Origin of the sequence: Microvirga flavescens, assembly GCF_003290125.1 — a bacterium.
Lineage (GTDB): Bacteria > Pseudomonadota > Alphaproteobacteria > Rhizobiales > Beijerinckiaceae > Microvirga > Microvirga flavescens.
This window is the reverse complement of record NZ_QMKH01000008.1, coordinates 55306-111674: the sequence shown is the minus strand read 5'-3', so window position 1 is coordinate 111674 and position 56369 is coordinate 55306. Positions and strand designations below refer to the sequence as shown.

The following is a 56369-nucleotide window of genomic DNA, read 5'->3' as shown; positions in this document are numbered from 1 at the left end:
CGCCTGGTTGATCTGGTTCACCGCGATGGTCGCGCCGGCAAGCTGATATCGCCCGATCACCTCCTGCGAGCCGCTGAGAGGTGCGATCAGGCCGAGGCGAATGGGCGCGCTTTGAGCGAAGCTCGGTCGCGTAAAGCTTCCAAAGGCACTGGCGGCGCCGAAAGCAGCCAGGGATTTCGTGATTTGGCGTCGTGAAAAATCGTTGGACATGGTTCCCTCTTTTGTTCTGGTTATCTAACGGAAGTTAGATTTTTAAGCCTGTCAATGGATATGACGGGCGTCGGCAACGCTATTCGGCGTAAACTCCAGCTTTCAGAAGTGATGCGGAAGCAAGGTCGGCGCCCTGCCTATTGGTGTAAAAGCCGGCACAGAGGCCGCCATCGACCGGCAGGATCGCGCCGGTCACGTAGGAGGCGGCATCGGACAGAAGAAAGAGGACGACGGCGGCGATCTCGTTCGGGTGGGCCATACGTCCGAGAGGCGTCCGGTTGTTCAGGACCTCGTCGACGAAGCGGGCCGGAATGCCTTGTCGAACCAATGGCGTGTCGACGCCATTGGGCGCGACCGCATTGACCCGGATGCCCCGGCGTCCCCACTCGATCGCGAGAACGTCGGTGAGGCCGGAGACGCCAAATTTCGCCGAGCAATAGTTAGATCGGCCGGCAAAGCCTCCCAGCGAATTGACCGAAGCGATGTTCACAATCGCGCCGCGTCCATGGTCAAGCATCCGCCGTCCCGCAGCCTGGCAAGAGAGGAACATCCCCTTCAGATTGGTGTCGACGACAAGATCCCAGGTCGCCTCGTCCATGCTCTCCGCAGGAGCGGGGCGAGATAGGCCCGCCGCCGTGACGAGGCCGGAGAGGGGACCGAATTTCGCTTCGAATGTCGCGACGGCCTGCTCGGTCGCCTCGGCATCCCGCACGTCGAAGGGGAGTGCGATGGCATTGCCGCCGGCCTCGCAGAGCGATGACGTAATGGCTTCAGCTGATTCCGCCTGAACGTCCCCAATGCCGACCGCTGCCCCGGCTTTCGCCAAAGCGCGGGCAACCGCTTCGCCGATTCCAGACGCCGCACCTGTGACCAGGACAGCCCTGCCGGTAAAATCGAAGCTCACGTCTCTCGATGGCGGCTGCATGGCAGGTCCTTCTCATCGGCGAACTTTCAGTTATCTAACAGCTGTTAGATATTCGCGTCAACTACGCTACGCTGATCGGGGTCGTCGCAATGCGAGGCAAGCGAGTGGCAGCGAACACCAAGTCCATAGTATGATGAAATGGCTTCCTTAAATCTAACATATGTTTGATATTCTCCCGATCGTGTCATGGCGACTTGTGGGGGAACGGATGGCCGAGTTCGAGAAGCAGACGTGTGTGGTCACGGGCGGAGGGCGAGGAATCGGTCGGGCAATCGTTGAAATGTTTGCTGCCGAAGGTGCCGAGGTGCATTCGCTCGACGCGGTCGCTCAGCAAAACCCCGTCGGGCACGGCAACGCGCATTTTAAACACTGCGATATAACGGACCTCTCCACGGTCGAGGCGTTTTTCGCCTGGCTGCACGCCTGTGGGAAGAGCGTCGACGTGCTCGTGAACAATGCCGCGACTGTCACTCGCGCAGTGCCGATCACAGACCTTTCGCCGCAAGAATGGCAGCGAACGATCGACGTCAATATTACTGGCGCTTTCAATGTCACGCGCAGCGCGCTTGCTCTCATGGGCAAGGGTGGACGGATCATCAACATCGCCTCGACCTTCGCTCATGTCGGCTCGCCGGGGCGCGTTGCTTACTCGACCACGAAGGGAGCGATTCTCGCCTTCACGCGAAGCCTGGCGCTCGACACCGCGGCGCATGGTATTCGCGTCAACTCCATTTCGCCGGGAGGCATAGCCACCGATCGGCTGATCGAATTGTTCGGGTCACAGCAGGCCGCGGAGAGCCATCTCGCGCAACTCCATCCCGTTGGACATACTGGCAAGCCGGCAGATATTGCGAACGCGGTTTGGTATCTCGCGTCCCGGCGCTCGACATTCATGACCGGCGCGGACCTCCTTGTCGATGGCGGTTACACCGCGCAGTAGCCGGCTCCGGGCGGTACTGCAGACCCTATTGCCAATATTTCGAACGTTCGTTAGATTTCCGACAAATGCCGCGCCGGCCCTCTGCCGGCAGTCGAAGGGAGGCTGCCATGCCGAAGTACAATCTGATCGCACTCACGAACCCGCACGATGGTCGAGACGACGAGTTCAACGAGTGGTACACGAACGTTCATCTCGCGGATGTTCTGAAATTGCCGGGTGTAACGGCGGCGCAGCGCTATCGCCTTGCTGACGTGCAGCATCGGCCGGGACCGTTGGAGTGGTCCTACATGGCCGTCTACGAAATCGAGATCGACGATATCTCGAAGACGCTGTCAGCATTGAAGGCTGCAAGCGGGACCGCGCAAATGCCTCTTTCCCCTGCGCTTTCTCCGGAGCGCATGGTCTGGATATACCAGCCGATCACTGAGCGGGTCGAGCGCTCGCGCGCCATTTCGGGCTGATTGTCGCCCATTCACGAGCGCCGATGCGCTCCAAAATTATCGGATAGGTTACAGGCCCATGAAAGTGTTGGTCCCGGTTAAAAGAGTTGTCGACTACAACGTGAAGGTCCGTATCAAATCGGACGGTTCAGGTGTCGAGCTCACGAACGTGAAGATGTCGATGAATCCGTTCGACGAAATTGCCGTTGAAGAAGCCATCCGCCTCAAGGAGGCGGGCAAGGTTGAAGAGATTGTCGTGGTGTCGATCGGCCCTGCGCAGGCTCAGGAAACGCTGCGCACGGCGCTTGCGATGGGCGCGGATCGCGCGATCCTGGTCAAGGTTGAGGATCCGGTCGAGCCTCTCGGTGTCGCCAAGGTATTGAAGGGCATTGTCGAGGAGGAAAAGCCGAACCTTGTGATCCTCGGCAAGCAAGCGATCGACGACGATGCTAACCAGACCGGCCAGATGCTGGCTGCTCTTCTGGGTTGGGCGCAAGGGACCTTCGTTTCCAAGTTGGAGATCGATGGCGACAGGGCGAGGGTAACCCGCGAAGTCGATGGAGGATTGCAGACCATTGAGCTTGGCCTGCCGGCGATCGTCACGACGGACCTACGGCTGAACGAGCCGCGCTATGCGTCTCTGCCAAACATCATGAAGGCGAAGAAGAAGCCGCTCGATGAGAAAACGGCCGCCGATTTCGGTGCTGACATCACGCCGCGGCTGAAAGTGCTCAGGACCGAGGAACCCGGCGGCCGACAGGCAGGCGTGAAGGTGAAGTCGGTGGCCGAACTCGTCGACAAACTGAAGAACGAAGCCGGCGTCCTCTGATCGGGCGGTAAGAAAAGGAACAGGAAAATGACAATTCTTCTTATCGCAGAACATGACAACGCGACGCTCTCCGACCAGACGTCAAAGACGCTGTCGGCAGCGCTACAGATCGGCCCGGATGTTCATGTCCTCGTCGCCGGCAAGGGCGCAAAAGCGGCAGCCGACGCGGCGGCGCGACTGCATGGGGTGGCCAAGGTTCTGCTGGCGGAGGCCGACGAACTCGAACAACGTTTGGCTGAACCGCTGGCCGCCCTTGTCGTCGCGCTGGCCGCAGATTACGACACTTTCATTGCGCCAGCCACCGCATCGGGCAAGAATGTCATGCCGCGCATCGCGGCGCTGCTCGATTCCGCACAGGTGTCGGAAATTGTAGAGGTGGTGTCGCCGGATACTTTCAAGCGGCCGATCTACGCGGGCAACGCCATCCAGACCGTGCAATCCACCGATTCAAGAAAGGTGATTACCGTCCGCACGGCGTCTTTCCAGCCTGCGGGGGAGGGTGGATCTGCACCCATCGAGACCGTCAACGCCGCCGAGAATCCAGGCGTCTCGATCTTCGTCGAAAACAAGCTCTCGGACAGTGACCGTCCCGAACTCACCTCGGCGAAAATTGTTATTTCTGGTGGTCGGGCGCTCGGATCGTCGGAGAGGTTCACGGAGGTCATTCTTCCCATTGCCGACAAGCTGGGAGCCGCAGTCGGAGCCTCGCGTGCGGCGGTCGATGCGGGCTATGCGCCCAACGATTGGCAGGTGGGGCAGACCGGCAAAATCGTGGCCCCTGACCTTTACATCGCGGTCGGTATCTCGGGCGCCATCCAGCATCTCGCCGGCATGAAGGATTCCAAGGTCATCGTCGCTATCAACAAGGACGAGGAGGCCCCGATCTTCCAGGTGGCCGATTACGGCCTCGTTGGTGATCTGTTCACAATCCTGCCTGAACTACAAAAGGCGTTATGAAAATGACCGAGGTCTCGGGCGCACTGGCCGGCATCAAGGTCATCGATCTGACGCAGATGCTGGCCGGTCCTTATTGCACGATGCTCCTCGCCGATCAGGGAGCGAGCGTCATCAAGATCGAGCCGGTCGAAGGCGATCCGACGCGGCAATTCGGGCCCTTTCCGAAGGACGATACGGCTCACTATTTCGGTGGCTATTTCCAGAGCACCAACCGCAACAAGAAGAGCGTCGCGCTCGATCTGAAATCAGACGAGGGCAAAGCATTGTTTCGCAGACTCGCCAAGGATGCGGATATTGTGGTCGAGAACTTCCGCGCCGGTGTCATGGATAGGCTCGGCATCGGCTACGAGGTGTTGGCGGCCGACAATCCGCGGTTGGTCTACGCGGTGATCCGCGGATTTGGCGATCCGCGGACGGGAAGCAGCCCTTATGTGAACCGTCCGGCCTTCGACGTTGTGGCGCAGGCGATGGGCGGAGCCATGGGCATTACCGGGCCGAATTCCGTGACCCCGATGAAAATCGGCCCGGGCGTCGGCGATATTTTCCCAGCGTCTCTCGCCGCTTTCGGCATCATGGCGGCGCTTCACCATGCAAGCCGCACCGGCCAGGGCCAGTTTGTCGACGTCGCCATGTACGATGGCATTCTCGCCATGTGTGAGCGCATCGTCTATCAATATTCGTATCTTGGAGAATCTCCGGTTCCGGAAGGAAATCAGCATCCGATTCTTTGTCCGTTCGGCACCTTCCCTGCTAAAGACGGACAAGTCACGATCGGGTGCCCGCGCGATTCTTTCTGGCGCGACCTGAGTGCTATCATGGGCCGCCCTGAACTCGCGGACGATCCGAAATTTGCCACCAACAACGCCCGCTTGGCTCACGCGGCTGAAACGGTGGCGATTGTAGAGGCATGGAGTGCCACACGGACCAAGGCCGAGATCGCGGAAGCTCTCGATGGCCGGGTGCCGTTCGGACCCGTCAATACGGCGGCCGACATCTACGGCGATCCACATGTCGCCGCGCGGAACATGCTGGTCGAGGTAGAGCATCCGGGATCGTCCAAGCCGGTCACAATTGCTTCGACGCCGATCCGGATGACAGCCACGCCCGGCGGTGTATTCCACAGGGCGCCACTCGTCGGTGAAGACACAGATGAGGTGCTCGCCGGGCTCGGATTGTCGAATGCGGAAATCGCCGCGCTGAAGGCTCGGAATCTGATAGCTGGCCCGTAACGGTGTCGCCACGGATCAGCGGATCGGTGAAAAGCTCGTCGGTCGCAGGATCACCGTTTCCATGTTCTGAATGAAGGGCGTTGTCTTGGGACCGAACGCGATCCATTCCGGATCCGCATAGAGCTTTGCCCTCAGCTCGTCGCGCTGCTGCATGCTCTCATAGCCCCACATGGTGACGACCTGATTCAACGTCCCGATCTCGGAGACGAAATAGCCGATCATGGGCAGGTATTTGGTGTGCAGCGCCAGCCCTTCAGCCTCGTACAATGCGAGGAATTCCTGAACCTTGCCAGGGTGGAAGGTGTAAGTGCGTTTTTCGATGATCATCGAACAGGCTCCTCATGGCGAGTGTCGAGGCCACACGCTAATCCAGCTTGCAATTAAATTCAAACGAATGTTAGAAAAATGATTGCCGATTTGTACGCACTTGCCCGAACCGTCTCCGAGACGTGTCTCCCACGCCAAGATTTCGCTGGAGGAAAAATGATAGCGCGCACCCTCTTTTCCGAAGAGCATGAAATGTTCCGTGAATCGGTTCGCCGCTTCATGGAGCGCGAGCTGGCACCGCACCATGAGGAATGGGAAGAAAAGGGGGAGGTCCCTCGCTGGGCATGGAAAAAGGCAGGCGAGCAGGGCTTCCTTTGTGTCGCGATTCCCGAGGAATGGGGCGGCGTGGGGGCAGACCGTCGTTATTCGATCATTCTGATGGAGGAGCAGGCTAGGCTCAATCTCACGGGTCTCGGATTTCCGCTTCACTCCGACATCGTCGCGCCATACATCCATCATTACGGAACATCCGATCAGAAGCTGGCATGGCTTCCAAAGATGGCGACGGGCGACTACATCGCGGCCATCGCCATGACGGAGCCCGGCGGCGGTTCCGATCTCCAGGCAATCCGTACGACGGCTGTCCGCGACGGTGATGATTACGTCATTTCAGGTCAGAAAACCTTTATTACCAACGGTCAGACGGCTGACCTCTTCCTTGTTGCCTGCAAGACCGATCGTAGCGAGGGCGCACGTGGCATCAGTCTCGTGATGGTGGAGGCCGATCGTGCTGGTTTCGAGCGCGGGCGTCGACTCAAGAAACTCGGCACCAAGGCGCAGGACACTTCGGAGCTTTTCTTCAATGAAGTGCGCGTGCCGGTAACAAATCTCATCGGTGAGGAGGGCAAGGGCTTCGGCTACATGATGCAGGAGCTTGCCTGGGAGCGCATGCATGTCGGCATCCAGGCGGTCTCGTGCTGCGAGGCAGCGCTCGACTGGACGATCGATTACACGAAGAATCGCCGAGCTTTTGGCAAGGCAGTGATCGAGTTTCAAAACTCACGCTTTACGTTGGCCGAGATGAAAACGGAGGTTCAGGTCGGCCGGATTTTCCTCGATCGCTGCCTGGAACTGGTGCTCGATGGCAAACTCGACACGACCACTGCCGCGATGGTGAAGTTATGGACGAGCGAGATGCAAGGAAAGGTGCTCGACGCCTGCCTTCAGCTGCACGGGGGCTACGGGTTCATGTGGGAATACCCGATCACGCGGGCCTTTGCCGACGCGCGCGTCCAGCGGATCTACGCCGGCACGAATGAAATCATGAAGGAACTAATCGGGCGGACGCTCTGAGGCGAGGACTACAGCCTAGCTCGCGGTGAGTTCGCCTTTTCTTGCTTCGGCAAACGCGCGCCAGCCTAGCGGCATGCGGCCAGTGACACTCTTGACCGTGTCGTAAACGGCGTCGGCAAGTGGCATATTGCCCGCTTCGATTGCCGCGACGCCGCCAGCGAGGCTCGTAGCGTAGACTGGATCCATGCCTTGCTTCAGCAGGATTGGCAGAAGCTCCGTGGGTTCGCGCGGGCGGTATTCGACCGGGCGGTGCGTCACTTCCGAAAGGAGTGTCGCGATCTCTGTCAGGGACAGCGCCTCGACGGCAAGCGGATACGTCTTTCCGCTATGTCTGTCCGGATCGCGCAAAGCCGCTGTGCCCACGGCCGCGATATCTTCTGAGGAAATCCAACTGATTTTTCGGTCGCCCACAAAATGGACGAGACGGTCCGGCCTGTGCTTGAAGCCTGCCCAGACCGTGTCGATGAAGAAGTTGGGTCTCAGATGGGTGAACGAAAACCCCATCGATTCGATCGTGTGCTCGATAAGCTGGTGCCAGGCGAAATGAGGATGCGGCGTGTCGTCTGGCGCAAGCGCGCCGAGATGAACGATGTGACGCACACCCGCAGCCTTGGCGGCGTCGAGCAGGCGTTTGGAATGGATGAGCATGTCGACCGAATATCCTGTGATCAGGAAAACCGAATCGACGCCTTCGAGCGCCGGCCGTAGGGTCTCGGGACGATCATAGTCGAATGTGACGGGAGCAAAGCCTTCGGCGCGTAACCGGTCCGCGCTCCTGGCACTGCGCGCTGCGCCGATCAGTTCGAACTCGCCGGATTTCGCGTCGCCCGCAAGAAGCCGCATTGCAGCACCGCCAACTGTGCCGGTCGCTGCGGTCACCAGAATTCGTCTTGTCATGATTGTTTTCTCTCGCAGGCTTGGCGTGTTGCAAAATCTAACAGATGTTTGTTTTATAGTTGAGCATCTGGGTGAGTGTCCACTATCGACGTGGACGTGCGGGTTTTTCCGGGACGCTCTCCTCCAAGTTCTCGGAGATCGCGCTTGTCGAGGTTCAGCGGGTTTTGTCGCTGCGAAAATGAATGCGGACGAGAAATCGGCACTTGCAGCGGTTTCGAACGAGTGTTAGGTTTTGTTCGAAGCTGCCCGAAGGCGGCGATGAAGCAGCCACTTTGTGCTCGCGAGGGTCTATCGGACGCGTCTGCGTTCGTGCGGCTGAGAAGGAGGAAGGCGATGCGTCGTCTCGAAGGTAGACTGGCCGTAGTCACCGGCGCGGGAAACGGAATCGGTCGCGCAAGTGCACTGCGCTTCGCTGCAGAAGGGGCAAACGTCGCCATCCTCGATATGGAAGAGGAGGGCCTCTCCGCCACAGCGGAGAAAGCCCGTGAAGCAGGCGCGAAGGTGTTGGCGATCACCGCCGACTGCACCGATGAACAGGTTGTCACGGACGCCTTCAAACGCATCTACGCCGAGGCCGGCTTCATTGATATTCTGATGAACAATGTTGGGCAAAGCGCGCGTGAACGGGCGTCCGAATTCTACGCATCGTCTTCGGAAGTCTGGCGCTTCACGCTGAACGTCTCGCTTATGTCGACACTGATCGCATCCCGCCAGGTGGTGCCGTCGATGCGTGAGGCGGGTCGCGGCAAGATCGTGAATGTCGCGTCGAATGCCGGCATGGCGGGCGAGATCGGGCTTTCGGAATACGCTGCCGCCAAAATGGGCGTGATTGGCTTCACGCGCTCGCTCGCGCGGGAACTCGCGCCATTCAAGGTGAACGTCAATGCGGTTTGTCCCGGTGTCACGAAGACCCGGGTTATCGAGCGCATCTCCGATGAAATTCTCGAGCAGATCCGCAAATCGATCCCACTCGGTTTCTTCGCCGAACCCGAGGATATCGCGGCGACCGCGGCTTTCCTCGCCAGCGACGATTCCCGCTACATGACGGGCCAATCCGTCGTGGTCGACGGCGGGCGCTGGATGATCTGACGGACGGCACAGGACGCGAAAGCGAGCGTCGTCTAGGTCCGACGCAAAAAAATCGAACAAAAGTTTGAAATTACAGACACATTAATCGAGAGAGCGCTTAGAATGGAAAAGATGCTGGAAAACAAGGTGGCGCTCGTAACGGGTGCGGGTCGTGGCATCGGTCGCGAGGTTGCTATGCTGATGGCATCCTACGGTGCGAAGGTCGTCGTCAACGATCGCGGCGTCTCGCTCGACGGGAATGACGAGACCGACGCGCCAGCCCGTGAAGTCGTTCGCGAGATCAAGGAAGCCGGTGGCGAGGCGGTTGCCGATTTCGGCTCGGTGTCCGACGCGGACCAGGCGCGCGCCATGGTGAACACCGCAGTCGAGACGTTCGGCAAGATCGACATCGTCGTCAACAATGCTGGCATCTTGCGTGACGCCATCTTCCACAAGATGACCGACGAAGATTGGGATTCTGTCCTCAAAGTCCATCTCTATGGCAGCTACAATGTCAGCCGCGCCGCCGCGGAGCATTTCCGTAAGCAGGAGAGCGGCACCTTCGTGCATATGACATCGACCTCCGGACTCGTCGGCAATCCTGGTCAGGCGAATTACTCCGCGGCCAAGATGGGCATCGTCGGGTTATCGAAATCTCTGGCGCTCGACATGGCGCGCTTCAATGTCCGTTCCAATTGCATTTCGCCTTTTGCGTGGAGCCGAATGGTCGGATCGATCCCGAACACGCCGGACCAGGAGGAGCGCCTGAAAACCTTGAAGATGCTCACCCCGGACAAAACCGCTGCGGTCGCGGTGTTCCTTGCCAGTGACGCCGCGAATGCGGTGAACGGCCAGATTCTGGCGGTGCGCGGCAATGAAGTCTTCCTCATGAGCCAGCCACGCCCGTTGCGTTCGGTCCATCGCTCGGAGGGCTGGACACCCGAGACGTTGCGCGATCATCTTCTCCCGACACTCAAGACATCTTTCATCCCGCTCGACATGTCGCGCGACGTGTTCTCCTGGATGCCGGTCTGACAATGGAACCGTTTCAGCGCTATGACGAAGTCGAGATCGGTGACGTCTATCCGACGGCACCCTTGACTTTCGAGGTCAGCGCCGCGGTCGTAGATGGCTTTCTCGCGGCGACCGGAGACGGCACTGGCCTTTATGCCCGCGAGAGCGACAACCGCCGCGCCCCGTCGATGATGGCCTCGGTCTACCTGATCGATCTCTTGATGGCGCGCCGCTCCCCACCCGGCGGAATCCATGCCAAGCAGGCCATCCGGTTCCATCGGCCCCTCGCAGTCGGCGAAACATTGGGGATCCAAGCGCGGGTCGTGGACAAATACGTCCGCAAGGAGCGACCTTATGTCGTGTCGGATTTCGAGGCGCGGGGCAGCGACGGCGGTTTGGCTGCCAGCGGCCGGATCACCTCGATTTGGGGGAAGGATCGATGAGCCCCGACCTCTCTATTCCTGGAAGACCTAGTTCCATTGTCGCGGGCGACGCATTGCCCGTGCTCAGTCGTCAGATCACTCAGCAGATGATCGACGATTACGCGAACGCCTCGGGCGATTTCAACCCAATCCATGTGGATCCGGAATTCGCTCGAACAGGTCCGTTCGGACGTACCATCGCGCACGGTCTGATGACGCTCGCATTTGCTGCGCAGATGCTGAACGCGTGGAGTGAAGGGACCTTTGACGAGTGCGGCGAGATCGATGTCGCTTTCATCGGTCCCGTCTTCGCTGGTGACGTCCTGACAATTTCGGGCGTGGTCGAGGAAATCCTTTCGCACGAGGGTCGCGCAGCAGCGCGAGTCAGGCTGAAATGCGAAGCTGGCGAGCGGCAGGTTCTCGCCGGAACCGCCATGCAGCCCTTGGAATCGATAGGGAAAGTATAAGTCATGGCGCGAGAAGCAGTGATTGTTGGCGTTGGCGATGTCCCGTTGAAGGATGGGAAAGTCGTCGGTGGCGGTTCCGTTCTGCAGGTTCAGGCGCGCGCCGCGAAAGCGGCGATGGACGATGCAGGTATCGCGATGCGGCATGTCGACGGACTTCTCGTCGCGGGATTGTGGGGCGTTCCAGGGCCGGGGCAGTTGCCGTCGGTGACGCTGGGCGAATATCTGGGTATCTTTCCGCGCTTCGCCGACACGACGAACATCGGCGGCTCTGCCTTCGAAGCTCATGTGGCACATGCGGCCATGGCCATCGAGGCCGGTTATTGCGACGTGGCCTTGATCGTCTACGGGAGCATGCAGAAGAGCGAACGTAGCCGGACGCTCGGCGGACGCCCGTCTATTCTCACCATGCAATTCGAGAATGTCTGGGGCATTCCTCAGCCGGTCGGTGGATACGCGCTCGCAACAATGCGCCATATGCACGAGCACGGGACCACGCCGGAGCAATTAGCCGAGATCGCGGTCGCGACGCGCAAATGGGCAAGCCTCAATCCGGCCGCGACGATGCGTGATCCGATCTCTATCGACGATGTGATGAAATCCACACCCATCTCCGATCCGCTGAAGCTGCTCGATTGCTGCCTGGTCACGGATGGAGCAGGCGCGGTGGTAATGACGACGGCTGAGAATGCGAAGGCGCATGGGTGCCGATCGATCAACATTCGCGGCTATGGCGAGGCACATACCCATTGGAGCATCGGCGCGATGCCGGATCTCGCGCGCCTGACGGCGGCGGAGATGTCGGGCAAGGCCGCCTTTGAAATGGCGGGTATCACTCATGACGCTATCGACGTCGTCGAGTGCTATGACAGCTTCACGACGACCGTCCTTCTCACTCTTGAAGCACTTGGCTTCTGCGAACGGGGCGCCGGCGGTAAGTTCGTTGCCAACCAACGCACCGCTCCAGGCGGCGAGTTCCCGCTAAACACGAATGGCGGCGGTCTGTCCTATTGCCATCCCGGCATGTACGGCATCTTCCTGCTCATCGAAGCGGTGCGCCAGCTGCGTGGAGAATCGGGAGAACGTCAGGTGAAAGGTGCCAAAACGGCACTCGTCCACGGAACCGGCGGAACGCTCTCTTCAGGCAGCACCGTTATTCTCGCGAACCATTGAGGGTTTTGAGATGTCCGAGAACGCAACATATGAAAAGCCCGTTCCCGTCATCGATCCGGGCACGAAGCCGTTCTGGGATGCGACGCGCGAGCACCGCCTGTCGATCCCGCGTTGCCGGTCGTGTGGCAAACATCACTTCTATCCACGCGAACTATGTCCGCATTGCCATTCGGCGGATCTCGAGTGGACGGATGTCAGCGGTAAGGGCGAGATCTATTCCTACACGATTGCCCGCAAGCCCGCCGGTCCGGTCTTTGCCGCCGATGTCCCCTATGTCATCGCCATGATCGCCCTTGATGAAGGCCCGCGCATGCTGACGAATATCGTCACGGCGGATGTCGAGGCCGTCCGAATCGGCGACCGCGTGACTGTGCACTTCGATGACGTGACGCCTGAAATCACCCTGCCAAAATTTACCTTGGACAAGGCCTGAAATGAATTCGACGCATGTCCCCGAAGATATTGTCGCTGTCGGCGAAAGTCTGACCCGCTTCGTCGAGCAGGTTGTCGTTCCGATCGAGAACGCGAACAAGGCGCTCCTGGCGAGCGAACGCACGATCTTTGACGAAAAGGGACGGTTCACGCCCGAGGTCGAGGCCCTGAAGAGGGAAGTGCGTATGCGCTCCGCCGAGCAGGGATTCTACACGATGTTCGGGCCCGAGGAGATCGGGGGTGGCGGATTGGGGCCGCTGGCGGCTGTCTATCTCAATGCACGTCTGTCGAGCCATTGTGGTCCTGGCCGCGTCCTTGTCCATCCCGTGGTCATCCCATCGCCGTTCACCAACGGGCTGTCGCCAGTTCTGAAAAATCTAGATCCCTCTCTTCGGGATCGCTATCTTCCGAGTCTCGCCAGCGGCGACAAGACGCTCTGTTTCGGCTTGAGCGAGCCCGATGCGGGTTCCGACGTTTTCGCGATGAAAACGCGTGCCGTGCGGGATGGCGACGATTGGGTCATCACCGGCACGAAACAATGGATCACCAATGGTCCCTACGCCGACTATGCGATGATCTTCGCCGTCACAGATCCTGAACTCGCAGCGCAACGGAAGGGCGGCATCACCGGCTTTTTCGTCGATACGAAATCGCCGGGCTTTTCCGTCGTTTCGACAATCCCGATCATGGGACAGCTCGGCGCGGAGATCGGCATTCTGGCGTTCGACGGGCTGCGTGTCGCGGACAATCACCGATTGGGCGCAGTCGATCAGGGGTTAAGAGTCGCCTTGCAGGGCGTCAATACTGGCCGGCTCGGCCTTTCCGCAACCTGTATCGGCCTCGCGCGTTGGGCGCTCGACCAGGCGGTGGAGTACGCAAAGGTGCGTAAGACGTTCGACACGCCCATCGGCGAGCATCAGGCGGTACAGATCCTGATCGCGGACAGCGCGGCGGATATCTATGCGGCGGAGACGATGCTGATCGATTGCGCGTTGAAGCTCGAACGTGGCGAGCGCGCTCTGGCCGAGACCTCTATGGTCAAGCTCCATTGCACTGAAGCAGCAAATCGCGTCTTCGACCGGTGCATGCAAGTGCATGGCGGCATGGGCTTGACCAACGAGCTGCGCCTCGAGGCGGGCTATCGCTTCGCCCGCTCGATGCGCATTCCCGACGGCACCAGTGAAATCCAGCGGCGCACCATCGCCCGTGACCTGATCGCGAACGGCGTTAATTTCTGAGGCGGACCGAACCATGAAACATGTAGCGCCCAACAGCCTCGATAGTCTTTTCCGCCCGCAATCGGTGGCGATTCTGGGTGCGTCGGATGACGGCAACCGCATTTCAGGGCGCCCGGTCCGCTATCTCCTCGAAGGTGGCTTCAAGGGCCCGATCTACCCCGTCAATCCGAACCGGGAAACCGTCCAGGGACTGAAGGCCTATCCCTCGCTCGCAGCGGTGCCCGAAGTCCCCGACATCGTGTTGATCGCGGTGCCCGCTGGGTTGACGGAGCTGGCGGTCAGCGAATGCATCGAGAAGGGCGTGCGCGGCGCGGTGATCTTCTCTGCGGGCTACGCCGAGAGCGGCGAGGAGGGCCTCGCCATCCAGGAACGCATCAGCACCATCGCGCGGGCGGGCGGATTGCGTCTCCTCGGGCCAAATTGCCTTGGTATCTTCAACCCGCAGATCGGCTTCTACGGCACCTTCACCCAGTCCCTCGACAAGGAGATGCCGAAACCCGGACCACTCGGCATCATCAGTCAAAGCGGCGCCTACGGATCGCATATCGCCTATCTGGCGCGCCGGCGCGGCATCGGCATCAATTATTGGATTACGACGGGCAACGAAGCGGATGTCGATATCGCCGAATGCCTCGAATGGATGGCGGCGCAGCCGGACATCAAGGTGATCATGGCCTATGTCGAGGGTGTGCGTGACGGCGCGCGTTTCCGTGCGGCGCTCGAACTCGCCCAGAGGAACCGCAAACCCATCATCATGATGAAGGTTGGGCGGTCTGAGGTAGGCGCGAAGGCCGCGAGCTCACATACCGCCTCCCTTGCGGGTTCCGATGCGATCTATGATGCTCTTTTTCGGCAATACGGCGTGCACCGCGCGACGACGACGGAGGAGCAGATCGACGTGGCCTATGCCTGCGCGCGAGGAATTTTTCCGCAGGGCAACAAACTCGGCGTCGTTACCTTGTCAGGCGGAGCGGGTGTGCTGATCTCCGACGCGGCAGAGCGTCACGGCCTCGACGTCGCGCCGATGCCGCTCGCGGCTCAGAAAAAGCTCAAGGAGTTGCTGCCTTTCGCATCGGTTGAGAACCCTGTTGACACGACGGCACAGGCGCTGAACGATATGAACCTCCTGGCTAAAAACCTGGAGGTTATTCTCGATGAAGGCGGTTACGATGCGCTCATCGGCTTCTTTTCCACCGTGCCGAATACCCGCACTCTCTCGGGTCCGCTGAAAAAGGCGATTGCCGATGGTTGCTCGCGGTTCCCGGACCGCTTGATCGCGCTCTCGATGGTGGGCGATGATGATGTCGTGCGCTCCTATGAGGAGAGCGGTTTTCTGGTCTTCGAGGATTCCGACCGGGCGATTCTCGCGCTCTCAGCTTTGACGCGCTTTATCCAGGCATTCGACCGGGCGGCGGTGGCGCCTTTTGTTGCTGTGGCCGAGCCGCTTACGGGCGAGGCTTTGTCCGAGCACGCAGCAAAGGCCTTGCTTGGCAAGGCAGGTATCCCATTCCTCGGCGAACGTCTTGTGACCGATGCCGAAGAAGCGGCTGCTGCGGCCGAAGCGATCGGCTATCCTGTCGTGATGAAGATCGTCTCGCCCGACATCGAACATAAGACCGAAATCGGCGGCGTGCTGATCGGGCTCGCTGATCGAGCCGCGGCTGCGGAAGGCTTCGCGACCCTGATGGAGCGCGCGGCGCGGCGTCGTCCCGACGCGATGATCGAAGGCGTGTTGGTCGCGCCCATGGCGAAAAAGGGCGTGGAGACGATCATCGGCGTCAGCAGCGACCCTGTCTTCGGTCCGGCAGTCATGTTCGGCCTCGGCGGCGTTCATGTGGAAGTGCTGAAGGACGTGACATTCCGCCTGGCGCCTTTCGGACGGGAAGAGGCGCTGCGCATGATCGATGAAATTCGCGGCCGCTCGCTTCTCTCAGGCGTGCGGGGAGCGCTGCCTTCCGATGTCGAGGCGTTGGCTGATGTTCTGGTGCGCATTTCGCACTTTGCCGCCGCCCATTCCGAAGATGTCGAAACGATTGATCTCAATCCCGTTCTCGTCTTGCCGAAAGGCGAGGGCGTCGTTGCTCTCGATGCGCTCGTCGTGCCCCGACGTGGGACTTGAAGCGACACTTTTTTCAAACTACTGTTAGAAAACAATACGGGAGTGAAAAACCTCTCGTTACTTTCCGGGAGGATCAAGATGGTGGACTACTCGGCCTACAAGTACATCAAGTTCGACAAGGCTGGACGCACCATGACGGTGACGTTCAACAAGCCCGAAGTGCTGAACGCCATGACCGCCGCGATGCATGAAGAGGCCTCGCGGGTCTTCTATGATCTCGGCATGGACCACTCCATCGACGTCGTGATCCTGACCGGAGCAGGAAAGGCCTTCAGCGCCGGCGGCGACATCGCGGGCATGCAGGAGATGTACGACAAGCCGGAAATGTTCGAACTCTCGATCATGGAAGCGAAGAAGGTTGTGTTCGGTATCCTCGATTGCGAGAAAGTTCTGATCTGCAAGATGAACGGCGACGCGGTCGGACTCGGCGCGACGATCGGGCTCTTCTGCGATGTGATCTTTGCTGCGGATCATGCGCGCATCGGCGACCCGCATGTGCGTGTAGGCTTGGCCGCCGGCGACGGCGGCGCGGTGATCTGGCCGCAGCTCATCGGCTATGCACGCGCCAAGGAATATCTCCTGACGGGCGACCTCATCAACGCAAAGGACGCCGCCGCCATGGGCCTCATCAACTACGCCGTTCCGGCCGCCGAGCTCGACGAAAAGGTCGACGCCTTCGCGAAGAAGATTGGGTCTGGTGCAATGAAGTCCATCAAGTGGACGAAGACCGCGATCAATATCGGCCTCAAGCAGCTCGCCCATTCCATGATGGACACCTGCATGGCCTACGAGGCTCTCTCCAACCGCACGGGCGACCACCTCGAGGCGATCAAGGCCTTCAGCGAGAAGCGCAAGCCGGTGTTCACAGGCGCCTGATCGGCTGCGCTTTGAACGATAACAAGCGCTGAACGCGCACCGGGAGGATCACCATGGATTTCGGCGAACCCGAACATATCGGCATGCTTCGCGAGAGCATTCGGCGCATGCTCGAGCGGCACGCTCCCCGCGAGCAGATGGCGAAGTGGGACGAGGAAGACCGCGTTCCGCGCGCGCTGATGGACCAGATCCGCGATCTCGGCGTGTGCGGCATGACGGTGCCGGAGGAATATGGCGGCACCGGCCGGGACGTCCTTGCCACCATGGTTACGGTCGAGGAGCTTTCGCGGCGCTCCATGGTCATCGGAACGCTCTTCTTGATGAATGCTTGCTACGGCAGCATGAACATCCTCGCCTCGGGTAGCGAAGAGCAGAAAAAACGTCTCTTGCCGCGCCTCGCTAACGGCGAGCTTCTTTTCGCCTATGGACTATCCGAGCCGGATGTTGGCTCGGATCTCGCCAGTGTCACGACGCGCGCCGAGCGCAGGGGCGACAAGGTCATCATCAACGGGAACAAGCGCTGGTGTTCGGGTGCCGAAATCTCCGACTACATTTACGCTCTGGTGCGCTCCGGTGAACCCGACGCCCGTTACAAGAACCTGTCACTGGTATTGATCCCGCCCACGGCGAAAGGTGTGACATTGCAACATATTCCAGCCCTCGGTGCGCGGGGGCTGAATACAAACGACGTCACCTTCGACAATGTCGAGATTCCGATCGAGGACGTGGTCGGCGGCGAGGAGGGCTGGAACCAGGGTTGGTCGAAACTCGCCGGCCCGGCCCTGGAAGTCGAGAAGCTTGAGGTGGCGGCGATGGCGATGGGCATTGCGGCGCAAGCAGTCGACGATGCCTGGGAATATTCCCAGCAGCGCCGTCAGTTTGGCCAGCGGATTTGCTCCATGCAATCAATCCGTCACATGCTCTCCGACGTGCAGACCAAGCTCGCGGCGGCGCGTTTGATGCTCTATCGGGGCTGCTGGCTCGCCGACAATAATCTGCCTTGCAGCGTCGAAACATCCATGGCCAAAATGTTCGTCTGCGAGACCGGCCTGGACATCGTTCTGACATGCCAGAAGATCATGGGCGCCTATGGCTATGCCCGCGGCTTCGACATGGAACGCCATGTCCGCGACATGCTGCTGATGCCGATCATTGGCGGCTCGACGGCCATTCAAAAGAACAACATCGCCAACCGCATGGGCCTGCCTAGGGCCTGAAGCACCGGCGAAAGGGAGGCGGAAAGATGATCGAAACGCTCGGCGACATTCTCAGGAACAATGCACATAAGTTCCCGGACGAAGTAGCCTATGTGTACGGTGATCGACGCGTCACGTTCCGCGACGTTCACGAACGGGCGAACCTGCTGGCTTCGGCCCTTTACGAGAAGGGTTTGAGACAGCAGGATCGGGTTTCAATCCTGTCGCAGAACACACTGGAGTTCATGGAGGCGTTCGGCGCCTGCGAGCTCGCGGGGTTCATCGCGGCGACCGTCAACTTCCGGCTCGCACCACCCGAACTGATTTACATCCTGACGGATTCCACGCCGCGCGTTCTGATCTTCGAAGCACAATATGCGGAGACGGTAGAAAAGATAAAGGGCAGCCTGCCGCATATCGAGACTTATGTGTGCTTTGGTGGAACGGCTCCGGAATGGGCGCTCGACTACGAGACGTTACTCGCGACGGGCAATGCGGCGGGCGCGCCCATACGGCCGCTGCCGGACGACATTATGCACTTGATCTACACCAGCGGTACAACCGGGCGGCCGAAAGGTGTCATGCGCAGTCATCGGGGTGATATCGCCATCGCCCAGCTCATGGCGACCGAACTCGGGCTGATCGTCTCGGATCGGCTGCAGCTCATGATGCCGGTCTTCCATGTCGGCGCGCGCTTCCTGCAACTGGGCATGCATCTGCGCGGGGGCAGCGTGGTGCTGCATCACGACTTCAAACCGGCTGAGATTCTCGATGCCATCGTCCGGGAAAAGGTGACCATGACGCACATGGCGCCGACCATGGTTCAAGCGGTCCTGAACCTGCCCCAAATCGAGGAGGTCGATCTCTCCGCGCTGCATACGATCTGCTACTCGGCTGCGCCAATGCCTGTTCCGTTGTTGCGACGCGGACTGAAGCTCCTCGGGCCCGTCTTCCTTCAGCTCTATGGCATGACGGAGGGTGGAGGAACGACGCTGCACAAGCGTCAGCACAAGCCCGATGGGTCGCCGGAGGACATCAAGCGACTTGGATCGATCGGTCAGGCCGCTCCCAACGTCGACGTGAAGATTGTTGACGACGAGGGGCGCGAACTTCCCGTCGGCCAGCCCGGTGAGATTCTCACGCGCACCGCGAGCCACATGGTGGGCTATTGGAACAACAGCGCGGCAACGATCGCGGCGCTTCGTGATGGATGGTACCACACCGGCGATCTCGGCTATCTCGACGATCAGGGTTTTCTCTATCTGGTCGACCGGAAGAAGGACATGATCATCTCCGGCGGGGAGAACATCTATTCCCGCGAGGTTGAGGAAGCGCTCGCGACCCATCCCGCCATCCAGGATGTCGCCGTGATCGGCGTCAAGGACGAGTATTGGGGCGAAGCCGTCCGCGCCGTCAGCGTCCTGGGCGACGGGCTCACAGTGAGCGAAAGCGAGTTGATCGAATACTGCAAGACGCAGATCGCCAGTTACAAGAAGCCGAAGTCGATCGTCTTCGTCGATGAATTGCCGCGTCTGCCGAGTGGGAAAATCAATAAGGTCGTTCTTCGCCAACTTTATGGCGCCCCCGGCGTGAAGGGCAATTGACATGGGTCAGACAGGAGCGCCGCCTCCGGTGACGCGCTGGCTCGCAGCGCGCGCTGCGGGTCTGAAATACGACGATCTATCTGAGGCCGCCGTCATCCTCGCGCGGCAGTGCATTCTCGACTGGTTCGCCGTGACGATCCCTGGAGCCGCGGAACCGGCGGTCCGCATTCTGCGTGACGAGATCCTAACCGATGGCGCCGCGCCAGTCGCGTCCCTCGTCGGTTCGCCCGAGCGCAGTTCGGCCATGAATGCGGCGCTCATCAACGGTACGGCGTCGCATTCCCTTGATTTCGACGATGTCAATCTGGCGATCCTCGGGCATCCGACCGTGGCGCTGCTGCCGGGACTTCTTGCTCTCGCGGAAGAAATTGACGCCGAACCGAACGAAGTTCTGACCGCCTTCGTCGCCGGCTATGATGTCGTGTGCCGCACCGGGGCGCTGATGAGCCCGGGACATTACGGGCATGGCTTCCATGCCACCGCCACGATCGGCAGCATCGGTGCTGCGGCGGCCTGTGCGCGGTTGCTCGGTCTCGACGCCGAGACCACGGCGACGGCCTACGGCATCGCGGCGACGACGGCGTCAGGCTTGAAATCGATGTTCGGCACCATGTGCAAACCGCTGCATGCGGGTCGTGCGGCTCAGAATGGCCTGCAGGCGGCGCGGCTCGCGGCCCGGGGGTTCACGAGTCGTCAGGACGTTCTCGAATGCGAGCAGGGGCTCGCGGCGACCCAGAGCGCGAATTTCAATCCGGAAGTCGCGATGCTCGAAGCGCCTTTCGACCATCACATCCGAAACAATCTCTTCAAGTACCATGCTTCCTGCTACCTCACCCACGGGGCGATCGAGGCCGGCCGGACCCTACGCGAGCAGCACGGCGCGTCGTCGAACGCGATTCAGGCCATTGCAATCCGCGTGCCTCCGGTCACAGATCGCGTCTGCAACATAGCGAAGCCGGCAACCGGCCTCGAAGCCAAGTTCTCACTTCGGCTGACTGTCGCCATGGCGCTCGCGGGTCGCGACACGTCTGCGATCTCGACATTCGAGGATGCGGTGACAAGGGAGCCCGAACTCGTTCGTCTACGCGACATGGCCACGATCGTCTTCGACGAAACCTATCCGGAAGCAAAAGCGGAGGTGACGATCGAGACATCCGACGCGAAGCGCTTCACGGCAAACTACGATGCCGGAGTTGCGGGCACTGATCTGCGCCGGCAGGGCAGAAAACTGGAGCGGAAGTTCGACGCTCTGGTCGAGCCCGTGCTTGGCCGGATTTCGGCGGATTTGCGTGGGGCCCTCACGGCATTCGGAGACGGAAGTTCGGTGACGGACGTGATGAAACTCGCGCGGAGTGCGAATTGATGGCCGAAGCTCGGGAAACTGCAGTTGTAACGGGCGCGGCCAGGGGCATCGGCCGTGGCATCGTCGAACGTCTTGCGGAAGACGGATTTCGCGTTGTCGCACTTGATCGTCTTGAAGACGTGCATGGTGTAGCATCATCTCTCCGCGCTGGTGGCGCGGATGTCGAATCCTTTGTTGCCGATATTCGTGATCGGGCGGCGATCGCCGCGATCCTGGAGCGTTTCGCACCGCTCGATGTGATCGTGAATAATGCGGCCGTCACGAGCACGCATCGCTTCGAGGACCTCACTGAGGATGACTTTCGCGAGAACTTCGAAATCAATACGGTCGGTACGTTCATCGTCGCTCAGGAGGGTGCGCGGCGCATGCGGAATGGCGGGCGCATCGTCAACATCGCGTCTCGATCCTTTGCAGGCGCGCCGCAAATGGCGCATTACGTGGCCTCCAAGACGGCGGTCGTCGGGTTGACGCGCGCGATGGCGATCGACCTCTCGCCGCGCGATATCCGGGTCAATGCAGTCGCGCCCGGTGTCGTCGACACCGACATGCTTCACTACATGACGCCCGAGCGCCAACAGGTCATGCTCAGTCTTCAACTGCTCGGCCGCATCGGTCAGCCGGAGGATATCGCGCGGGCGGTGTCCTTCCTCGCCTCACGAGAGAACCGCTACATCACCGGACAGGTCCTGATTGTCGACGGTGGACGCTCGCTCGGTCAGGGCCAACTCCCGCCTGAGGAATCTCCCTATGCCTGAACTTTCCGAAGAACGCCGCATGATTCAGGAATCGGCTCGGGAGTTCACACGCTCACGCGTGCGCCCTCTTGCCGATAAGCTCGACCCCGTGAAGGGCGAAATGCCGCGCGAGCTGATCGATGAAATGGCCGAGCTCGGCTATTTCGGTATCCTGATCCCTGAGGAGTATGGCGGTCTGGGTCTCGGCGCGCTCGAATATTGCCTCGTCGCCGAGGAGCTCGCCCGCGGCTGGATGAGCGTAGCGAGCATGATCGCGCGCGGCAACGCGTTGATCGGATCACTGAAGTCGATGACGCCGGAGCAGAAGAAAGTCTACTTGCCGCGGATGGCGCGGGGAGAGTTTCTCGGAGCTTTCGCGCTCTCGGAGCCGAATGCCGGCTCCGACGTCGCCAACATTTCGTGCCGCGCCAAGCGAGTCGGAGACGAATGGGAGATCACGGGCAACAAATATTGGTGCACTTTCGCGGATGGAGCAGATTTCATCCTCGTTTTTGCCCGCACTGATCCCACGATCGATCCGAAGGCCCGGCATCGCGGAATTTCCGCCTTCATGGTGGAAAAGCCGCGCGGTCAATTGCCCCAAGGCGTCCGGGGTAATCCGATCCCTAAGATCGGCTATTATGGTTGGACGACTTGGGAATTGGCGTTCGATGGCTGTCGGGTCCCTGCCGAGAACATGATAGGCGAGGAGGGCAGGGCCTTCTATCTCGCCACGGCAGGTCTGGAGACGGCGCGTGCTCATACGGCAGCGCGATCGATCGGCTTGGCGCAGGCTGGGTTGGAAGACGCGATTCAGTTCTCCAAGGAGCGTCGGCAGTTCGACAAAGCCATCGCGTCTTTCCAGGCGATCCGATTCAAGATCGCGACGATGGCGACTGAGATCGAAGCCGCGCGCTCGCTGATGTACGTCGTCTGCGAAAAGATCGACCAGGGCGTGCGCTGCGACAAGGAGGCGTCGATGGTGAAGCTCTTCGCATCCGAGATGTCGGAGCGCGTTACCAGCGAGGCGTTACAGATCCATGGCGGCGGTGGTTACACGACGCTCAACGCCGTCGAGCGGCATTGGCGAGATGCGCGCCTGACCAAGATCTTCGAAGGGACGTCCGAGATCCAGATGCGCATCATCTCGGATCACATCCTCGGTCGGGATAGCTGACGCGCACGTGTGACCTAAAACGGCTCCGCAGCACTCCTGTCACAGGGCGCGGATGCGCGGAGTGCGGGGGGCTGCTTTCTGCTTGGACGGCGGCTGTGCCTTAGTCGTCGTCATCATTCCTGAATCGGTAACGAGGCCGTCGATCACGACGCCGGAGAATGTGCGGGCCACCTCATCGATGCTGCGGCCACCGGGTTTGAACCACTCGACGGTCCAGTTCAGCGCGCCGAGAATGAACAGACGAGCGAGTGAGAGGTCGGTGTCTGACCGGAATTCTCCGCGCTTCTGAGCGTCCATGAGAATGCCCTGCCACATGGTGGCATACGAGCTTCTGAGCCGCTGGTTCTTTTCCCGGATCGGCTTGGGAACTTGGCCGAACACGCGCCGGGTCGCCAATGTGTAATCGCCATTGTCGATGATGGCCGAAAGGTGGGCGCGAATCGCTGTCTCCACCCGCTGCCGACCTGACGCATCGGAAGGCAGCGCGTCGAGAGCAGCCTTGACCGTTTCAATGACCGCATGGATGCCGAGATCGAGAACCGCGCTGATGAGTTCGTCTTTCGACTCGTAATGATAATAGATGCTGCCGGCTTTGAGGTCGGCCTCGTCGGCGATCATCCGCATCGTCGTGCCGGCATAGCCGTTATCACGAAATATCTTGGCCGCGGCATCGAGAACCCGCTTCTGGGAAATGGCCGACTTGGCCAGCTTTTTTGTCATTCCGCTTCTCTAGTCTCGTGCCTGTAGGTTTGTATCATTATAAGCGGCAATTTGATTCAAGGGAATGGTTTCGAACAGACATCAGAATTTGTTGATTTTCTAACTAGTGTTAGGTTTTTAATTGGTATAGCCTTCTCTGAAGTGCCGATAAGCGCAGGGAGGAGCCGGTGGAGATCGTCGAAATCGAGCGGCACGAACGCGGAATAGCGCGTCTCGTCATGAAACATGAGGTGGCCCGCAACGCGATGGGAGAGGAACTCAGAGGCAAACTTCTACCCGTCCTCACCGAGCTTCTGAGCGATATCAAAACCCGTGTGATCATCATCGCCTCGGCGCTGAAGGATTTTTCGGTCGGCGGTGATCTGTCGAAGATGGACACGCTTGGCGATCCCGAGGCCGGGCGTCAGCGAATGATCTCGGCGCACCGTCTCGCCCGTCTACTCCTTTCTGCCGACAAGCCTCTCATAGCCGAAGTCCGAGGCCACGCGGTCGGAGCCGGCGCCGGCCTCGCACTGGCCTGCGACACGATCGTCATGGGCGAGAATGCCAGCATGGGTTTTCCATTCCCGCGCATCGGCCTCACACCGGATTTCGCCATCGCCTATACCTTGCCGCAGCGCATCGGTTTCGCCAAGGCGAGACAGGCCCTTCTCTACGCTCGCAACTTCAAGGGTGCGGATGCGCTCGCAATCGGATTGGCCGACGATGTCGTCCCCGACGAAGCCGTTGCGGCGAAGGCAATGGAACGGGCACGCGAGATCGCGGCGCTTCCTTCCTTCGCAACTGCGCTGACAAAGCGCATGATGGAGCGCTCGGACGACCCCGCCGCTGTTCTGGATTTCGAAGCGATGGCCCAGCCGCTCTGCTTTGCCAGTGACGATTTTCGAGAGGGTCTTTCGGCCTTCCGTGAAAAGCGTAAGCCGAACTTCGGTCCGACTGTCGAATAAGTAACAAAAGAAGGACAGGGTCGATGAAGGTGCCGCAGACGCTTGCCGACATGCTTGACAACAATGCGTGGAAGCATCCCGACGAGACGGCGTTCGTCTGGAACGACAAGCGTATCACCCATTCTCAGTTTCACGAGCGCGTGAGCCGTCTCGCCAGCGCACTGCACCGGCTCGGCCTGAAACGTCAAGACCGGGTCGGCATCCTCAGCCAGAACTCGCTCGCCTTTCAGGAGGTCTATGGCTCTTGCGAGATCTCCGGTTTCATCTGCGCGACAGTCAATTGGCGTCTCGCGCCGCCGGAGATGGTCCATATCATCAACGACAGTGCGCCGAAGGTCCTGATTTTCGAAGCGGCCTACGCCGCCACTGTCGCTGCTATGAGAGCTCAGCTGACGACGATCGAGAACTATATATGCATCGATGGCAGCATCGACTTCGCATCGGACTACGAGGAGGTGTTGGCCTCGGGCGATGCGTCCGGAGTTCCGTTTCGCCCATCGTCGGACGACGTGGCTTTTCTGATCTACACGAGCGGCACAACCGGCCGGCCGAAGGGGGTGATGCTGTCGCAGGCGGGCCAAGTGGCCGCTGCCGAGATCCTTGGCTCCGACCAGCGCAATTCACCAGCCGACCGCCTGCTCATCATGATGCCGCTTTTCCACATCGGCGCAAAGATCATCCAGCTCGCGCAGCATTGGCGCGCCGGTACCGTCGTCATCCAGAAGGGATTTGACGCGCAGGCGATTCTCAGCGCGATCGAGGAAGAGAAAATCACGGTCACGCACATGGCGCCGACCATGATTCAATCTCTCCTGGACTCCCCGCATATGGGCACGACGGATACATCGAGCCTGCGCATGATCGTCTATGCTGCGGCGCCCATGCCGATTCCCGTCCTGAAGCGGGGCCTGAAGCTTCTCGGGCCAGTGTTTCAGCAGCAATTCGGTCAGACGGAAGGCATAGGCACGACATTGCTCGCCCATCAGCATAGGCCCGACGGCACCGACCGGGATCGCGAGATCTTGACATCGGTCGGCCAGGCTTCACCGCGAGTCAATGTCCGCATCGTCGATGAGAATGGCGAAGACGTGCCGAGGGGAAGCGTCGGCGAGATTCTGCTCACGAGCCCCGGAGTTATGAAAGGATATTGGAACAACACTGTCGCGACGCTGGAAACGCTGCGCGACGGGTGGGTGCATACCGGCGACGTGGGAAAGCTCGATGACGAAGGCTTTCTCTACCTCGTGGACCGCAAGAAGGACATGATCATCTCCGGCGGCGAGAATATCTATTCCCGCGAAGTCGAGGAGGCGATCGTCTCTCACCATGCCGTGTCCGAGGTCGCGGTGATCGGCGTGCCCGACGAGAAGTGGGGCGAGGCGGTGATGGCTGTCGTGGTGGTAAAACCCGGCGCGTCGACAACGTCGGAGGAAATTGTCGATCACTGCCGGACGCAAATCGCGAGTTACAAGAAGCCACGCCATGTGACTTTCGTCGACGAGATCGTGAAGCTCCCGAGTGGCAAGATAGACAAGGTCGGGCTGCGTCGAATCCATGGACCAAGCTGAGCCGCCGCTGCTGCAAATGCCGCCCACATGGCAAGGAGGATTGAGGATGCTTGAACTGTTCTCCCTGAAAGGGAAGGTCGCCGTCATTACGGGAGCGAGTCGCGGGCTCGGCAAGCCGATGGCCAAGGGTCTCGCCGCTGCTGGCGCGCATGTGGTGCTGATGGCGCGCGACGAAGAAAAGCTCAAAGCGGTGCGCGATGAGATAGCCGACGCTGGTGGAAAAGCGGCAGTGCTGGCGGTCGATCTCGCCGACGAGGAGGCCATTCGCGCCGGAATCCGGCGCATCGGCAACGACCTCGGGCGCATCGACATCTGTGTCAATAATGCCGGCATCATCAACTGGCAGCCAATCCTCGACAGCGATGTCGAGGACTTCGAGCGCATCATGGAAACCAATGTGAAGGCGAGCTTCATCCTGTCGCAGGAATGCGCGGCCTTCATGCGCGCTGGAGGTCGTGGCGGCCGCATTGTCAATATCGGCTCCGTTCTCTCGACGATCGGACGGGCGAAGCTGCATGCCTATTGCGCCAGCAAGTCCGCGATCGTTGGGCTCACCCGATCGCTCGCCGCCGAGCTCGGCCGCGAGAACATCACCGCCAACGTGATTGCCCCCGGCTATTTCGTCTCGGATATCAATGCCAGCCTGACGTCGCGACCCGGCTATGTGGACGCCGTCAGCGGCGTCACGCCGATGGAGCGTTGGGGCAAGCCGGAGGAGCTCGTCGGCACACTCATCTACCTCGCATCGGATGCCTCGAGCTTCGTGACCGGCCAGGTGATTCATGTCGATGGCGGGATCGAGGCCACCTTCACCTTCCAGCTTGCAGCCTGAGGAACGGGCATGACCGAACGTTTTTCGCTCAAAGGACAGGTTGCCGTCGTGACCGGAGCCTCGCGCGGCCTCGGATACGAAATGGCGCGTGCTGTCGCTGAGTCCGGTGCCCGCGTCTACATGACCGCGCGAGGGAAGGACCAGCTCGAAGAGTCGGCTTCCGCCCTGCGAGAACAAGGACTTGATGTCCGCACCAGCGCATTTGACCTCGCCGACGGCGACCAATGTGTCGATGCCATTCGCAAGATCGGCGAAGCGGAGGGCCGTCTCGATATCCTCGTCAACAATGCGGGTATCAATGCCTGGGAGCCTTTGGCCGAGGCAAAGACATCGACGTGGGACAAGGTGATCGCCACCAACGTCCGTGGTCCATATTTGCTGTGCCGGGAAGCAGCGCGGTTCATGGTCCCGATGGGATATGGCCGCATCGTCAATGTCGGCTCGGCGCTCGCTGTCACAGGCCGTGAGAAGATCGCGGCCTATGTGTCCAGCAAGCACGGACTCGCGGGCCTGACGCGGGCGCTTGCTGCCGAACTCGGCCCCAGTGGCGTGACCTGCAACATGATGGCACCGGGCTATTTCCTGACGGAGATCAACACGAGTATTCTGGCGCGGCCGGGCTATGAGAAGGGCGTCTCCGGCCGCATCCCGCTGGGCCGCTGGGGCGATCCCGAAGAGGCGGGCGGTGTTGTCGCCTTCATGGTCTCGAAGGCCTCGAGCTACATGAACGGCCACATCCTGATGGTGGATGGTGGCCTGACCGAAACCTTCGTCCTTCCCGTGGACGCCTGAGGAAACAACGATGAGTGACAAGGAAGTGGCGCTGGTGACGGGCGCCGGACAAGGGATCGGTCTTGCGACGGTCAGGCGCCTTCTCGATGACGGCTTTCACGTCGTGATGGTGGACCGTAACGCCGAGCCGCTCGCCGCGGCGAGGCAGGCCCTGCGCGAGGCCGGCAGATCGGTCGAGCACCACGCGCTATCGATCACGGATCGCGCGGCCGTCGCGACGCTGATGGAGTCCTTGCCGAGGCTCGATGTGCTGGTCAACAACGCGGCGATCTTTTGGGATGGCAAGTTCGATACGATCACGGAGGATGACTTCAAGGCGATGTACGAGGTCAATGTCGTCGGCACGTTCGTGATGGCGCAGGAAGCAGTGAAAGTGATGAAGCGCGGCGCGCGCATCATCAATGTTGCCTCGCGTGCTTACCTCGCGGGCTATGCTCACGCTCCCTATATCACGTCGAAGGCTGGAACTGTCGGACTGACGCGCGGGATGGCCTTCGATCTCGCGGAGAAGGGAATCTTCGTCAACGGTATCGCGCCCGGCCTGATCGAGACGGATATGTTCCGCTCGTTGACGCCCGAGCGGCAGCAGGAACTTATCGCGAAGCAGCCCACGAAGACCGTCGGCCAGCCTGAGGATATCGCCAACGGCATCGCATTCTTCGCCGATCCGCGAACAAAAAACGTAACCGGCCAGATTCTCACTCTCGATGGCGGCCGATCGATGGGTATTTCGCTCTACTGAGCATCTCGCACAGCCGATTAAAGGGCGGCACTGGTAGCGCCGCCCTTTTCTCAATTTGACGGCACGTTAAGAAGTCAGGCCGCTCTCTCGGTCTCGACGCCGAGATAGAATTTCTGGATGTCCTCGTTCGCCGAAAGCTCTTCCGTGCTGCCGGCCATAACAGTTCGACCGTTCTCGATGACATAGCCGTAAGAGGCATACTTCAACGCGATCACCGCATTCTGCTCGACCAGCAGGATGGAGACCTTCTTCTCGCGGTTGATCTGCGCGACGATTTCGAAAATTTCCTGCACGATCAACGGCGCCAAGCCGAGGGATGGCTCGTCGAGCAGGATCATTTCCGGATCGGCCACCAACGCCCGTCCGATCGCCAGCATTTGCTGTTCGCCCCCGGAAAGGTATCCTGCCGCCTGGTTCCGACGCTGCGACAGGATCGGGAAGTAGTTATAGACCTCGTCGAAAGCATCCTTGCGCGGCCGAGATTTGCGCTGCGCGAATGTCGAAGCGATGAGGTTTTCCTCAACCGTCATTTCCGAGAAGATGTGGCGTCCCTCGCGGACATGAAAGATGCCGCGCCGCACAATCATGTGCGGCGCGAGTTTGAGAATGTCCTGTCCACCGAGCGTGATTGATCCGCGCGTCACGCGGCCATCCTCCAGCGGCAAGAAACCGGAAACCGCCTTCAGCGTCGTTGTCTTGCCGGCGCCGTTGGCACCGAGAAGGGCGACGATGCTGCCCTCCGGGACACGCAGGCTCAGGTTGGTGAGTGCCTGAATGACGCCCTGATAGACGACGGCGAGATCCCGGATTTCGAGTGCGGCTGCCATCGCTCAGTTCACCTTCATCCAATCGGTGAGATGCTGCGGATCCCAGTTGTTCTTCTGGCTCCACTTGATGATCCGCCCGAGTCCGACCTGCTGGCCGGAGATGGAAACCGGAGCGTCGATGATGCCACCGGTGTCCCAATTCTTCACCGCGCGTACGGCCTGAGCGAGGTTGTCACCGTTGATCGGTTGCCCTGCGTCGATGACGGCCTCGAAAGCTCTTGTCGCCATCATGCCGCTGACCCAGGCGTTGAGGAATCCGAGGCGAGCATAGCCGTTGAAGCTTGGATCCTTCGCTTTAGAGAGCTCGCCGATGGTCTTCATCATCGTGCCGGCGGGCTTCAACGTGTCGTCGTTCCAGACTTTGACGCCGACCAATCCTTCAGCGACGTCCTTGAGCTCGAGCATTTTGGCGCGCTCATTCTGCCAAACGGTCCCCAGGAAAACTACGTCGTTCATGCCATAGTCGCGAACCAAGCGCACGATCTCCGGCCAGACCGCGAAGGAATAACCGTGGTGGATGACGTGGGTCGGCTGAGCTTTGCGGATCGCCAGGGCATAGGCGCTGACGTCCGTCTCGACGAACTTGGTCTGCTGGACCAGGACCACTTTGACGCCCACTTCCTCCGCCCGCTTGATCGCTGGCTCGACGCCGTCGCGGCCCATGCTCGTGCTCGAATGCACGATCACGACCTTTGTCGGATTCGATCCGGATGATGTCTTGATATAATCAATGAGCATCTGAAGCTGTGCGCCATATGTCGCGCCAGTCACGAAGTGATAGGGAAAAGTCTTCTCGTCGGCGAGCTCTGACGCAAACGACCCCGATGTCATGAAGATTTTTTGCGTTGAGTTGTTCTCGGGTGAAATCGCCTGGATCATGCCGGTGCTTTCACCGAACAGATAATCGACACGCCCCTGGGCCAGCGCCTTTTTCACGTTCGCCACAGCGACGTCGACCTTGAAGGTCGAGTCGTTGATCGTCAGGTTGATCTTACGACCGCGAATGCCGCCGTTCGCGTTGATCCATTTGGCGTAGGTGGTGAAACCGTCGGCCTGGAATTTACCGCCCTCGGCAGCAGGCCCGGTCAGGTCGCAGTGAATGCTCCAATTGAGGTCATCGGCCGCGCGTGCGGTACGGATGCCGAATGTGCCGACCGCCGCAGCCGCGCCCGCTGCTTTCACGAAGTTACGTCTGTTAATCATTATCCCCTCCACCTACTAGATCTGATCGATCGCTTATTTGGTATGCGCCGCCCCTCGGGGACGGCGAAGGCCTCTCACTCGCTCCCGCGAACAGGTGAGAATTTCTGCCGAGCGCGCTTCCACAACTGGGCGAGCCCGCGCGGTTCAAGGATAAGGAAGGCCACCATAAGGAGGCCGAAGATCGTCTCGCGGAGCGGGACGAGGATCGACGCGATGTCGAAGCCGAACGTTCCGCCGATCGTGAGCGCGCCTTCGCGCAACACCTCCGGGAGAAGGGTCATGAAGACTGCTCCCAGGATAGCGCCGAGCGTCGAGCCCATGCCGCCGACGATCACTGCCGACAGGAAGAAGACGGAGAGAAGAAGGCCGAATTGCTCGGGGTTCACGAATTGATTGAAATAAGCCATCAAGCCACCGGCGACACCGGCATAGAACGAGCCGAGCGCAAAGGCGACAAGCTTGTACCAGACGATCTGGACGCCCAAGACCTCCGCTGTCAGATCGCGCTCGCGGACGGCGATGAATGCGCGGCCGACGCGGGAGCGAATGACGTTCAGCGTGAAGATCGTGAAGAACACGACGCAGGCGAGGATGAGGTAATAGGTCCGCGTCTCGTTATTCAAGGCATAGCCGAACACCGTCGCCGGCTGGACCGTCAATCCCGCATCGCCGTTGGTGACACTCTGCCAATGCACAAAAACGAAGTTCAGGATGAATTGCGCGGCGAGTGTGGCAATGACCAGATAGAGGCCCCGGATTCGCAGAGACGGAAGACCGAAGGCGATGCCGATGACGGCCGCGACCACGCCCGCAAGAGGGATCGTCACGTAGAAGGGAAGGCCGAGATGGATCTGCGCGAGCGCCACCGTGTATGCGCCGACACCCACGAATGCGGCATGACCGAGGGACAACAAGCCGGTGTAGCCTGTCATGATGTTGAGGCCGTGCGTCACGATGATGTTGATGCCGAGAAGGCCCGCGAAGTAGATCCAATAGCGGGGAGCGACAAGCGGCAGCGCTGCGAGCACGGCAATGAGCAGCACAGCCCAGAGCCAGTCCCGGTTGTTCGTCCGTAGTGGCGTGGGGATCGTCGTTGTTTCCACTTGGCTCAACATCAGATTCGCTCGATTTCCTTGGTGCCGAACAGGCCGGTCGGACGGACGAGAAGGACCAGCAGGGCGAGAATGTAGGGAGTGATCTCGCGGAACTCGGTACCGAGAATCCATCCGGTCACCGATTCCAGCCAGCCGATGATGAAGCCCGCGACGAGGACGCCGCCGATCGAGTTCATGCCGCCGAGGATAACGACCGAGAGGACATTGAGAGCGACGAGACCGAGATGTGGCGTCAATGTATTCACATTGGCCATCAGAATGCCGCTGATGCAGCCCGTGACGGCGGCGATCACCCAGCTGAAGGCGATGACGCGACGCACGTCGATTCCCATGGAATAAGCGGTAATCTGGTCCGCCGCCGCGGCGCGAAGCGCAATGCCGGCGCGGGAGTAACGCAGAAAGGCGATCAGCGAAATGACGATCACGACGGCGATGGCGAAGGCGCGCGCGGTCTTCCCAGGGATGAAGATGCTGCCGAGCAGGACAGGGGATCGCGACAGGATCGCCGGAATCTGAAGATCGTTCGGCCCCCAGATCATGCCGACGACGCCACGGATGATGCTGCCGATGCCGAACGTCACCATCACGATGGCGATGAAGGGCCGCCCCATCATCGGCCGCAATGCAAACCGCTCGATCAACAATGAAACCGCGACCGAGCCGATCAGCGCCGCGACGACACCAAAGAAGATCCCCATCGAGAATGTGACGGCAGCCGTGTAGAAGAAATAGGCGGACAGCATCATCATTTCGCCCATGGCGAAGTTGAACGTACGGCTCGATTTGAAAATCACGACGATGCCGAGCGCGATGAGAGCGTAAATGCCGCCCGAAGCGATGCCGACTGCCGAGTATTCGAGAAACAATGCCACCGAGTTCAAGGCTTCGCGCTCCTATGCCGCTGTTGCTTCTGCCATCGCGACATCGTCGCCCGCACCCAGATAGGCCGCGATGACGGCCGGATTGGCGCGCACCTCGTTGGGCGTTCCGGAAGCGATGGGCTTGCCGAAGGAAAGGACCACGATATGGTCGGATATTCCCATCACCATGCTCATGTCGTGTTCGATCAAAAGCACAGTCGTGTTCCAGTTATTGCGGACATCGACAACGAAGCGGCTCATCTCCTGCTTTTCCTCGCGGTTCATGCCGGCGACCGGCTCGTCGAGGAGCAGAATCTTGGGTTTCATGACCAGCGCGCGCGCCAGTTCAACCCGCTTCTGGAGGCCATAGGCGAGATCCTCTACGGGATGGTGCTGAACGCGGTCGAGTTCGAGAAGGCCGATAATATCGCGCTGGATTTCGTGCGAGAGTTCAGCTTCCTCTTTGCGCGTCTGCAACAAACGGAAGCCCGCCGACAGAACGCCGCTCTTCAGCTTGGTGTGAGCGCCTAGCTTGATGTTGTCGAGGACGCTCATGCCGTGAAAGAGCGCGATGTTTTGAAAGGTTCGCGACATACCGCAATAGGCGCGCTGACTCGGTTTAAGGCCTGAGATATCGCGGCCGTCGAGCGTCACGCGCCCGTGCTGGGGCTTGTAAAAGCCGGATATGACATTGAACAGGCTGGTCTTTCCCGCGCCATTGGGGCCGATCACGGAGGTGATCTTGCCGGCCTGGGCGTGAACGCTCACGCCGCTCAGCGCTTTGAGGCCGCCGAAAGCGAGCTGGATATCATCTACGAGCAGCATAGTCAGTCGCGCCGTAGATCGCGGCGCGCGCAAGCGACTTGCGGGAAATTTTTCGCATCCATGCTCTTCCTCCCAATCACCCTGTCGATCTCCGTCGCTTTGGGTATTCAAAAACTCTAACACTCGTTCGAAAACTTGTCACCACTCTTTGTGAGGGCCTGTCGGCTGCCGCCTCAGGTTCCTGAAAACGTTGCGTTTCTCTTCTCTAGAAAAGCGGTCATCGCCTCGCGCTTGTCGTCAGAATCGAACAGCAGATAGGCCGCCCGGCGCTCGAGCATGAGAGCCATATCGAGCGGGGCATCAAGCCCCGCATGCAGCACTTGCTTGATCTCGGCGACCGCGAGCGGCGGCATGGCGGCAATGGCGCGCGCGATCGCGATCGCTTCAGAAACAGTGTCCTCATCCGGTGTGAGCTTGCTCACCAGTCCAGCCTCATAGGCTTCCCGCGCGGTCATGGGCTGGCCGGTGAGAAGCATCAGCATCGCGCGGTAGCGGCCGACCGCTCGTGCCAGCCGCTGAGTCCCGCCGGCGCCCGGCATGATGCCCAACTTGACCTCGGGTTGTCCGAACAGCGCGCCTTCGCCTGCCACGATGATATCGGCGTGCATGGCGAGCTCACATCCCCCACCCAGAGCATATCCGTTGACGGCGGCGATAACCGGCTTGGGGCAGTGGCGGATCGCTCCCCAGTTGAGGTCATCGCCTCGGCGCATCATCTCGGCCGGCCCGATCGAAACCATTGAACGAATGTCTGCGCCGGCTGCGAACGCCTTACGGTCTCCAGTGACGATGATCGCGCGGATCGCTTTTTCCTCCGACAGCGAGAGAAAGTGACTCCGTAGTTCCGCGCGAAGTTCCGGGCTGAGGGCGTTGCGCGCCTCCGGTCTATTGAGCCGAAGAAGCGCCACATGCTCCGCTGGATGTTCGAGGACCACCAGTGACATGATGTCTTGCCTTGCGCTGTTTGATTCGCGGTCCCGTCGAAAAGGGGTTTACGCGTCGATATTCTAACGATAGTTAGATTATAGGGAAGAAATTCGTCGCGTCAAAACCCGCCTTCCGGAAACGGTTCGAACGTGTCTTGATCGCGGGGACATGCCGCCGCTGTGCTACGGGAGAGAGAGATGATCGCAAGATCGCAGAGATTGCGCCGCTGCCAACTCGCAGTTCCTGGATCGAGCGACAAGATGATGGCCAAGGCCGCGTCGCTCGATGTCGACCACGTCTTCCTCGATCTCGAGGATGCGGTCGCGCCAGCAGCGAAGGTTCCTGCCCGCGCTCAAATCGTCCAGGCACTCAACACATTGGATTGGGGACGAAGCATACGCTGCGTGCGGGTCAACGATCTCGATACTCACTATGCCTATGAGGACATCATAACGGTCGTCGAAGGGGCCGGAGCGAATCTCGACACCATCATGGTTCCGAAGGTGAAATCCGCCTGCGACGTGCGCTTCGTCGATCGCCTGCTATCACAGATCGAAGGCAAACTCGGTCTCAAGCGACGCATCGGCATTGAAGTTCTCATCGAGGAAGCCGAGGCCATCATGAGAGTCGAGGAGATCGCCGGAGCGTCCGATCGGCTTGAAGCGCTGATCTTCGGAATGGGCGACTACTCAGCCTCGCAGGGAATTGATCCGCGGGCCATTTCCGGCGACACCGGCTATCCCGGCGATATCTGGCATTATGCCCGCTATAAAATGATCGTGGCGGCACGGACCTATGGTCTTGATGCCATCGACGGGCCGTTCGTGAACTTCAAGGACCAGGATTACTTCCGTGTCGAATGCATCCGCGCGCTGCAGCTCGGAGCGGTTGGAAAATGGGCGATCCATCCAAGCCAGGTCGCCATCGCACAAGAAGCGTTCAGCCCCTCGCAGACGGAAGTCGACCGCGCTTATAAAGCCGTTGCCGCTTATCGCGAGGCGCAAGGACAGGGCCTCGGCGCCATCCAAGTCGACGGTCAGATGGTGGATGTCGCGACCGTGCGCCTCGTGCAACGCATCATCGACCGGGCCGAGCTTGCTGGCATCAAGCCGACGGCCGACATTTGAGCCGCAAGGATTTCTCACATGGCCAAGGCTTCCAGTGGCAATTTCTTCGAGGATTTCCGGCTCGGTCAGGAAATCGTACACGCCGTGCCGCGCACCATCACGACGGGTGATGTCGCACTTTACTCCGCGCTTTACGGTATGCGCTTTGCCATGCAGTCCTCGGACGCTTTCGCACAGTCGTGTGGTCTTGCACGGGCGCCGATTGATAATTTTCTTCTTTTTCACGTTATTTTTGGCAAGACCGTTCCCGACATATCTCTAAACGCGGTCGCCAATCTGGGCTACGCCGAATGTCGCTTTCTCGCGCCCGCGTGGCCGGGTGACAGCTTCACGGCGCGCAGCGAGGTCATCGGTCTGCGCGAGAACGCCAACGGTAAGACGGGCATCGTTTACGTCCGCTCGACAGGTTACAATCAGCACGGCGTAGCGGTGTTGACGTTCGTGCGCTGGGTCATGGTGAACAAGCGTGATGCATCCGTTGCGGCACCGGACACAGTCATCCCCGAACTGGCGTCCGAGGTCGCCGGCGATGCGATTGTCATCCCGGACGGACTCGATTTTTCAGGCTATGCCCCCTCGCTCGCGGGAAGCCCTTATTTTTTCGATGACTATGGGCCGGGAGAGCGCATCGACCACATCGACGGCATGACCATCGAAGAAGCTGAGCACCAGATTGCGACACGCCTTTATCAGAATACCGCGAAAGGCCATTTCGATGCCGTTCTGCAGGCGTCGAGCCGGTTCGGACGACGGATCGTCTATGGTGGTCACATCATCTCGCTGGCGCGTTCGCTCTCGTTCAATGGGCTTGCCAATGGCTGTGTTGTCGCTGCCATTAACGGCGGTCGGCACGTCAACGCGGCAGCTGCCGGAGATACGATCTATTGCTGGTCGGAAGTCCTGGACAAATGCACGTTTCCAGAGCGCACCGATATTGGAGCGCTGCGCGTTCGCACCATCGCCACCAAGGATTTGGACTGCGCTTCCTATCCTGCTCCAGGCGGGCAGGAGGAGGCTTCCGTTCTGCTCGATCTCGACTATTGGCTGCTCATTCCCCGCAGCGCCGCATGACCGATCGGATCAGATCCATGGTGTCAAGAACGAGCAAGCTGGAATTTCCCTGGAATGCTCCGCCCGGAAAGGGCGAAGTCACAGAGATTTCGCCCGGCCTGCTCTGGGCACGCCTGCCCCTGCCGTTCCGGCTCGACCACGTCAATGTCTGGCTGCTGGAAGATGACGACGGGTGGACCGTGATAGACACGGGCTGTGCAACGCCCGAATTGTTCGACGTATGGGAGACGCTGCTGGCAGGGCCTATGCGAGGCCTGCCGGTGCGTCGCGTCGTTGCGACCCATGGACACGTGGATCATATTGGCCTGTCGGGCTGGCTTGTCGAACGTTTTGAGGCTGACTTCGTCGGCACTTTCGCCGAATGGATATGGGCCCGGCTCACCCATATGCACGATGTGCCGAATTCTAGCGCGACACACCATTCCTATCTTATCAGGCACGGCTTCGACGAATCCGTCGCCGACGGGATGATCAAAAGCCGCAATCGCTTCATCGACTTGTCCGGGCCGATCCCCGGCGCCATCACCGAAATACGCGACGGTCATACAATACGCTTCGGCCGCCGGGACTGGCGCGTCCTTGTCACACGGGGGCATGCTTTCGAACACGCCTCGTTCTACGACTCTGTATCCGATATCTTGATTTCCGGTGATCACCTTCTTCCGAGAATATCGCCGGTCATTGCCGTCTACGAGATGACGCCGACGGCTGACCCGCTGGCGGACTATCTCGCCTCGTTTCCGCAATTCGCTGACATCCCGGCGCGGACGCTCGTCCTTCCCTCGCATGGAATGCCCTATCGCGGCATCCATGAACGAATCGAAGAGCTGCGCGACCATCACCGCAAGCGCCTCGACGCGACCGCGAACTCCCTCTCCGTACCAAGGACCGCGCTCGACCTTTCGCGGACGATGTTCCCGCATATCGAGGGGCCGGACAATATCGGCTTCGCGCTCGGCGAGACCCTTGCCCACATCAACTATCTGGTTAACAGCGGCGTTGTGCAGGAAGGCCGCGACGCGAACGGGCGAGCGATATTCACCGCGCGCTCCTGACCTGCAGGACACTACAATTCATAAGAGGCAATGATGACGCTAGCGCGTGCGCGCCGTTCCGTCCTGTATGTTCCGGCCGCCAATGAGAGGGCGATGACCAAGGCCGAATCGCTGGCCTGCGATGCGATCATTTTCGACCTCGAGGACGCAGTCGCCGCATCGGTCAAAGCCGATGCTCGCGCGGCGCTTCAGGCACATTTCTCCGCAAGCCCGACTTCGACGAAGGGGCGCATCATCCGCGTCAATGGCGCCGCGACCGCCTGGGGAGCCGAAGACCTTGCCGTAGCGAGCGTCTGCAAGCCGGATGCGGTATTGCTGCCGAAGGTAGAGACTGCGGAACAGGTGCTCGAGGTTCGTACGGCGCTAGATCGATCAAACGCTCCCGACACGCGGCTTTGGGCGATGATCGAGACGCCGCTCGGGATCGTCAATATCCGCGAGATCGCGGCCCTCGGAGCAAAGCCGTCGATCGGGCTCGAATGTCTTGTCGCCGGCACCAACGATCTCGCCAAGGAAACCGGGCTACCGCTTCCCGAAGGTCGCTCCACCATGATGCTCTGGCTGGCCTCGGTGATCATCCACGCCCGCGCTTTCGGGCTCGACGTCCTCGATGGTGTCTACAACGATTTCAACGATGCCGATGGCTTTACGGCCGAATGTCGTCAGGGTGTGAACATGGGTTTTGGTGGGAAAACGCTGATTCATCCCAAGCAGATCGAACCCGCCAACACGGCTTTCTCGCCAGACACGGCCTTGATCGAGGAGGCGCGCGCGATCGTCGCCGCCTTTGCCGCCCCGGAGAATTCCCAGCGCGGTGTCTTATCGCTGAACGGTAGGATGGTTGAACGGCTCCACGCAGAGATGGCGGCGCGCACGCTCGCCAAGGCCGGGATTGTTTTCAACGGATGAATCGTCTGCCTGCTATCCATCCCAATCTACCGGGCAGTTCTTTTGCAGCTTTTGGAGCTTCGCCTCGCTCGGCTATGACGTGAGGGTGTTAAGAGAGGCTAGCGAGTACGGTTGCGATTTCGGGAGCCCTAATGCCCAGAAAAATAAAGACAATTTTCGTCAGATTTCTTCCGATCACGGCTGAAGAGACAAGTTCGCACTAAGGGAATTGCCCAGCGGAGGCCTACAATGAAGATACTGACGGGGTGAAGGCGGCGAGTTTATGCCGCCTTTATTTTTGGCACCACACTTCCCAATCGAGATTTGATGGTCACCAGGCGTAGCGTTCAGCACTCACTTTAGGGTGCTGTCATGTCTGACCTTGTCTATCTTCTTACTGGCCTCGGGTTTTTTGCGCTCATGGCGCTCTATGCCCGCATGGCCGAGCGGCTTTGAGGGAGGCTGATCCATGTCCCTCGATTTTTTCCTTGGCGGCATCGTTGCATTGGGCCTCGCCGCCTACCTCGTCCTGGCTTTGCTCAGGCCGGAACGGTTCTAGGAGGTCCAGCCAATGATCCTCAACGGTTGGCTCCAAATTGCCATCATTCTCGCAACCGTCCTGCTGGCGGCCGTGCCGCTCGGTGCCTTCATGGCCAAGGTCTATGCAGGAAAGCGCACCCTTCTTTCGCCCGTGCTTGGACCTGTTGAGCGCGGCTTCTATGCTCTGGCAGGTGTCGATCCCGCCCGCGAGCAAGGCTGGCGGGCTTACGCCTTTGCGATGCTCCTGTTCAACGCGGCGGGCTTTGTGCTGCTCTACGCTATTTTGAGACTGCAAGGTTTCCTGCCTTTCAATCCGCAGAGTTTTGGAGCGCTTTCTCCCGATCTCGCTTTCAATACCGCGGTCTCGTTCGTCACCAACACAAACTGGCAATCCTATGCCGGCGAGACGACTATGAGCCATCTTTCGCAGATGGCGGGGCTGACTGTGCAGAACTTTCTCTCCGCTGCGACGGGGCTTGCCTTGGCGATGGCGCTGGTCCGGGGTTTTGCCCGCTCCAAGGCAGGCACGGTCGGCAACTTCTGGGTCGATATGACCCGCTCGACCCTCTATCTGCTTCTGCCATTGTCATTTGTCACGGCCATTCTGCTCGTGGCACTCGGGATGCCACAGACGATGCTCGCATCCGTCGATGCGACGACGCTGGAGGGCGCCAAGCAGACGGTTGCCCTCGGACCTGTCGCCAGCCAGATCGCGATCAAACAGCTCGGCACTAATGGCGGCGGCTTCTTCAACGTGAATGCTGCCCACCCCTTCGAGAATCCGACGGCTCTGACGAACTTCGTCCAGATTTGGCAGATGCTGGTGATCTCGGTCGCCATCGTTTTCACCTTCGGGCGGCTGATCGGTGACAGCCGACAGGCTCGTGCTCTGGTCTGGGTGATGGGCATCCTGCTCGTGGCAGGCATCGCGATCACTTATGCAGCGGAAGCGGCAGGAACGCCGATGCTGCATCAGGCTGGGATCAACCCTGCGGACGGCAATATGGAGGGCAAGGAGGTCCGCTTCGGACTTGCTCTGTCCGCTCTCTGGGCTGCCGTCACGACGGGCCTGTCCTGCGGCGCAGTGAACGCGATGCACGCGAGCTTCACGCCCATCGGCGGACTTATTCCGATGTTCCTGATGCAACTTGGCGAAATCCTTCCGGGCGGTGTCGGCTCAGGTCTCTACGGCATCCTCGTTATGGCGATCATCGCCGTGTTCGTCGGGGGACTCATGGTGGGCCGCACGCCGGAGTATCTCGGCAAGAAGATCGAGGCGAAGGAGGTCAAGATGGCGATGCTGGCCGTCCTGATCCTGCCGACCGCCATCCTGGGCTTCTCGGCGGTTGCCGCCGTGCTCCCGCAGGGGCTCGCCGGGCTGCTCAATGCCGGGCCGCACGGCCTCTCGGAGATCCTCTACGCCTATTCGTCAGCCACAGGAAACAATGGCTCCGCCTTTGCCGGACTCACCGCCAATTCGCCCTGGTACAACACGACGCTCGGGCTTGCGATGCTGCTGGGCCGCTTCGCCTACATCGTGCCGATGCTGGCCATCGCGGGTTCGCTCGCGGCCAAGACAAAGCTCGAGTCTTCAACGGGCACGTTTCCGACCCATGGGCCGCTGTTCATCGGCCTTTTGATCGGCGTGATCCTGATCCTCGGCGGTCTCCAGTTTTTCCCGGCTCTCGCCCTCGGCCCCATCGCCGAGCAGGTGATGATGCTAACTGGTAAAACATTCTGACAGGTGCTCCATGAGCAAGCATATTCAACCGACCATCTCGATGTTCGATGGAGCAATCCTGCGCCAAGCGGTCCTCGACTCCGTCAAGAAGCTCAATCCCGGCGACCTCATCCGCAACCCGGTCATCTTTGTGACGGAAGTGGTGGCCTTGTTGGTGACCGTTCTGTTCGCCCGCGATCTCGTGGCAGGCGCATCCGCGTTCTTCACGGGGCAGATCGCGGCATGGCTCTGGTTCACGGTGATCTTCGCCAATTTCGCGGAGGCCGTGGCCGAAGGGCGCGGCCGGGCGCAGGCAGACACTTTGCGCCAGGCACGCACGCAGACCATCGCCAGACGACTCTACGATCCTGAGCAAAAGGGGCATCATGCAACGGTGCCGGCTCTCGATCTGAAAGTGGGAGATTTCGTTCTGGTGGAGGCGGGGGATCTGATCCCCGGAGACGGCGAAATTGTGGAAGGCATCGCCTCGGTCAATGAGGCAGCGATCACAGGCGAATCCGCGCCCGTCATTCGCGAGTCGGGCGGCGACCGCTCCGCCGTCACAGGCGGCACGACCGTGATTTCCGACTGGCTCGTCATCCGTATCACGGCGGCGTCCGGTTCCTCGTTCCTGGACCGGATGATCGCACTCGTGGAGGGGGCTGAGCGCCAGAAGACCCCGAACGAGATCGCCCTCAACGTTCTCCTGGCGGGCATGACCATCGTCTTCCTGATTGCTGTCGTGACGCTTGCAGGTTTGGGGCGCTACTCGGGCGCCGATGTTCCTGTCCCGGTCCTGGTGGCGCTGCTCGTGACATTGATCCCGACGACCATTGGCGGCCTTCTCTCGGCCATCGGCATCGCGGGCATGGATCGCCTCATCCGCTTCAATGTGCTGGCCATGTCAGGGCGCGCTGTGGAAGCGGCGGGCGACGTGGACACGCTGCTTCTCGACAAAACAGGGACCATCACCTTCGGCAACCGCATGGCATCCGAGATCATCCCGGTTTCCGGTGTCACGGAGCATGAGGCGGCCGAGGCGGCTCTTCTCGCTAGCCTCGCGGACGAGACAGCGGAGGGCCGTTCCATCGTGACGCTGGTTCAGGACAAGTACGGCGTGAAAGCCCCGGAGCAGTCTCCGGAGAATGTACGTTTCATCGAATTCTCTGCGACAACCCGCCTTTCCGGCGTCGATCTCGGCACGCGCACTTTGCGAAAAGGAGCCGTTGATGCCGTGCTCCGTTTCGTGCGTGACGCCAGCGGAAAGAACGTTTCTGACACAGGCTTCGCCGCTGCCGTGGATCGCATTGCCCGCTCGGGTGGAACTCCGCTTGGATTGACCGACGGGAGCAGGCTTCTCGGCGTCATTCACCTGAAGGACGTGGTGAAAGCCGACATCAAGGAACGCTTTGCGGAGTTGCGCCGCATGGGCATTCGCACCGTCATGGTGACCGGGGACAATCCGGTGACGGCGGCGGCCATTGCCTCGGAAGCAGGCGTTGACGACTTCATTGCAGAGGCAACGCCGCAGGACAAACTCGATTACATTCGCCGTGCGCAAGTCGAAGGGCGTCTCGTCGCCATGTGCGGCGACGGCACGAACGACGCCCCGGCCTTGGCTCAGGCGGATGTCGGCGTTGCCATGCAGTCCGGCACACAGGCTGCACGCGAGGCAGGCAACATGGTGGATCTCGACTCCAATCCGACGAAGCTCATCGAGATCGTCGGCATCGGCAAGCAGCTCCTCATGACACGTGGATCGCTGACCACGTTTTCCATCGCGAACGATGTCGCCAAATACTTCGCGATCATCCCGGCTCTGTTCGTAACGGCGATCCCTGAACTCAGGAGCCTCAATGTCATGGGCCTCTCGACACCACAGAGCGCCATTCTCTCGGCAGTGATCTTCAATGCCCTTGTCATCATCGCGCTGATCCCGCTTGCCTTGCGGGGCGTCTCCTACCGTCCGCTCGGTGCGGCAACTCTGCTGCGCCGCAATCTTCTGGTGTACGGCCTCGGCGGCATCGTCGTGCCGTTCATCGGCATCAAGATCATCGACCTTGCGGTCACCGTGATTGGCTGGGCTTAACAGGAGGCCGACATGTCTTACCTTCGTCCCGCACTTGTCCTGCTCCTGCTGTTCACAGCCCTGACGGGACTTGCCTATCCCTTCGCCGTGACGGGCATCGGACAGGCTCTCTTTCCCGCGCAGGCCAATGGGAGTCTCATCGAAAAGAATGGCAACGTGGTCGGATCCGACCTGATCGGGCAGACCTTCACGTCCGACCGCTATCTCTGGCCGCGTCCCTCGGCCACGAGTGCAGCCGATCCCAATGATCCATCGAAGACGGTGGATGCTCCTTACAATGCGGCGGCTTCGACAGGATCCAATCTGGGGCCGACATCCCAGAAGCTGGCGGATCGTCTGACGGCGTCCTCGGATGCCTGGCGCAAAGCCGGATTGGCACAGCCAATTCCAGGCGATGCCATCACCACGTCCGGCAGCGGCCTCGATCCGCATATCTCCCCTGCCTTCGCGAAGGCTCAAGTCGCTCGAATTGCCTCAGTCAGAAACATGTCCGAGGCTCAGGTGCGACAGGTCATCGAAACTGCAACGGAGGGGCGGACATTCGGCCTCCTTGGAGAGCCACGGGTCAATGTTCTGCGGGTTAACCAGGCGCTAGACAAACTGGGTTCTTGAGGGGTGCCGCAATGGCTTATTGTGGGATAGCGGAGGCCCCGTCCTGATGGCTCTGACTGAGACGCCCCGTGCGTCCCCCGACGCGCTTCTTACCCTCGCCAACCGCGAGGGTCGTGGCCGCCTCAAGATTTTTCTTGGGGCGGCTCCTGGCGTTGGGAAGACCTATGCCATGCTCCAGGCCGGGCGGACGGCACGGGAAGGCGGGACAGACGTGGTGATCGGCCTTGTCGAAACCCACGGGCGTCAGGAAACGGAAGAGCTTCTGCAAGGCTTCGAGATCCTGCCTCGACTGTCAGTCCCTTACCGGGGCCGGATGGTGCAGGAATTCGATCTCGATGCCGCGCTTCTGCGCCGTCCTCGGCTCATCCTCGTTGACGAATATGCCCACACCAATGCCCCGGGCAGCCGTCATCCGAAGCGGTGGCAGGATATCGAGGAGCTGCTGGCGACGGGGATCGACGTCTGGACGACGCTGAACATCCAGCATCTCGAAAGCCTCAACGATGTCATTCAGCGCATCACACGCGTTCGCGTGCGCGAGACCGTACCGGATACGGCTTTCGACGAAGCAGATGAACTCGTTCTGGTCGATCTGCCTCCGGATGAGCTTCTCAAAAGGCTGGCAGAGGGAAAGGTCTACGTTCAGGATACGGCAGCTCGCGCCGTTGACAATTTCTTCCGTCCCAACAACCTCGTTGCCCTGCGCGAGTTGGCGCTGCGTCGTGCCGCCGAGCGCATCGACAGCGATCTGCTCGAACGGATGCAGAGCGGCGGCGTCGAAGGGCCCTGGGCGGCAGGGGAGCGCATCCTGGTCTGTGTCGGCACCGACGAGAGCTCACCGGCGGTGGTGCGCCATGCCAAAAGGTTGGCCGATGCGATTGGTGCTCCTTGGCTTGCCGTGACCGTGGAACGGCCAGGCACGATCCTCGATAACGAGGAACGGCGGCGCGTCGACGAGGCGCTTCAACTTGCCGAGCGCCTGGGCGCCGAGGAGACCAAAACTCTCGTCGCTGGTGATATGGTTCAGGAGCTTCTGCGCTTCGCTCGGTTTGAGAACGTCACACAGATCGTGGTAGGACGATCCCGTGGTGGCTTATGGTCCGAACTTGTCGGGCATTCCTTGCCCCATCAACTGGTTCATCATGCCGAGGACATCGCCATTCATGTCGTGACCCCCAAGGACGGGCAAGCTCGGAAGGTGCGATGGTGGAATCGCATATCACGGATGAAGGTCAGCCAGTCGTGGGCGCCTTTCCTGTGGTCCGCCCTTGCCGTTGCCGCGGCTATTGTTATCGGGCTGGCGATGACCTCCGTGGTCTCGCTGCCGAACGTCTCGATGATCTTCCTGGTGGCCGTGCTGTTCGCTGCCGTTCGGTTCGGGATCTGGCCCGCCGTTGTCAGCTCGATCCTGTCGTTTCTTGGCTATAATTTCTTCTTCATCGACCCGGTCTACACCTTCACAGTCGCCCGCCCGCACGAGCTGCTTGCTCTGTTTATCTTTCTTGGCGCGGCCGTTCTAACCTCGGCCATTGCCGGACGGGCGCGGGAGCAGGCTTCGGCTGCCGTCAGCCGGGCGCGGGCAACGCGACGGCTCTACGAGTTTACTCGCAGGCTGTCGAGCTTCCCCGATGCCAATGCGGTCGCCGAGGGAGCCGTCGTCGAATTGAACGGCTATCTTCATCGTCCGGCCGCAATCCTCCTGCCCCAGAACGACATCCTTGAGCTTGCGGCCTCCTGGCCTCCGGAAGACCAGCTCGATACCGCTTCAGCCTCGGCGGCACGCTGGGCTTACGAGAAGGACGAGGCGGCTGGCGCTGGAACAGGGACATTGCCGTCGGCCCGCTGGCTCTTTCTGCCCCTGCGCTCCTCCCATGGCCGTGTCGGAGTCATGGGCCTTGCGCTTGATGGAAACATGCTCGACTCGGAAGCCCGGACCCTCGCCGAGACTGTTACGGAGCTGACGGCCGCAGCCATGGAGCGGGCACGGCTGGCCCGCGAAATCACGGCAGCCCATACTGCGACCGAGACTGAACGGGTACGCAACACACTGCTGACCTCGATCAGCCATGACTTCCGCACGCCTCTCGCTTCCATCCTCGGAGCGGCGACCAGCCTCATCGACTACGGGCCGAGAATGCCGGAACGCGCCCGCCAAGATCTGCTCGATCAGGTGAAGGACGAGGCGGAGCATCTCGATCGCATGGTCCGCAACCTGTTGTCGATGACGCGCGTCGAGGCAGGAGCCCTTGAGCTTCGCCGTGATTGGGTCGATGTCCGGGAGGCCTTCGACAGGGTCGTGGCTCTCGCGAGACGGCGGGGGGCGACGCAAGGCTTCCGGGTTGCCATCGAGCCGGATATTCCCTTCGTTCTGGCCGATCCTTCTCTGCTCGATCAGGCTCTTGCCAACATCGTCGGCAATGCCGTCCGCTATGCAGGACCTGAGGCGCAGGTCGAGCTGGCGGCGCATCAGGAGGGAGGTGAGATCGTGCTCTGCGTGACGGACAATGGACCGGGCATTTCCTCAACGCTGCTCCCGAAGGTTTTCGAAAAGTTTGCCCGTGGCCGCGAACAAGACGGCGACGGGGGCGAAGGCACGGGGCTGGGACTTGCGATCGCGAAAGGGATTGTCGATGCGCATGGCGGATCGATTGCTGCGGAAAGCCCTGTCGCAGACGGCCACGGCGCGTGCATCTCGATCCGGCTGCCGCTGAAGGAGACAAAGCCATGACCACCCCGACGCGGGTGCTTGTCATCGATGACGAACCAGCGATCTTCCGTTTCCTCAAACCAGCTCTTGAAGCGAACGATTACGAAGCGGTCAGCGCAGGAACGGCAGCCGAGGGCTTGAAGCGCATTGCAGGGGATGCGCCCGATGTGGTCGTGCTTGATCTCGGCCTTCCCGATATGGATGGCAAGGACGTGATCGCCCGCGTGCGAGAATGGTCCGACGTGCCGATCATCGTACTGTCCGCCCGCGACCGCGAGGCTGAGAAGATAGCTGCGCTTGATCTGGGTGCGGACGACTTTGTCAATAAACCGTTCGGCATGGGCGAGCTCATGGCCCGCCTGCGCACGGCCCTGCGCCACCGCATGCAGCGCAAGGGCGAAACTCCGGTCGTCAGTGTAGGAGGATTGGAGATCGACATTCCCCGACGTCGAGTGACGTTACAAGGAGCTGATGTGAGCCTCAGTCCCAAGGAATTCGATCTCCTCGCCTTTCTCGCGAGCCATGCAGGCAAAGTGGTAACGCACAAGCAAATCCTCACTGCTGTCTGGGGCGCTGCCCACGAGAACGACACCCAATATCTGCGGGTCTATGTCGGCCAGCTCCGGCAGAAGATCGAGCCCAACCCCTCCGATCCGCGCTTTCTTCTGACGGAGCCTGGCATTGGTTACCGCCTGATCGATGCGGTCTAGTCCTCAGCTGGGCTCGTAATCGAACGTTCCAGGACTAAGTCTCTGATCTTCCCAAACCTAGCGCTTCATCGAGGGAAGTCCGGGGCATTCGCCTTTAGGATGCAGCCGAGCCCGCATGGGCCGAATAATCGCATCCTCAAAGGATTATGCCATGGCAACTCCCGTTCCAGTCGCTCCGTTCTTCAAGCTTAATGCCACAGGCACGTTGTCTACCAACAGCGCTACGGCTGTACTCAAGGATGGAACTTTCGTTTTCGTCTGGGGCGAGGATAGTTCGATTGTCAACGATCCGGAGACGGGCGAAGAGACGGTGATTTCGACCGTGCATGCCCAGCGCTTCTACGCCAACGGCGAAAAGTTCGGCTCTGAGATCATCGTCGACAGGGCATCGAACGCCAGTGCGAATGCGATCTACAACAACGATCCGGATGTTGTCGCGCTAGCGAATGGTGGCTTCGCCGTGTCCTGGACTCAGCTCGGATCCGTCGGCGAAGAGTTGACGTCGGAGGTATTTTACCGAGCGTTCGATGCTGCAGGTGCGGGTAGCCCGGTTCGGCATGCTCCGGTGGTTGGATCGTATAAATCCAACTCCGTGCTGACGGCTATGAACGATGGCAGCTTCGTTCTCAGCTATTCCGCTTCGGACGAAGCGTCCGTTTCCACGGAAATTCAGCGATACGATGCAACCGGAAGCGCCATTGGAGGCGTGTTTTCCGTCGGGTCTGGAACGCCGGAGAGTCTGGCAACTCTGAAGAACGGCAATTATGTCGTCATCACAAGTGAGCTAGGCTCCTCCATTCGCGGCTATATTTGCCGGCCGGATGGGACACTGGTCGACACTGGTGGCTTCACCGTCAATGAAACGGTTGGAAGTAAAGCTTTTCGGCCCAGCGTCACCGTACTTGCCGATGGGCGGTTTGTCGTCGCCTATACCGAGAGATCCGAAGTTTTAGGAGATGGATCGGGCTATTCGATTCGCGGTCGAATCTATACCGCGGACGGGACAGCATCCGGTGACGATTTCCAGATCAACATTACTGAACGGGATTACCAGCGCTGGCCGTCCCTTACGGCGCTGCCCAATGGCGGTTTTGCTGTCGCGTATCAAGACATGCTTGGCCTCGACGGACCCTCATCCAGCCGTGAGGCTTCCATCCGTGTGGTCACGTTCGATAAATTTGGGCAGCATGACAGTGACGAATACACTGTGGTGAGCGGAAAGTATTGGGATGGGCTGGAAAGTTTCGAGCTGGCTGCGGTGCCGGATGGGCGCCTGATCATCACCTGGACGAGTAACGATTCGTTCAAGAATCCGTACAGCGCGGCTCAGTTGCTGGATCCCCGCATCGATCCGCTCGATTGGGTTGGTACGGGTAGCAGCGATAACTTCGTCGGCACCCGTTTGAACGATCATCTCAGCGGCATCGGTGGCGCGGACCGGCTGTATGGCGATGCGGGCTCGGATGAACTCAATGGCGGATTGGGCGCAGATACCCTTGATGGTGGCACCGGCTTCGATGTTGCTTCCTATAAGGGCGCACAAAGCGGTGTCACGGCCAGCCTTGAAACGGGTGTTGGAACTGGCGGCGAAGCCGCTGGTGACAGCTTCGTGAGCATAGAAGGTCTCATCGGATCATCGCATAACGATCATTTGTCGGGCAATGCGGGAGACAATGAACTCGCTGGAGGGCTCGGCGCTGATATTCTGGAGGGAAAAGGCGGAAACGATCTTTACCGCGTGGATGCAGGCGATCAGGTGATCGAGAGCGCCAACGGAGGCATCGATACCGTCGTGGCAGACACGAGCTTTACCCTCGCGCGTTCGGCGGAAGTCGAGAACCTCCGGACGGACAGTATATTCGGCGTGGCCAGCATCTCTCTGGTTGGAAGCGACACGGCTAACTCCATCCAGGGCAATGCCGGCAGCAATGTGCTCAAGGGGCGCGGAGGCGACGATATCGTGACGGGCGAGAGCGGCAACGACAAGCTCTATGGTGAGGCCGGTCAGGATGTGCTGACGGGTGGGCTGGGCAGGGACATCTTCGTGTTCGACACGAAGCTGTCGAAGTCCTCCAAGGTGAACAAGGCAAACCTGGACAGGATCACCGATTTCAGCGTCAAGGACGACACGATCCATCTGGCCAAGAGCGTGTTCACGAAGCTTGCGAAGGAGGGCGTGCTCCAGGCTGGCGAGTTTTATGCCGGCACGAAGGCGCATGATCAGGATGACCGGATCATCTACAACAAGAAGACGGGCGCCTTGTACTACGATGCCGACGGCACCGGTACGGCTTCGCAGGTGCAGATCGCCACGCTCTCCAAGAATCTCAAGATGACCTACAAGGACTTCTTCGTCATTTGACGACCGGGTCCAAGCTCAGGGAAAGCGAAAACCCTGAACCTGCGGTTTTATGAGGCCCTGCCGGAGTTCATCTGGCAGGGCTTTTCCTTGCAGTATTCAAAGAGGAAGTGAGTTCGACAGTCGCTCAGAGGGTGATTGAAGTCTTGAATTCGCCTTGCCAGAGAATGCGATTTGCCGAAAAGCGCCGACATTTCGGGGCCACTTGCAGGCTTGGCGCGGAATTTAATAACTGAATAATATCAAAGGGTTAGACAGTGGCGGAGGGAGCGGGATTCGAACCCGCGATACGGTTGCCCGTATACACACTTTCCAGGCGTGCGCCTTCAACCACTCGGCCACCCCTCCTGCGCGCAACTCCGTTACGAAGTCGCCGGCTTCGGGCTATTTCCGCCACGAGCCGAATGCTGTGTGGGTCCCTCTATCGCTAAATGGAGTTGGAAGGCAAGTCGTTCTTCGCGTCGTTCCTGCGGAAAATGGCCAAGCTCGCCTTGCCAAGCGAGGCGGGCGCCCTATGGTTCCCCTCTCGGTTTGGAGGGGTGTCGTGAAGCTTTTGGCTCGGTTGCTGGGACTCGTGCTTGTGGCCGGTGGTTTTGTCGGTCTTGTGGTCGATGGCACCCGGTCTCTTGTCAACAACGCCCTCTCGCTCGCGACGATCCGGGAGGTTGTCGAGGCGTTGTCGTCGCAGGCGATTCCCCGCCTGCAGGCTGTCGTGACGCAGAATCTCGGCCTCTGGCTTTGGGACCCTGTCCTGGTCGATCTCCTGCGGGTGCCAGCCTCCATCGCCGCCTTTGTCCTGGGGATTTGCCTGCTATGGTTCGGCCAGCAGAAACCGCCTGAGCCCATCGGCTACCTGGCGAGCCGATAGGCAGAGCGCACAAGATGGTGAAACGGGCTCGTTTGCGGGGCCAAGGGCGCTTACATAGGGTGTCCAGCCAAGGAGCCCCTCATGTTCAATCTGCGCAAGCGTCTCGATCTCCCGACTAGCGCCGAAGCTTTGCCGGGGCGCTCTCAAGCCATCGCAACCGCTGAGCGGCACTTCGTGAACGGCCGCTCTCTCAAGGGGCCTTATCCTGACGGCTTCGAGACCGCCTTGTTCGGGCTCGGTTGCTTCTGGGGAGCGGAGCGCAAGTTCTGGCAGCTCGGGGAGGGGGTCCATGTCACGGCTGTCGGCTATTCCGGCGGGCCGACGCCCAATCCAACCTATGAAGAGGTGTGCGGCGGGCTCACCGGCCACAACGAGGTCGTGCTCGTCGTCTTCGACCCGAAGGCGATTTCCTACGATGCGTTATTGAGGACGTTCTTCGAGAGCCATGACCCGACGCAGGGCATGCGGCAGGGCAACGATATCGGCACGCAATACCGCTCCGGGATCTATGTGTTTAACGATGCGCAGCGTGAGGCGGCGGAGGCTGCGAAGAAGGCCTATGGCGAGGCTCTCGCGCAGAGCGGCTACGGACCCGTCACGACGGAGATCCTGCCGGCGGGGGCGTTCTATTTCGCCGAAGATTATCATCAGCAGTATCTCGCCAAGAATCCGGATGGCTATTGCGGCCTCGGCGGCACCGGCGTGTCCTGCCCGATAGGCGTCGGGGTCGCCGCCTCTTAAGAGCTGACGCCTTCCGTCTTGCGCATGTCACGCGCCCGTGGCATCCCCCGACAGGCGCAAATCGAGAGGGCATGCGATGATCGAGAAGGTTCTGGAGCGGTTTCTGTTCGCCAGCCGCTGGCTTCTCGCCCCGTTCTATGTGGGGCTGGTGGTCACCCTCGGCATTCTCATGCTCAAGGCGCTGCAGGAGCTTTGGCACTTCGTCCTGCATGTGCCGCAGGCTACCGAGGCGGACGTGATTCTCGGCGTGTTGACGCTGATCGACCTGACGCTGACAGGGTCGCTGATCATCATCGTGATCTTCTCGGGCTACGAGAACTTCGTCTCCAAGATCGATGCCGCCGACCATAAGGATTGGCCCGAGTGGATGGGCAAGATCGACTTCACCGGGCTGAAGTTGAAGCTGCTCTCGTCCATTGTCGCGATCTCCGCGATTCAGGTGCTGAAGGCGTTCATGAATCTGGACAACATCTCCGACCGCAATCTCGGCTGGCTGGTGGGAATCCATCTCGTCTTCGTCGGGTCCGGCGTCATCCTGGCGTTGACGGACCGCATCGCCGAAGGCGGCGGCTCTCACAAAACCGTCAAGGAATAGCGGTGCGTTTCCAGAACGCTCTCGCCTCGATCTCTTCTTGAAAGACGCATGATCCGTGACAACCGTTTCCGCTTGTCACGGTGCTTGTTCAGGGCGCGAAAAGCACCTGCCGGCATTCGGCGGGGAGTTGCGCCAGCGTCATCGGAGGGCGGGGCTTGCCGGGCTTGGGGTGCAGCATCTCCGGCGTGAACCAGTTCGCCAGTTCCGCTCCGCAGCCGTCGCCGGTGGGAGGCGGATCCTGATCCGTGCAGGCTGTGTCACCGGCAGGGCAGGCGAGGCGAATGTGGAAGTGATAGTTGTGTCCCCACATCGGCCTGACTTTAGAGAGCCAACCGCGATCAGCGCCCGCCTCGCGGCACAGCGCCCGCTTGATCGCCGGGTTGACGAAGATCCGCGCGACCTCGCGCTCCTTCGCCACCGCGCGGATGAGCGGCAGGTGCTGCGGCGTCCATGTGGATGGATCGATGTCGAGAAGATCGGGGCGCACCATGTCGGTCGCGGACATCTCCTCCCGTTCGAGCCGTGAGAGGCGGCGGTTCGGCATCGGCGTCAGCCACACATCGGCATCGAGGCCGAGCTGATGCGAGGCGTGGCCCGTCAACATCGGGCCGCCGCGCGGTTGCGACATGTCGCCGACAAGAAGCCCCGGCCAGCCGTTGATCTGAGGCACTTGCAGCGCAAGCCGCGAGAGAAAGGCGACCAGCCGCGGATGGCCCCAGTTGCGATTGCGCGAAAGACGCATGACCTGCCATGCGTCCCCGTCGACCGGCAGAGCGCTTGCACCGGCGATGCAGCCGCGCGCATAGCCGCCGATGGCGTTCGGGCCCATCGCCGCTGGCGACGTGCTGCGGCCGAACAATTCCTTGGCGGCGACGCTTGGATCCTGTGGGTTGGCGATCGCTGGCAGGGGCTTTGGATTGAGGCTGCCTTTGTCCTGCGCCAAGGCATGACCGGAGAAGGCGAGTCCAAGGCCGATGGTCATCCAGTGAAGGGTTGTCATTGACGGGCGGGTTCCTGTCGCTCGTGTTCTCAAAGGGCCGCGCATTCTCCTACAGGCGGCGACCGATTTGAAGCGCGTCGCCTCATCGCGCCCCATCGGAACCCGCCTTTTGTTCTGGGCGTTGGCTGCGCATCGAAGCGAGAAAGGACCATGCCGATGCCGATGACACCTCAAAGCAGGGGCGCGCGCGAAACCCACAGCCTCATCGCCAGCGACAAGGTGGAAGGAACATCGGTGCGCCGCTCCGATGGCGAGAAAATCGGTACCATCGAAAGGGTCATGATCGACAAGCACAGCGGCAAGGTGGCTTATGCCGTGATGAGCTTCGGCGGGTTCATGGGGCTGGGCGAGGAGTACTACACGCTCCCTTGGAGCGTCCTGAAGTACAATGTCGCGCTCGATGCCTATGAGCTGAACCTGACCGATGACCAGTTGCGGGCTGCGCCACCCCGCACAGCCCAGGGTGGCGACGCCTCCTACGATCGCGAATGGGAGGAGCATGTGCATCGCTACTACAACGCCACGCCTTATTGGGACGAAGACGACCCGATGAGCCCCGGGCGCTAGCTCGCCCGTCGCGCCGGGTCGATCCCGTCTATCGGGACGCTTCCGCACAAATAAAAACCGCCCGGCTCGCACCGGGCGGTTTTGAATGCAGTGACGCCTCGCTCGGACGAACCGTACCGCGAGGCGCTAAAGAGCGATCAGATCAGCTCTTCTTCTTGCGGGCGCTCGTGCGCTTCGCGCCGACCTTGCCGGACTTCTTGGTCGCGGAGGTGCGGCTCGAGGCGGCAGCGGCGCGCTTCGTGGTCTTCTTAGCGGAAGACTTGGCGGCGCGGGTCTTCGAGGTCGCGCTCTTGACGGCAGCGCGGCTCGAGGAGCGGGCGGCGGTCTTCTTGGCAGCCTTCGCGGTCGAACGGGCCTTCGTAGCTCCGCGCTTGGCGGCCTTGGCGACGGTCTTCTTCGCGGCGCTCTTCTTAGCGACAGCCTTCTTGGCGACGCTCTTCTTGGCAACCGCCTTCTTGGCGACAGCCTTCTTAGCGACGGCCTTCTTGGCGGTCTTCTTGGCGACGCTCTTCTTGGCGACAACCTTCTTAGCGACGGCCTTCTTGGCGACGCTCTTCTTGGCAACCGCCTTCTTGGCGACAACCTTCTTAGCGACAGCCTTCTTGGCGGTCTTCTTGGCAGTCGTCTTCTTAGCGGCGGTCTTCTTCGCAGCGGACTTGGCTACCGTCTTCTTGGCAGCGGTCTTCTTCGCAGCGGACTTCTTGGCGGTGGTCTTCTTGGCAGCCGGCTTTGCGCTCTTGGCGACGGCCTTCTTGGCAGTCGTCTTCTTCGCGGCAGACTTGCGGGACTTCGCGCCCTTCTTTCCGCTCTTCTTCTTCGAGGTGCTGGTCGCACCAAAATCACCCGTGAACAGCTGTGTCAGCGGGTTCGTCTTATCATCTGTCGGCATGACAGCCTCCTTCAAGGGCCTTCGCGTGCAACCGTGACGCTTTTGCAAGGCAACGTCGTTATACCAAGCGGGTTCCGATTAACGGAAAGTGTAGAAAGTAGAAGAAGCACAATTCCTGTGGATACTTTTTGTTGATGGAGCATGCGGGCTTGCGTGAAAGAAGCCATGGCTGAGTCGTGCATGAGTCGCTCGGCGCACTTCCAAAACATCTTGCGAATGAGCTTGAAAACGCCGGCGGAGCGTCGGAAATGAAGCGAAAAAATAAATCTTTTCAACGTGTTGAAGTATAGACGAAAACGCGCCGCTCTTTGTTGCCCGCATGCGTGAAGGAGTCGTGAGGCGCGCGCATCGAGAGTCGTCGTCGCGCATGAAAACGGTCGATCAATTTTTTTTCACGCGACGAGTCAGGATGAGTCATCTGCGTCGATTTTGACCCTCGCCACGGCCTATTCATAGGTACAGGTCGGGCGAATCAATCTGCACATTCGGATCGTGCGAGGCGCACGCGATGCGGAATTGAACGCTCTCGATATGCTGGCGCGCTCTTCACGCCGCGCGTCCTTCCGGCTAATTCAGGGCGGCTCAAACCGTCAGGATCGCCGTGCCCCATCGCAACATTTTCGCCGTCGTTTTCTGGATGTCCGGCGCGCTTCTCGCATTCTCCGCGACGGCGATCGGCGTGCGCGGTTTGTCCGGCAGCTTCTCGGTGTTCGAGATCCTGTCGATGCGCAATGCCGCCGGCATCCTGATCCTGCTGGGGGCGGCGCTGGTGAGGCCGGAGTTGCGGCCAGGTTTGAGACCTCGGCGATTCACGCTGCATCTTCTGCGCAACGGGATTCATTTTGCGGGCACGGATGCGTGGGCCTTCAGCCTCACGCTGCTGCCGCTCGCGACAGTTTTCGCACTCGAATTCACATCTCCTGCCTGGGTCGCCCTGCTGGCGATTCCGCTTCTGAACGAGCGCATGACGCGCGGGCGTCTCGTCGCCATCATGCTCGGTTTCATCGGCGTCCTGGTCATTCTGCGGCCCGGCGTGGAGACCCTGCAGCCGGCGAGTCTCCTCGTCCTCGCCGTCGCCTTCTCCTTCGCGCTTGTCGCCATCATGACGAAGAAGCTCACGGCGACGGAGAGCACCTTTTCGATCATCTTCTTCATGAACGTGATCCAGCTGCCGCTCAATCTCGCCTGGGTCCGATCCGCGTTCTGGCTCCGGCTCGAGCCCTCACAGATCTTGCCGCTGGCCGGCATCTGCCTTGGCGGGCTGCTCTCGCATGTCTGCCTCACCAACGCTTATCGCCACGGTGACGCCACGATGGTCGTGCCGCTCGATTTCCTGCGCATTCCGCTGATCGCGCTCGTCGGCTGGAAGCTCTATGGCGAGCCGCTCGATCCGTTCGTGTTTATCGGAAGTGGCTGTATCATTGCCGGGCTGTTCTACAGCTTGCGCCGGGAGGTTCGATCCGCATGAGTTGGTCGCCGCAACAGGATGCCGCGCTCAAGGCTGTCGCCGAATGGCTGCGCCGCGGGGACCGTCCGGTCTTCCGTCTCTTCGGCTATGCCGGAACCGGCAAGACGACTCTCGCGCGCCACATCGCCGAGGGCGTGGATGGCGATGTCGCCTTCGGTGCCTATACCGGCAAGGCGGCGCTCGTCCTGCGCAGCAAGGGTTGCGAGAACGCCTCCACCATTCACTCACTGATCTACCGTTCGCGTGAGTCGGATGAGGGCGGCCCGCAATTCGTGCTCAACCGGCAGAGCCCGGCGGCGAAGGTGGACCTGATCGTGATCGACGAATGCTCGATGGTGGATGAGGAGCTCGGCCGCGATCTCCTCTCCTTCGGGCAACCCGTCCTCGTGCTCGGCGATCCGGCGCAGTTGCCGCCTGTGAAAGGCGGAGGCTTCTTCACGGAGGCGGAGCCCGACGTGATGCTCACCGATGTCCATCGCCAGGCGCAGGACAATCCCATCATTCATCTGTCGATGAAAGTGCGCGAGGGCGGACGGCTGGAGCGGGGAAGCTATGGCGAGAGCCGCGTCATCGGTCGCCGCGAGATCGACGCCGACATGGTCATGGGGGCCGATCAGGTTCTTGTCGGGCTCAACAAGACGCGGCGTCTTTATAATACGCGCCTGCGTGAGCTGAACGGCTATCGGGATCCGATGCCGGCGGCGGGCGAGAAGCTCGTGTGTCTGCGCAACGACAAGACCAAGGGGCTTCTCAACGGCGGTACGTGGAAGATCCATGCGCTGCGCGGTCTGCGCAACGATTTCGTCCGCATGGACGTGGTGGCGGACGACGATGGGCGAAAGCCCGTGGAGGTTGCCGTGCACAAGGCCTTCTTCGAAGGCGGCGAGGAAGATCTTGCTTACACGCTGCGCCGGGAGTCCGATGAGTTCACGTTCGGCTACGCGCTCACCGTCCACAAGGCGCAAGGCTCGCAATGGAACGACCTGATGCTGTTCGACGAGTCGTATGCCTTCCGCGAGCACCGCAGCCGCTGGCTTTATACCGGCCTGACGCGGGCGGCGGAAAAGGTCACCGTGGT

55 protein-coding genes and 1 tRNA gene (2 of these 56 only partly in view) are annotated in these 56369 nt (G+C 60.5%); 42 read left to right on the top strand and 14 right to left on the bottom strand.

Going from position 1 to position 56369, the window contains the following annotated elements:
* Together DQW91_RS14925 and DQW91_RS14920 are read right to left on the bottom strand one after the other, a co-directional pair.
* Window positions 1–210: the start of an ABC transporter substrate-binding protein gene (locus DQW91_RS14925; RefSeq protein WP_112664444.1), read on the bottom strand. It extends 1065 nt beyond the left edge of the window; the window shows 210 of its 1275 coding nt (coding positions 1–210); its start codon is at window positions 208–210; its stop codon lies off the left edge, out of view.
* Between the two features lie 79 nt (window positions 211–289).
* A complete protein-coding gene (locus DQW91_RS14920) occupies window positions 290–1135 on the bottom strand; it encodes an SDR family NAD(P)-dependent oxidoreductase (protein WP_112664443.1) in 846 nt (281 codons plus the stop codon).
* 208 nt (window positions 1136–1343) lie between these two features.
* On the opposite strand from DQW91_RS14920, the gene DQW91_RS14915 reads away from it, so the two are divergent.
* From DQW91_RS14915 to DQW91_RS14895, 5 genes are all read left to right on the top strand, one after another.
* Window positions 1344–2075 (top strand): SDR family NAD(P)-dependent oxidoreductase, encoded by a 732-nt coding sequence (locus DQW91_RS14915; protein ID WP_157961464.1) that lies wholly within the window; start codon window positions 1344–1346, stop codon window positions 2073–2075.
* Between the two features lie 107 nt (window positions 2076–2182).
* Window positions 2183–2536 carry a DUF4286 family protein gene (locus DQW91_RS14910; protein WP_112664441.1) on the top strand — a complete coding sequence of 118 codons (354 nt, stop codon included), beginning with the start codon at window positions 2183–2185 and terminating at the stop codon, window positions 2534–2536.
* 58 nt (window positions 2537–2594) lie between these two features.
* The gene (locus DQW91_RS14905) at window positions 2595–3344 is read left to right on the top strand and encodes an electron transfer flavoprotein subunit beta/FixA family protein (RefSeq protein ID WP_112664440.1); all 750 of its coding nucleotides are present in this window, start codon (window positions 2595–2597) and stop codon (window positions 3342–3344) included.
* Window positions 3345–3371: 27 nt separating this feature from the next.
* Window positions 3372–4301, top strand: coding sequence for an electron transfer flavoprotein subunit alpha/FixB family protein (locus tag DQW91_RS14900; protein WP_112664439.1), 930 nt, complete (start codon window positions 3372–3374; stop codon window positions 4299–4301).
* Entirely contained in the window at window positions 4298–5530 is a 1233-nt protein-coding gene (locus DQW91_RS14895; RefSeq protein WP_112664438.1) for a CoA transferase, read from the top strand. The genes DQW91_RS14900 and DQW91_RS14895 overlap by 4 nt, the downstream gene beginning before the upstream one ends.
* A gap of 15 nt (window positions 5531–5545) precedes the next feature.
* On the opposite strand, the gene DQW91_RS14890 is transcribed toward DQW91_RS14895, so the two are convergent.
* Window positions 5546–5857: an NIPSNAP family protein gene (locus DQW91_RS14890; protein WP_112664437.1), complete on the bottom strand. Its 312-nt coding sequence runs from the start codon at window positions 5855–5857 to the stop codon at window positions 5546–5548.
* A gap of 156 nt (window positions 5858–6013) precedes the next feature.
* Here DQW91_RS14890 and DQW91_RS14885 point away from each other — a divergent pair, with 156 nt between their 5' ends.
* On the top strand, window positions 6014–7150 hold the full coding sequence (locus DQW91_RS14885) for an acyl-CoA dehydrogenase family protein (RefSeq protein WP_112664436.1): 1137 nt from the start codon (window positions 6014–6016) through the stop codon (window positions 7148–7150).
* A gap of 15 nt (window positions 7151–7165) precedes the next feature.
* Here DQW91_RS14885 and DQW91_RS14880 read toward each other — a convergent pair whose 3' ends face one another.
* On the bottom strand, window positions 7166–8047 hold the full coding sequence (locus DQW91_RS14880; protein ID WP_112664435.1) for an NmrA family NAD(P)-binding protein: 882 nt from the start codon (window positions 8045–8047) through the stop codon (window positions 7166–7168).
* 144 nt (window positions 8048–8191) lie between these two features.
* On the opposite strand from DQW91_RS14880, the gene DQW91_RS14875 reads away from it, so the two are divergent.
* From DQW91_RS14875 to DQW91_RS14810, 14 genes are all read left to right on the top strand, one after another.
* A complete protein-coding gene (locus tag DQW91_RS14875) occupies window positions 8192–9136 on the top strand; it encodes an SDR family NAD(P)-dependent oxidoreductase (RefSeq protein ID WP_245411051.1) in 945 nt (314 codons plus the stop codon).
* A 102-nt stretch (window positions 9137–9238) separates the two neighbouring features.
* The gene (locus DQW91_RS14870) at window positions 9239–10150 is read left to right on the top strand and encodes an SDR family oxidoreductase (protein ID WP_198411878.1); all 912 of its coding nucleotides are present in this window, start codon (window positions 9239–9241) and stop codon (window positions 10148–10150) included.
* Window positions 10151–10152: 2 nt separating this feature from the next.
* The gene (locus tag DQW91_RS14865) at window positions 10153–10572 is read left to right on the top strand and encodes a MaoC family dehydratase (RefSeq protein WP_112664433.1); all 420 of its coding nucleotides are present in this window, start codon (window positions 10153–10155) and stop codon (window positions 10570–10572) included.
* On the top strand, window positions 10569–11018 hold the full coding sequence (locus DQW91_RS14860) for a MaoC family dehydratase (RefSeq protein ID WP_112664432.1): 450 nt from the start codon (window positions 10569–10571) through the stop codon (window positions 11016–11018). Before DQW91_RS14865 ends, DQW91_RS14860 begins: the two co-directional genes overlap by 4 nt.
* Before the next feature lie 3 nt (window positions 11019–11021).
* Window positions 11022–12188 (top strand): acetyl-CoA acetyltransferase, encoded by a 1167-nt coding sequence (locus DQW91_RS14855; RefSeq protein ID WP_112664431.1) that lies wholly within the window; start codon window positions 11022–11024, stop codon window positions 12186–12188.
* 10 nt (window positions 12189–12198) lie between these two features.
* Entirely contained in the window at window positions 12199–12621 is a 423-nt protein-coding gene (locus DQW91_RS14850) for a Zn-ribbon domain-containing OB-fold protein (RefSeq protein WP_112664430.1), read from the top strand.
* Between the two features lies 1 nt (window position 12622).
* Window positions 12623–13858: an acyl-CoA dehydrogenase family protein gene (locus DQW91_RS14845; RefSeq protein WP_112664429.1), complete on the top strand. Its 1236-nt coding sequence runs from the start codon at window positions 12623–12625 to the stop codon at window positions 13856–13858.
* A 13-nt stretch (window positions 13859–13871) separates the two neighbouring features.
* Window positions 13872–15977 (top strand): acetate--CoA ligase family protein, encoded by a 2106-nt coding sequence (locus DQW91_RS14840; protein WP_112664428.1) that lies wholly within the window; start codon window positions 13872–13874, stop codon window positions 15975–15977.
* Window positions 15978–16055: 78 nt separating this feature from the next.
* A complete protein-coding gene (locus DQW91_RS14835) occupies window positions 16056–16853 on the top strand; it encodes an enoyl-CoA hydratase/isomerase family protein (RefSeq protein WP_112664427.1) in 798 nt (265 codons plus the stop codon).
* A gap of 53 nt (window positions 16854–16906) precedes the next feature.
* Window positions 16907–18070, top strand: a complete 1164-nt coding sequence (locus DQW91_RS14830) for an acyl-CoA dehydrogenase family protein (RefSeq protein ID WP_112664426.1) — start codon at window positions 16907–16909, stop codon at window positions 18068–18070.
* Between the two features lie 26 nt (window positions 18071–18096).
* Window positions 18097–19653, top strand: a complete 1557-nt coding sequence (locus DQW91_RS14825; RefSeq protein WP_198411877.1) for a long-chain-fatty-acid--CoA ligase — start codon at window positions 18097–18099, stop codon at window positions 19651–19653.
* Window position 19654: 1 nt separating this feature from the next.
* Window positions 19655–21016 (top strand): MmgE/PrpD family protein, encoded by a 1362-nt coding sequence (locus DQW91_RS14820; RefSeq protein ID WP_112664425.1) that lies wholly within the window; start codon window positions 19655–19657, stop codon window positions 21014–21016.
* On the top strand, window positions 21016–21771 hold the full coding sequence (locus DQW91_RS14815) for an SDR family NAD(P)-dependent oxidoreductase (RefSeq protein ID WP_112664424.1): 756 nt from the start codon (window positions 21016–21018) through the stop codon (window positions 21769–21771). The genes DQW91_RS14820 and DQW91_RS14815 overlap by 1 nt, the downstream gene beginning before the upstream one ends.
* Complete coding sequence (locus tag DQW91_RS14810) at window positions 21764–22927, top strand: acyl-CoA dehydrogenase family protein (RefSeq protein WP_112664423.1); 1164 nt, start codon at window positions 21764–21766, stop codon at window positions 22925–22927. Before DQW91_RS14815 ends, DQW91_RS14810 begins: the two co-directional genes overlap by 8 nt.
* 39 nt (window positions 22928–22966) lie before the next feature.
* On the opposite strand, the gene DQW91_RS14805 is transcribed toward DQW91_RS14810, so the two are convergent.
* Entirely contained in the window at window positions 22967–23647 is a 681-nt protein-coding gene (locus tag DQW91_RS14805) for a TetR/AcrR family transcriptional regulator (protein ID WP_112664422.1), read from the bottom strand.
* 167 nt (window positions 23648–23814) lie between these two features.
* Here DQW91_RS14805 and DQW91_RS14800 point away from each other — a divergent pair, with 167 nt between their 5' ends.
* The 5 genes from DQW91_RS14800 to DQW91_RS14780 are packed head-to-tail and all read left to right on the top strand — an operon-like array spanning window position 23815 to window position 28528.
* Complete coding sequence (locus tag DQW91_RS14800) at window positions 23815–24594, top strand: enoyl-CoA hydratase/isomerase family protein (RefSeq protein ID WP_112664421.1); 780 nt, start codon at window positions 23815–23817, stop codon at window positions 24592–24594.
* A gap of 23 nt (window positions 24595–24617) precedes the next feature.
* The gene (locus DQW91_RS14795) at window positions 24618–26162 is read left to right on the top strand and encodes a class I adenylate-forming enzyme family protein (RefSeq protein ID WP_112664420.1); all 1545 of its coding nucleotides are present in this window, start codon (window positions 24618–24620) and stop codon (window positions 26160–26162) included.
* Window positions 26163–26208: 46 nt separating this feature from the next.
* The gene (locus tag DQW91_RS14790) at window positions 26209–26994 is read left to right on the top strand and encodes a glucose 1-dehydrogenase (RefSeq protein ID WP_157961463.1); all 786 of its coding nucleotides are present in this window, start codon (window positions 26209–26211) and stop codon (window positions 26992–26994) included.
* 9 nt (window positions 26995–27003) lie between these two features.
* The gene (locus DQW91_RS14785; RefSeq protein ID WP_112664418.1) at window positions 27004–27786 is read left to right on the top strand and encodes an SDR family NAD(P)-dependent oxidoreductase; all 783 of its coding nucleotides are present in this window, start codon (window positions 27004–27006) and stop codon (window positions 27784–27786) included.
* A gap of 10 nt (window positions 27787–27796) precedes the next feature.
* The gene (locus tag DQW91_RS14780) at window positions 27797–28528 is read left to right on the top strand and encodes an SDR family NAD(P)-dependent oxidoreductase (protein WP_112664417.1); all 732 of its coding nucleotides are present in this window, start codon (window positions 27797–27799) and stop codon (window positions 28526–28528) included.
* 74 nt (window positions 28529–28602) lie between these two features.
* Here the strand turns inward: DQW91_RS14780 and DQW91_RS14775 are convergent, their stop codons facing one another.
* The 6 genes from DQW91_RS14775 to DQW91_RS14750 all read right to left on the bottom strand — a co-directional run bounded on the left by DQW91_RS14775 (window position 28603) and on the right by DQW91_RS14750 (window position 34302).
* Complete coding sequence (locus tag DQW91_RS14775) at window positions 28603–29355, bottom strand: ABC transporter ATP-binding protein (protein WP_198411876.1); 753 nt, start codon at window positions 29353–29355, stop codon at window positions 28603–28605.
* 3 nt (window positions 29356–29358) lie between these two features.
* The gene (locus DQW91_RS14770) at window positions 29359–30558 is read right to left on the bottom strand and encodes an ABC transporter substrate-binding protein (protein WP_112664466.1); all 1200 of its coding nucleotides are present in this window, start codon (window positions 30556–30558) and stop codon (window positions 29359–29361) included.
* Between the two features lie 74 nt (window positions 30559–30632).
* Complete coding sequence (locus DQW91_RS14765; protein WP_112664416.1) at window positions 30633–31673, bottom strand: branched-chain amino acid ABC transporter permease; 1041 nt, start codon at window positions 31671–31673, stop codon at window positions 30633–30635.
* Window positions 31673–32545, bottom strand: a complete 873-nt coding sequence (locus tag DQW91_RS14760; protein ID WP_245411057.1) for a branched-chain amino acid ABC transporter permease — start codon at window positions 32543–32545, stop codon at window positions 31673–31675. The genes DQW91_RS14765 and DQW91_RS14760 overlap by 1 nt, the downstream gene beginning before the upstream one ends.
* A 21-nt stretch (window positions 32546–32566) precedes the next feature.
* Complete coding sequence (locus DQW91_RS14755; protein WP_112664465.1) at window positions 32567–33358, bottom strand: ABC transporter ATP-binding protein; 792 nt, start codon at window positions 33356–33358, stop codon at window positions 32567–32569.
* A gap of 173 nt (window positions 33359–33531) precedes the next feature.
* On the bottom strand, window positions 33532–34302 hold the full coding sequence (locus DQW91_RS14750) for an enoyl-CoA hydratase-related protein (protein WP_112664414.1): 771 nt from the start codon (window positions 34300–34302) through the stop codon (window positions 33532–33534).
* Between the two features lie 180 nt (window positions 34303–34482).
* On the opposite strand from DQW91_RS14750, the gene DQW91_RS14745 reads away from it, so the two are divergent.
* The 11 genes from DQW91_RS14745 to DQW91_RS14695 all read left to right on the top strand — a co-directional run bounded on the left by DQW91_RS14745 (window position 34483) and on the right by DQW91_RS14695 (window position 49166).
* Window positions 34483–35412 carry an HpcH/HpaI aldolase/citrate lyase family protein gene (locus DQW91_RS14745; RefSeq protein ID WP_112664413.1) on the top strand — a complete coding sequence of 310 codons (930 nt, stop codon included), beginning with the start codon at window positions 34483–34485 and terminating at the stop codon, window positions 35410–35412.
* Window positions 35413–35430: 18 nt separating this feature from the next.
* Window positions 35431–36483 carry a MaoC family dehydratase gene (locus tag DQW91_RS14740; protein WP_112664412.1) on the top strand — a complete coding sequence of 351 codons (1053 nt, stop codon included), beginning with the start codon at window positions 35431–35433 and terminating at the stop codon, window positions 36481–36483.
* Window positions 36480–37538 (top strand): MBL fold metallo-hydrolase, encoded by a 1059-nt coding sequence (locus tag DQW91_RS14735; RefSeq protein WP_157961462.1) that lies wholly within the window; start codon window positions 36480–36482, stop codon window positions 37536–37538. The genes DQW91_RS14740 and DQW91_RS14735 overlap by 4 nt, the downstream gene beginning before the upstream one ends.
* Window positions 37539–37568: 30 nt before the next feature.
* Window positions 37569–38447, top strand: coding sequence for an HpcH/HpaI aldolase/citrate lyase family protein (locus DQW91_RS14730; protein WP_112664410.1), 879 nt, complete (start codon window positions 37569–37571; stop codon window positions 38445–38447).
* A gap of 448 nt (window positions 38448–38895) precedes the next feature.
* Window positions 38896–38985, top strand: a complete 90-nt coding sequence (gene kdpF / locus DQW91_RS14725) for a K(+)-transporting ATPase subunit F (RefSeq protein ID WP_112664409.1) — start codon at window positions 38896–38898, stop codon at window positions 38983–38985.
* Between the two features lie 12 nt (window positions 38986–38997).
* Window positions 38998–40707 (top strand): potassium-transporting ATPase subunit KdpA, encoded by a 1710-nt coding sequence (kdpA, locus tag DQW91_RS14720; protein ID WP_112664408.1) that lies wholly within the window; start codon window positions 38998–39000, stop codon window positions 40705–40707.
* A 10-nt stretch (window positions 40708–40717) separates the two neighbouring features.
* The gene (gene kdpB, locus DQW91_RS14715; protein WP_112664407.1) at window positions 40718–42775 is read left to right on the top strand and encodes a potassium-transporting ATPase subunit KdpB; all 2058 of its coding nucleotides are present in this window, start codon (window positions 40718–40720) and stop codon (window positions 42773–42775) included.
* 12 nt (window positions 42776–42787) lie between these two features.
* Window positions 42788–43387, top strand: a complete 600-nt coding sequence (kdpC, locus tag DQW91_RS14710; protein WP_112664406.1) for a potassium-transporting ATPase subunit KdpC — start codon at window positions 42788–42790, stop codon at window positions 43385–43387.
* 46 nt (window positions 43388–43433) lie between these two features.
* Window positions 43434–46115 carry a sensor histidine kinase gene (locus DQW91_RS14705; RefSeq protein WP_112664405.1) on the top strand — a complete coding sequence of 894 codons (2682 nt, stop codon included), beginning with the start codon at window positions 43434–43436 and terminating at the stop codon, window positions 46113–46115.
* A complete protein-coding gene (locus tag DQW91_RS14700) occupies window positions 46112–46804 on the top strand; it encodes a response regulator (protein ID WP_112664404.1) in 693 nt (230 codons plus the stop codon). Before DQW91_RS14705 ends, DQW91_RS14700 begins: the two co-directional genes overlap by 4 nt.
* Before the next feature lie 151 nt (window positions 46805–46955).
* Entirely contained in the window at window positions 46956–49166 is a 2211-nt protein-coding gene (locus DQW91_RS14695) for a calcium-binding protein (RefSeq protein ID WP_198411875.1), read from the top strand.
* Between the two features lie 255 nt (window positions 49167–49421).
* On the opposite strand, the gene DQW91_RS14690 is transcribed toward DQW91_RS14695, so the two are convergent.
* A tRNA-Ser gene (locus tag DQW91_RS14690) sits at window positions 49422–49511 on the bottom strand.
* A gap of 196 nt (window positions 49512–49707) precedes the next feature.
* Between DQW91_RS14690 and DQW91_RS14685 the strand changes: the two genes are divergently transcribed.
* From DQW91_RS14685 to DQW91_RS14675, 3 genes are all read left to right on the top strand, one after another.
* Complete coding sequence (locus tag DQW91_RS14685; protein ID WP_157961461.1) at window positions 49708–50031, top strand: PetM family of cytochrome b6f complex subunit 7; 324 nt, start codon at window positions 49708–49710, stop codon at window positions 50029–50031.
* Between the two features lie 81 nt (window positions 50032–50112).
* Entirely contained in the window at window positions 50113–50772 is a 660-nt protein-coding gene (gene msrA / locus DQW91_RS14680) for a peptide-methionine (S)-S-oxide reductase MsrA (RefSeq protein WP_112664401.1), read from the top strand.
* 76 nt (window positions 50773–50848) lie between these two features.
* On the top strand, window positions 50849–51367 hold the full coding sequence (locus DQW91_RS14675) for a TIGR00645 family protein (protein ID WP_112664400.1): 519 nt from the start codon (window positions 50849–50851) through the stop codon (window positions 51365–51367).
* An 88-nt stretch (window positions 51368–51455) separates the two neighbouring features.
* Here the strand turns inward: DQW91_RS14675 and mepA are convergent, their stop codons facing one another.
* Window positions 51456–52367 (bottom strand): penicillin-insensitive murein endopeptidase, encoded by a 912-nt coding sequence (gene mepA, locus DQW91_RS14670; protein ID WP_112664399.1) that lies wholly within the window; start codon window positions 52365–52367, stop codon window positions 51456–51458.
* 156 nt (window positions 52368–52523) lie between these two features.
* Between mepA and DQW91_RS14665 the strand changes: the two genes are divergently transcribed.
* Window positions 52524–52934 carry a PRC-barrel domain-containing protein gene (locus DQW91_RS14665; RefSeq protein ID WP_198411874.1) on the top strand — a complete coding sequence of 137 codons (411 nt, stop codon included), beginning with the start codon at window positions 52524–52526 and terminating at the stop codon, window positions 52932–52934.
* Window positions 52935–53076: 142 nt separating this feature from the next.
* Here DQW91_RS14665 and DQW91_RS14660 read toward each other — a convergent pair whose 3' ends face one another.
* Entirely contained in the window at window positions 53077–53823 is a 747-nt protein-coding gene (locus DQW91_RS14660) for a histone H1-like repetitive region-containing protein (RefSeq protein WP_112664397.1), read from the bottom strand.
* A gap of 601 nt (window positions 53824–54424) precedes the next feature.
* Between DQW91_RS14660 and DQW91_RS14655 the strand changes: the two genes are divergently transcribed.
* Both DQW91_RS14655 and DQW91_RS14650 read left to right on the top strand, forming a co-directional pair.
* On the top strand, window positions 54425–55291 hold the full coding sequence (locus tag DQW91_RS14655; RefSeq protein WP_112664396.1) for a DMT family transporter: 867 nt from the start codon (window positions 54425–54427) through the stop codon (window positions 55289–55291).
* Window positions 55288–56369: the 5' portion of an ATP-dependent DNA helicase gene (locus DQW91_RS14650; RefSeq protein WP_112664395.1), read on the top strand. 7 nt of this gene lie beyond the right edge of the window; only the first 1082 of its 1089 coding nucleotides appear in the window; its start codon is at window positions 55288–55290; the stop codon falls past the right edge of the window. Before DQW91_RS14655 ends, DQW91_RS14650 begins: the two co-directional genes overlap by 4 nt.

Bases quoted from the DNA above. Each gene is read 5' to 3' on its own strand.
- DQW91_RS14920 (WP_112664443.1), bottom strand. From the start codon at position 1,135: ATGCAGCCGCCATCGAGAGACGTGAGCTTCGATTTTACCGGCAGGGCT.
- DQW91_RS14915 (WP_157961464.1), top strand. From the start codon at position 1,344: ATGGCCGAGTTCGAGAAGCAGACGTGTGTGGTCACGGGCGGAGGGCGA.
- DQW91_RS14910 (WP_112664441.1), top strand. From the start codon at position 2,183: ATGCCGAAGTACAATCTGATCGCACTCACGAACCCGCACGATGGTCGA.
- DQW91_RS14905 (WP_112664440.1), top strand. From the start codon at position 2,595: ATGAAAGTGTTGGTCCCGGTTAAAAGAGTTGTCGACTACAACGTGAAG.
- DQW91_RS14900 (WP_112664439.1), top strand. From the start codon at position 3,372: ATGACAATTCTTCTTATCGCAGAACATGACAACGCGACGCTCTCCGAC.
- DQW91_RS14895 (WP_112664438.1), top strand. From the start codon at position 4,298: ATGAAAATGACCGAGGTCTCGGGCGCACTGGCCGGCATCAAGGTCATC.
- DQW91_RS14890 (WP_112664437.1), bottom strand. From the start codon at position 5,857: ATGATCATCGAAAAACGCACTTACACCTTCCACCCTGGCAAGGTTCAG.
- DQW91_RS14885 (WP_112664436.1), top strand. From the start codon at position 6,014: ATGATAGCGCGCACCCTCTTTTCCGAAGAGCATGAAATGTTCCGTGAA.
- DQW91_RS14880 (WP_112664435.1), bottom strand. From the start codon at position 8,047: ATGACAAGACGAATTCTGGTGACCGCAGCGACCGGCACAGTTGGCGGT.
- DQW91_RS14870 (WP_198411878.1), top strand. From the start codon at position 9,239: ATGGAAAAGATGCTGGAAAACAAGGTGGCGCTCGTAACGGGTGCGGGT.
- DQW91_RS14865 (WP_112664433.1), top strand. From the start codon at position 10,153: ATGGAACCGTTTCAGCGCTATGACGAAGTCGAGATCGGTGACGTCTAT.
- DQW91_RS14860 (WP_112664432.1), top strand. From the start codon at position 10,569: ATGAGCCCCGACCTCTCTATTCCTGGAAGACCTAGTTCCATTGTCGCG.
- DQW91_RS14855 (WP_112664431.1), top strand. From the start codon at position 11,022: ATGGCGCGAGAAGCAGTGATTGTTGGCGTTGGCGATGTCCCGTTGAAG.
- DQW91_RS14850 (WP_112664430.1), top strand. From the start codon at position 12,199: ATGTCCGAGAACGCAACATATGAAAAGCCCGTTCCCGTCATCGATCCG.
- DQW91_RS14845 (WP_112664429.1), top strand. From the start codon at position 12,623: ATGAATTCGACGCATGTCCCCGAAGATATTGTCGCTGTCGGCGAAAGT.
- DQW91_RS14840 (WP_112664428.1), top strand. From the start codon at position 13,872: ATGAAACATGTAGCGCCCAACAGCCTCGATAGTCTTTTCCGCCCGCAA.
- DQW91_RS14835 (WP_112664427.1), top strand. From the start codon at position 16,056: ATGGTGGACTACTCGGCCTACAAGTACATCAAGTTCGACAAGGCTGGA.
- DQW91_RS14830 (WP_112664426.1), top strand. From the start codon at position 16,907: ATGGATTTCGGCGAACCCGAACATATCGGCATGCTTCGCGAGAGCATT.
- DQW91_RS14825 (WP_198411877.1), top strand. From the start codon at position 18,097: ATGATCGAAACGCTCGGCGACATTCTCAGGAACAATGCACATAAGTTC.
- DQW91_RS14820 (WP_112664425.1), top strand. From the start codon at position 19,655: ATGGGTCAGACAGGAGCGCCGCCTCCGGTGACGCGCTGGCTCGCAGCG.
- DQW91_RS14815 (WP_112664424.1), top strand. From the start codon at position 21,016: ATGGCCGAAGCTCGGGAAACTGCAGTTGTAACGGGCGCGGCCAGGGGC.
- DQW91_RS14810 (WP_112664423.1), top strand. From the start codon at position 21,764: ATGCCTGAACTTTCCGAAGAACGCCGCATGATTCAGGAATCGGCTCGG.
- DQW91_RS14805 (WP_112664422.1), bottom strand. From the start codon at position 23,647: ATGACAAAAAAGCTGGCCAAGTCGGCCATTTCCCAGAAGCGGGTTCTC.
- DQW91_RS14795 (WP_112664420.1), top strand. From the start codon at position 24,618: ATGAAGGTGCCGCAGACGCTTGCCGACATGCTTGACAACAATGCGTGG.
- DQW91_RS14790 (WP_157961463.1), top strand. From the start codon at position 26,209: ATGCTTGAACTGTTCTCCCTGAAAGGGAAGGTCGCCGTCATTACGGGA.
- DQW91_RS14785 (WP_112664418.1), top strand. From the start codon at position 27,004: ATGACCGAACGTTTTTCGCTCAAAGGACAGGTTGCCGTCGTGACCGGA.
- DQW91_RS14780 (WP_112664417.1), top strand. From the start codon at position 27,797: ATGAGTGACAAGGAAGTGGCGCTGGTGACGGGCGCCGGACAAGGGATC.
- DQW91_RS14775 (WP_198411876.1), bottom strand. From the start codon at position 29,355: ATGGCAGCCGCACTCGAAATCCGGGATCTCGCCGTCGTCTATCAGGGC.
- DQW91_RS14770 (WP_112664466.1), bottom strand. From the start codon at position 30,558: ATGATTAACAGACGTAACTTCGTGAAAGCAGCGGGCGCGGCTGCGGCG.
- DQW91_RS14765 (WP_112664416.1), bottom strand. From the start codon at position 31,673: ATGTTGAGCCAAGTGGAAACAACGACGATCCCCACGCCACTACGGACG.
- DQW91_RS14755 (WP_112664465.1), bottom strand. From the start codon at position 33,358: ATGCTGCTCGTAGATGATATCCAGCTCGCTTTCGGCGGCCTCAAAGCG.
- DQW91_RS14750 (WP_112664414.1), bottom strand. From the start codon at position 34,302: ATGTCACTGGTGGTCCTCGAACATCCAGCGGAGCATGTGGCGCTTCTT.
- DQW91_RS14745 (WP_112664413.1), top strand. From the start codon at position 34,483: ATGATCGCAAGATCGCAGAGATTGCGCCGCTGCCAACTCGCAGTTCCT.
- DQW91_RS14740 (WP_112664412.1), top strand. From the start codon at position 35,431: ATGGCCAAGGCTTCCAGTGGCAATTTCTTCGAGGATTTCCGGCTCGGT.
- DQW91_RS14735 (WP_157961462.1), top strand. From the start codon at position 36,480: ATGACCGATCGGATCAGATCCATGGTGTCAAGAACGAGCAAGCTGGAA.
- DQW91_RS14730 (WP_112664410.1), top strand. From the start codon at position 37,569: ATGATGACGCTAGCGCGTGCGCGCCGTTCCGTCCTGTATGTTCCGGCC.
- kdpF (WP_112664409.1), top strand. From the start codon at position 38,896: ATGTCCCTCGATTTTTTCCTTGGCGGCATCGTTGCATTGGGCCTCGCC.
- kdpA (WP_112664408.1), top strand. From the start codon at position 38,998: ATGATCCTCAACGGTTGGCTCCAAATTGCCATCATTCTCGCAACCGTC.
- kdpB (WP_112664407.1), top strand. From the start codon at position 40,718: ATGAGCAAGCATATTCAACCGACCATCTCGATGTTCGATGGAGCAATC.
- kdpC (WP_112664406.1), top strand. From the start codon at position 42,788: ATGTCTTACCTTCGTCCCGCACTTGTCCTGCTCCTGCTGTTCACAGCC.
- DQW91_RS14705 (WP_112664405.1), top strand. From the start codon at position 43,434: ATGGCTCTGACTGAGACGCCCCGTGCGTCCCCCGACGCGCTTCTTACC.
- DQW91_RS14700 (WP_112664404.1), top strand. From the start codon at position 46,112: ATGACCACCCCGACGCGGGTGCTTGTCATCGATGACGAACCAGCGATC.
- DQW91_RS14695 (WP_198411875.1), top strand. From the start codon at position 46,956: ATGGCAACTCCCGTTCCAGTCGCTCCGTTCTTCAAGCTTAATGCCACA.
- msrA (WP_112664401.1), top strand. From the start codon at position 50,113: ATGTTCAATCTGCGCAAGCGTCTCGATCTCCCGACTAGCGCCGAAGCT.
- DQW91_RS14675 (WP_112664400.1), top strand. From the start codon at position 50,849: ATGATCGAGAAGGTTCTGGAGCGGTTTCTGTTCGCCAGCCGCTGGCTT.
- mepA (WP_112664399.1), bottom strand. From the start codon at position 52,367: ATGACAACCCTTCACTGGATGACCATCGGCCTTGGACTCGCCTTCTCC.
- DQW91_RS14665 (WP_198411874.1), top strand. From the start codon at position 52,524: ATGCCGATGACACCTCAAAGCAGGGGCGCGCGCGAAACCCACAGCCTC.
- DQW91_RS14660 (WP_112664397.1), bottom strand. From the start codon at position 53,823: ATGCCGACAGATGATAAGACGAACCCGCTGACACAGCTGTTCACGGGT.